This window comes from Blautia sp. AM47-4 (genome assembly GCF_003479865.1).
GTDB lineage: Bacteria > Bacillota > Clostridia > Lachnospirales > Lachnospiraceae > Fusicatenibacter > Fusicatenibacter saccharivorans.
Window position 1 is genome coordinate 57,672 of the sequence record NZ_QUHY01000015.1, and the last position, 43,514, is coordinate 101,185.

The 43,514-nt window shown below is 47.6% G+C and carries 39 protein-coding genes, 1 tRNA gene and 4 pseudogenes (1 of these 44 only partly in view); 4 read left to right on the forward strand and 40 right to left on the reverse strand.

Translation table 11 applies throughout. From position 1 onward, the window contains the following. The 17 genes and pseudogenes from DW965_RS11195 to DW965_RS11270 form a co-directional block, all read right to left on the reverse strand. Positions 1 to 878, reverse strand: the 5' portion of a protein-coding gene (locus DW965_RS11195) for an FtsW/RodA/SpoVE family cell cycle protein (protein ID WP_117509641.1). The gene continues 205 nt to the left of window position 1, outside the view; the window shows 878 of its 1,083 coding nt (coding positions 1-878); its start codon is at positions 876 to 878; the stop codon falls past the left edge of the window. A gap of 63 nt (positions 879 to 941) precedes the next feature. Continuing rightward, positions 942 to 2,309 (reverse strand): UDP-N-acetylmuramoyl-L-alanine--D-glutamate ligase, encoded by a 1,368-nt coding sequence (gene murD, locus DW965_RS11200; protein ID WP_055226952.1) that lies wholly within the window; start codon positions 2,307 to 2,309, stop codon positions 942 to 944. Between the two features lie 19 nt (positions 2,310 to 2,328). Beyond that, positions 2,329 to 3,284: pseudogene (mraY, locus tag DW965_RS11205) on the reverse strand (phospho-N-acetylmuramoyl-pentapeptide-transferase). A 249-nt stretch (positions 3,285 to 3,533) separates the two neighbouring features. Further along, positions 3,534 to 5,258, reverse strand: a complete 1,725-nt coding sequence (locus tag DW965_RS11210; protein ID WP_117760485.1) for a peptidoglycan D,D-transpeptidase FtsI family protein — start codon at positions 5,256 to 5,258, stop codon at positions 3,534 to 3,536. A gap of 82 nt (positions 5,259 to 5,340) precedes the next feature. After that, positions 5,341 to 6,654, reverse strand: coding sequence for a peptidoglycan D,D-transpeptidase FtsI family protein (locus tag DW965_RS20015; RefSeq protein ID WP_243036620.1), 1,314 nt, complete (start codon positions 6,652 to 6,654; stop codon positions 5,341 to 5,343). Then, the gene (locus tag DW965_RS20020) at positions 6,633 to 7,394 is read right to left on the reverse strand and encodes a hypothetical protein (RefSeq protein ID WP_243036621.1); all 762 of its coding nucleotides are present in this window, start codon (positions 7,392 to 7,394) and stop codon (positions 6,633 to 6,635) included. The genes DW965_RS20015 and DW965_RS20020 overlap by 22 nt, the downstream gene beginning before the upstream one ends. 139 nt (positions 7,395 to 7,533) lie before the next feature. Next, positions 7,534 to 7,977: a hypothetical protein gene (locus tag DW965_RS11220; protein WP_117814326.1), complete on the reverse strand. Its 444-nt coding sequence runs from the start codon at positions 7,975 to 7,977 to the stop codon at positions 7,534 to 7,536. Between the two features lie 29 nt (positions 7,978 to 8,006). Continuing rightward, on the reverse strand, positions 8,007 to 8,945 hold the full coding sequence (gene rsmH / locus DW965_RS11225) for a 16S rRNA (cytosine(1402)-N(4))-methyltransferase RsmH (protein ID WP_117760487.1): 939 nt from the start codon (positions 8,943 to 8,945) through the stop codon (positions 8,007 to 8,009). Positions 8,946 to 8,974: 29 nt separating this feature from the next. Next, complete coding sequence (gene mraZ / locus DW965_RS11230) at positions 8,975 to 9,406, reverse strand: division/cell wall cluster transcriptional repressor MraZ (RefSeq protein WP_022461070.1); 432 nt, start codon at positions 9,404 to 9,406, stop codon at positions 8,975 to 8,977. A 323-nt stretch (positions 9,407 to 9,729) separates the two neighbouring features. Next, complete coding sequence (gene lgt / locus DW965_RS11235) at positions 9,730 to 10,605, reverse strand: prolipoprotein diacylglyceryl transferase (protein WP_022461071.1); 876 nt, start codon at positions 10,603 to 10,605, stop codon at positions 9,730 to 9,732. 28 nt (positions 10,606 to 10,633) lie between these two features. After that, positions 10,634 to 11,731 (reverse strand): redox-regulated ATPase YchF, encoded by a 1,098-nt coding sequence (gene ychF, locus DW965_RS11240; RefSeq protein WP_022461456.1) that lies wholly within the window; start codon positions 11,729 to 11,731, stop codon positions 10,634 to 10,636. A 107-nt stretch (positions 11,732 to 11,838) separates the two neighbouring features. Beyond that, positions 11,839 to 12,969 (reverse strand): tyrosine-type recombinase/integrase, encoded by a 1,131-nt coding sequence (locus DW965_RS11245; protein WP_118594626.1) that lies wholly within the window; start codon positions 12,967 to 12,969, stop codon positions 11,839 to 11,841. Between the two features lie 93 nt (positions 12,970 to 13,062). Further along, on the reverse strand, positions 13,063 to 13,296 hold the full coding sequence (locus DW965_RS11250) for an excisionase (protein ID WP_243036622.1): 234 nt from the start codon (positions 13,294 to 13,296) through the stop codon (positions 13,063 to 13,065). Further along, the gene (locus DW965_RS11255; RefSeq protein WP_118594624.1) at positions 13,286 to 13,891 is read right to left on the reverse strand and encodes a replication protein; all 606 of its coding nucleotides are present in this window, start codon (positions 13,889 to 13,891) and stop codon (positions 13,286 to 13,288) included. The genes DW965_RS11250 and DW965_RS11255 overlap by 11 nt, the downstream gene beginning before the upstream one ends. Positions 13,892 to 14,160: 269 nt before the next feature. Next, positions 14,161 to 14,601 carry a hypothetical protein gene (locus DW965_RS11260; protein ID WP_119198399.1) on the reverse strand — a complete coding sequence of 147 codons (441 nt, stop codon included), beginning with the start codon at positions 14,599 to 14,601 and terminating at the stop codon, positions 14,161 to 14,163. Between the two features lies 1 nt (position 14,602). After that, positions 14,603 to 15,667 carry a cell division protein FtsK gene (locus DW965_RS11265; protein ID WP_118594622.1) on the reverse strand — a complete coding sequence of 355 codons (1,065 nt, stop codon included), beginning with the start codon at positions 15,665 to 15,667 and terminating at the stop codon, positions 14,603 to 14,605. Next, a complete protein-coding gene (locus DW965_RS11270; RefSeq protein ID WP_118594621.1) occupies positions 15,664 to 15,978 on the reverse strand; it encodes a hypothetical protein in 315 nt (104 codons plus the stop codon). The genes DW965_RS11265 and DW965_RS11270 overlap by 4 nt, the downstream gene beginning before the upstream one ends. A 239-nt stretch (positions 15,979 to 16,217) precedes the next feature. Here DW965_RS11270 and DW965_RS11275 point away from each other — a divergent pair, with 239 nt between their 5' ends. Further along, positions 16,218 to 17,090: a hypothetical protein gene (locus DW965_RS11275; RefSeq protein ID WP_118594620.1), complete on the forward strand. Its 873-nt coding sequence runs from the start codon at positions 16,218 to 16,220 to the stop codon at positions 17,088 to 17,090. Between the two features lie 256 nt (positions 17,091 to 17,346). Here the strand turns inward: DW965_RS11275 and DW965_RS11280 are convergent, their stop codons facing one another. Continuing rightward, the gene (locus DW965_RS11280; RefSeq protein WP_118594619.1) at positions 17,347 to 17,562 is read right to left on the reverse strand and encodes a helix-turn-helix domain-containing protein; all 216 of its coding nucleotides are present in this window, start codon (positions 17,560 to 17,562) and stop codon (positions 17,347 to 17,349) included. A gap of 114 nt (positions 17,563 to 17,676) precedes the next feature. Here DW965_RS11280 and DW965_RS11285 point away from each other — a divergent pair, with 114 nt between their 5' ends. Then, complete coding sequence (locus DW965_RS11285; RefSeq protein WP_118594618.1) at positions 17,677 to 17,988, forward strand: hypothetical protein; 312 nt, start codon at positions 17,677 to 17,679, stop codon at positions 17,986 to 17,988. 399 nt (positions 17,989 to 18,387) lie between these two features. Here DW965_RS11285 and DW965_RS11290 read toward each other — a convergent pair whose 3' ends face one another. The 12 genes and pseudogenes from DW965_RS11290 to DW965_RS11345 form a co-directional block, all read right to left on the reverse strand. Continuing rightward, the gene (locus DW965_RS11290) at positions 18,388 to 19,041 is read right to left on the reverse strand and encodes a thiamine diphosphokinase (RefSeq protein WP_147345090.1); all 654 of its coding nucleotides are present in this window, start codon (positions 19,039 to 19,041) and stop codon (positions 18,388 to 18,390) included. Between the two features lie 34 nt (positions 19,042 to 19,075). Beyond that, entirely contained in the window at positions 19,076 to 19,759 is a 684-nt protein-coding gene (gene rpe, locus DW965_RS11295) for a ribulose-phosphate 3-epimerase (RefSeq protein WP_022463156.1), read from the reverse strand. 1 nt (position 19,760) lies between these two features. Continuing rightward, a complete protein-coding gene (gene rsgA / locus DW965_RS11300) occupies positions 19,761 to 20,645 on the reverse strand; it encodes a ribosome small subunit-dependent GTPase A (RefSeq protein WP_055219788.1) in 885 nt (294 codons plus the stop codon). A gap of 2 nt (positions 20,646 to 20,647) precedes the next feature. Further along, the gene (gene pknB / locus DW965_RS11305) at positions 20,648 to 22,915 is read right to left on the reverse strand and encodes a Stk1 family PASTA domain-containing Ser/Thr kinase (protein WP_117760488.1); all 2,268 of its coding nucleotides are present in this window, start codon (positions 22,913 to 22,915) and stop codon (positions 20,648 to 20,650) included. Further along, a complete protein-coding gene (locus DW965_RS11310) occupies positions 22,909 to 23,652 on the reverse strand; it encodes a Stp1/IreP family PP2C-type Ser/Thr phosphatase (protein WP_022463152.1) in 744 nt (247 codons plus the stop codon). The genes pknB and DW965_RS11310 overlap by 7 nt, the downstream gene beginning before the upstream one ends. A gap of 30 nt (positions 23,653 to 23,682) precedes the next feature. Continuing rightward, the gene (rlmN, locus tag DW965_RS11315; protein WP_055226967.1) at positions 23,683 to 24,723 is read right to left on the reverse strand and encodes a 23S rRNA (adenine(2503)-C(2))-methyltransferase RlmN; all 1,041 of its coding nucleotides are present in this window, start codon (positions 24,721 to 24,723) and stop codon (positions 23,683 to 23,685) included. 3 nt (positions 24,724 to 24,726) lie between these two features. Next, on the reverse strand, positions 24,727 to 26,091 hold the full coding sequence (gene rsmB, locus DW965_RS11320) for a 16S rRNA (cytosine(967)-C(5))-methyltransferase RsmB (protein WP_117760489.1): 1,365 nt from the start codon (positions 26,089 to 26,091) through the stop codon (positions 24,727 to 24,729). Beyond that, positions 26,084 to 26,779, reverse strand: a complete 696-nt coding sequence (locus DW965_RS11325) for a zinc metallopeptidase (protein ID WP_117760490.1) — start codon at positions 26,777 to 26,779, stop codon at positions 26,084 to 26,086. The genes rsmB and DW965_RS11325 overlap by 8 nt, the downstream gene beginning before the upstream one ends. 86 nt (positions 26,780 to 26,865) lie before the next feature. Next, positions 26,866 to 27,837: a methionyl-tRNA formyltransferase gene (gene fmt / locus DW965_RS11330; protein WP_055219781.1), complete on the reverse strand. Its 972-nt coding sequence runs from the start codon at positions 27,835 to 27,837 to the stop codon at positions 26,866 to 26,868. Positions 27,838 to 27,864: 27 nt separating this feature from the next. Further along, complete coding sequence (gene def, locus DW965_RS11335; protein ID WP_055219778.1) at positions 27,865 to 28,356, reverse strand: peptide deformylase; 492 nt, start codon at positions 28,354 to 28,356, stop codon at positions 27,865 to 27,867. 63 nt (positions 28,357 to 28,419) lie between these two features. Further along, positions 28,420 to 30,648: a replication restart helicase PriA gene (gene priA, locus DW965_RS11340; protein ID WP_117760491.1), complete on the reverse strand. Its 2,229-nt coding sequence runs from the start codon at positions 30,646 to 30,648 to the stop codon at positions 28,420 to 28,422. Continuing rightward, a pseudogene (locus DW965_RS11345) lies at positions 30,645 to 32,119 on the reverse strand (UDP-N-acetylmuramoyl-L-alanyl-D-glutamate--2,6-diaminopimelate ligase). The gene priA and the pseudogene DW965_RS11345 overlap by 4 nt, the downstream one beginning before the upstream one ends. A gap of 197 nt (positions 32,120 to 32,316) precedes the next feature. Here DW965_RS11345 and arcC point away from each other — a divergent pair. After that, the gene (gene arcC, locus DW965_RS11350) at positions 32,317 to 33,246 is read left to right on the forward strand and encodes a carbamate kinase (RefSeq protein ID WP_022463144.1); all 930 of its coding nucleotides are present in this window, start codon (positions 32,317 to 32,319) and stop codon (positions 33,244 to 33,246) included. A gap of 76 nt (positions 33,247 to 33,322) precedes the next feature. Here arcC and DW965_RS11355 read toward each other — a convergent pair. The 10 genes and pseudogenes from DW965_RS11355 to DW965_RS11400 all read right to left on the reverse strand — a co-directional run bounded on the left by DW965_RS11355 (position 33,323) and on the right by DW965_RS11400 (position 43,120). Continuing rightward, a pseudogene (locus DW965_RS11355) lies at positions 33,323 to 34,719 on the reverse strand (glycine--tRNA ligase). 27 nt (positions 34,720 to 34,746) lie between these two features. Further along, positions 34,747 to 35,439: a hypothetical protein gene (locus tag DW965_RS11360; RefSeq protein ID WP_117509654.1), complete on the reverse strand. Its 693-nt coding sequence runs from the start codon at positions 35,437 to 35,439 to the stop codon at positions 34,747 to 34,749. 25 nt (positions 35,440 to 35,464) lie between these two features. Beyond that, complete coding sequence (locus DW965_RS11365) at positions 35,465 to 36,745, reverse strand: adenylosuccinate synthase (RefSeq protein ID WP_055265795.1); 1,281 nt, start codon at positions 36,743 to 36,745, stop codon at positions 35,465 to 35,467. A gap of 141 nt (positions 36,746 to 36,886) precedes the next feature. Beyond that, positions 36,887 to 38,322 (reverse strand): annotated as a pseudogene (purB, locus tag DW965_RS11370) (adenylosuccinate lyase). A 167-nt stretch (positions 38,323 to 38,489) separates the two neighbouring features. Next, on the reverse strand, positions 38,490 to 39,248 hold the full coding sequence (locus tag DW965_RS11375; protein ID WP_117760494.1) for an amino acid ABC transporter ATP-binding protein: 759 nt from the start codon (positions 39,246 to 39,248) through the stop codon (positions 38,490 to 38,492). A gap of 24 nt (positions 39,249 to 39,272) precedes the next feature. Continuing rightward, complete coding sequence (locus tag DW965_RS11380; RefSeq protein WP_022463138.1) at positions 39,273 to 39,920, reverse strand: amino acid ABC transporter permease; 648 nt, start codon at positions 39,918 to 39,920, stop codon at positions 39,273 to 39,275. A gap of 6 nt (positions 39,921 to 39,926) precedes the next feature. Then, complete coding sequence (locus DW965_RS11385; protein ID WP_117509655.1) at positions 39,927 to 40,781, reverse strand: amino acid ABC transporter substrate-binding protein; 855 nt, start codon at positions 40,779 to 40,781, stop codon at positions 39,927 to 39,929. A gap of 206 nt (positions 40,782 to 40,987) precedes the next feature. Continuing rightward, entirely contained in the window at positions 40,988 to 42,112 is a 1,125-nt protein-coding gene (gene alr / locus DW965_RS11390; protein WP_117509656.1) for an alanine racemase, read from the reverse strand. Between the two features lie 111 nt (positions 42,113 to 42,223). Further along, the gene (locus DW965_RS11395) at positions 42,224 to 42,679 is read right to left on the reverse strand and encodes an Lrp/AsnC family transcriptional regulator (RefSeq protein ID WP_022463135.1); all 456 of its coding nucleotides are present in this window, start codon (positions 42,677 to 42,679) and stop codon (positions 42,224 to 42,226) included. A 174-nt stretch (positions 42,680 to 42,853) separates the two neighbouring features. Then, entirely contained in the window at positions 42,854 to 43,120 is a 267-nt protein-coding gene (locus tag DW965_RS11400; protein ID WP_158554987.1) for a 4Fe-4S dicluster domain-containing protein, read from the reverse strand. Positions 43,121 to 43,372: 252 nt separating this feature from the next. Here DW965_RS11400 and DW965_RS11405 point away from each other — a divergent pair. Continuing rightward, positions 43,373 to 43,443, forward strand: a tRNA-Gly gene (locus tag DW965_RS11405). The last annotated feature ends 71 nt before the right edge of the window (positions 43,444 to 43,514 follow it).

Here is a 43,514-nt window from a genome sequence, read left to right on the forward strand (position 1 = left end):
TGGATCGAAATAACCATCAAGCGCCAGATCAGCACCGCAAACACGGCGATCACCAGGCAGGCGCCGAACAGTCCGCCCTCCTCACAGATAATCGAAAAGATCATATCATTCTGCGCTTCCGGCACAAAGCCAAGCTTCTGCAGGCCTTTTCCAAGCCCGCAGCCAAAGATTCTCCCGCTGCCGATCGCATAGAGTCCCTGAATGGTCTGGAACCCCTTCTCGTACGCCTCCGGGTTGCGCCAGATGGCAAGGCGTTCGAGGCGGTAGCTCTCCATCATCAGAAAAACGGCAATAAACCCGATGCCGGCGCCTCCGATTCCGAGAAACGGCAGGTAGCCCGGATGTGAAATAAAGATCAGAAATGCACAGATTCCGAGCAAAATAATCGCCGTACTTAAGTTATTGCTTCCGACAAGCGCTGCAATCGGCAGGGTGCACAGCACCGCCTTTGTCATAAACCAGAGACTGTCGGACCGGCCTTTCGTGTGCTCCATCACCCAGGGCAGGAAGAGAATCACCGCCATCTTGGCAAATTCCGAGGGCTGGAACGATAAGGGGCCAAGCTTTAACCACCGCTTCGAGCCGTTGTACTCACTTCCGAAAAAGAGCACCGCCGTCGAGAGCGCAAGGGAAGCCGCATAAAACCACGGTGCCAGTGCAAACAGCCGCCGGTAATCTATTTTTGCAACCGCATACATACCGATTACACCGAGCGCACTTGCAAAGAGCTGCTTCTTGAAATAATAAGCCGGGTCATGGAATCTGACCCGGCCGTTATACGCGCTGGCGCTGTACAGAATCACAAGGCCAAGGCCAAGCAGAATCCATACCGTCACCAGCAGCGTCCCATCTATTTTTTTCTCTTTTTCCTTCCGCATCCGCGCCACACCCGCCGTTCGCTCTTTTTCAGCTTATGCGGGATAGTTTCCTGATATGACTTTTTACAGTGCTCTTACGTACTCCTTAAACAGCTCACCGCGCTGCTCATAGCTCTTAAACTGATCCCAGCTTGCGCAGGCCGGGGAAAGAAGAACCGCATCCCCTGCATTTGCCTTGTCGTGGCAGATCTGTACGGCTTCTTTTAAGTTGTCTGCCATGATAATGTCGTTGAATCCGACGTTTCTTGCCGCTTTTGCGATCTTCTCTTTCGTATCTCCGATCAAAACCAGGAAACGTACCTTTCCATCGAATGCCTGAATCCACTCTTCGTAGGTGGACTGCTTGTCGTAGCCGCCGCCGATCAGCAGAGTCGGGCGGTTCATCGCCTGGATGCCTTTGATGGCCGCATCCGGATTCGTTCCCTTGGAATCGTTGTAATATGCCACGCCGTCCTTCTCGCAGACATACTCGATGCGGTGCTCTACCCCTGCAAACTCCTGAATGACTTTGCGGACAGTTTCCATCGGCACGCCTGCATGAAGTGCCATCGCAGAAGCAACCATGACGTTTTCAAAATTATGTAGGCCGAGCAGTTTTAAGTCGTCGGTTCTGGTCAGAAGCTCCGTCTCGCCGTTCTTTGCAATGCGGATTTCGCCGTCCTGATAATAGATGCCGTCCTTTAACGCACGCAGACTCGAGAAGTACATCACCTGTACTTTCTTCTCTGCCATCAGTTTCTCGCCGAACGGGCGCAGGATTTCGTCCTCATAATTCAGCACACAGAGATCATCCATCGTCTGATTTTCGGTGATACACTCTTTCACGCGGATATACTCTTCCATCGTGTGATGGCGGTTCAGATGATCCTCGGTAATGTTTGTGATCGCACTTGCCGCCGGATGGAACTCTTTGATGGTTTCCAGCTGGAAGCTGCTGATCTCGGCAACCGTTACGGTATCATCTGTCGTGTCGAGTGCCGCGGATGTGTACGGGGTTCCGATGTTTCCGACCACTTTTACTTCCGGCTGATATGCTTTCATGATCTCGCCGAGCAGCGATGTTGTGGTGGTCTTTCCGTTAGTACCGGTAATCGCAAGCACTTTTCCGCGGCTTACCTGATACGCCAGCTCCACTTCACCGATGACCGGAATCTCTTTTTCTTTCATTTTAAGGACAACCGGCAGATCCGTCGGAACGCCCGGGCTTAAAACGACAAGATCAAGGCTGTCGAGCATCTCCTCCGGGAGCTCGCCTAAGACAACTTCCACGCTGTCACGGCTCTCTAATTTTTTTAAGATTTCTTCTTTTTCGAGTTTGTCATTTCCATCGTAAAGAACGACAGAAGCACCTTTCTTGTGCAGCAGCTCCTCCGCTGCAATTCCACTCTTTCCGGTTCCGAAAACCAGTACTTTTTTTCCTGCGAAAATCATGTTTGATTACCTCCATATTTTAAAGCCCCATCAATGCGATCAGGCATAGTATCGCTGTGATTGTAGCAAACACCGTCACAATCTGTGTCTCCGACCAGCCCATCAGCTCGAAATGGTGATGGATCGGCGTCATCTTGAAGATCCGTTTTCCCTTCGTCAGTTTGAAGAATGACACCTGCAGGATCACAGAGAGAATCTCCATCATATAAATGAATCCCACAAGCGGCAGAAATAAGGGGAGACGTAAGAAACACGCCATTCCCGAGACGAAACCGCCGAGTGCCAGACTTCCTGTATCGCCCATAAAGACGCGGGCAGGAAATACATTGAATACCAGAAACCCCAGCAGACTCCCGATAACCGCAAGCGGAGACGGGGAAACACCGTTTCCGAGGCCGATCGATGCCACGGAAAAGAAAACAGCATTTAAAATCGTCACACTCGCCGCCAGTCCGTCAAGGCCGTCGGTAAAGTTGACACCGTTGACCGTTCCAAGAATCACAAAGGCGAGAAACGGAATCGTAAAAATCCCTGCGTCCAGCTCTTTGCCTGGAAGGAACGGAATGCGCATCCGGAGGGAAATTCCGGAAAAACGCGCCAAATACCACAGAAAGACTGCTGTAATCACTGCCTGCAGTGCCATTTTCTGCTTCGGGTACAGCCCGTCGCTGCGGTGCAGCACGACTTTCAGATAGTCATCGAGAAAGCCGATCAGGCCAAAACCAAGCGTCAGAAACAGCACCGGAACCACTTCCGCTCCCTCTTTCCGGAAAGGAGGGAAACTGCGGTAAACGCCGCCAGAAACATCACGCCGCCCATCGTCGGGGTTCCCGCTTTTTTCTGGTGGCTCGGCACACCCTCTTCCCGCTCCTTCTGCCCCGCTTTGACTTTTCGCAGAAACGGGATCAGAACCGGCCCCAGCGCCAGGCTGATGCCAAAGGAAAGAAGAACCGGCAGGATCATTTCTCTTTTCATAGACGCACCTCTTCCTTTTTGTACGGATTGTGTACGGAACAGGCATGTCAAAATATTTTCTCCAGCCTATTCAGTATATAGCTTTTTGTTCTGTTTCGCAACCTTCTTTTATAATCCAAGTTACGGTTCGCTCAGCAGTGAAACACTTGCTGTTTCGCTGCGTAAGAAAGTGATTCAGGTGTGAGCAGCCCTCCTTTTGCGAAGCAAAACTTTAAATGAGGGCTGCGAAGGACACAATTCTCAGGTTTCCTAAGAATTGTGTCCAATACCGAGATACGGAAGTACATTGGAAAAGATATCGCGGATCACCGGCGCGCAGATCGTTCCGCCGTAGTAGACGCCCTGCGGATTGCGGATAATGCAAAGCCCCAGCACCGTCGGATGCTCCGCCGGGGTGAAGCCGAGGAATGAGGAAATATAGCGGTTGGCGCTCCGCGGAAGTGTCTGCGAGGTTGCCGTCTTTCCGCCGATGGAATATCCCTCGAGGTACGCATTCTTTCCAGACCCTTCTGAAACGACGCTTTCCAGAATTTCGCGCACCGTCCTGGAAGTTTCTTCCGAAAGAACCCCTTCTTTTTCCGGAAATTTCAGATGCTTTACGACATTTCCTTCTTCATCAAGCACATCCGTTGCGACATGCGGCGTCACCATTTTTCCACCGTTGACGAGCGCAGAGACCGTCGCCGCCAGGCGGATCGGCGTGATCTGGAAGGACTGGCCGAATGCCATCGTCGCAAGCTCAACCTCTCCGATGTTTTCCTCCTTGTGCATAATCGTCGATGCCTCGCCCGGCAGATCGATCCCCGTCTTTTCCATCAGACCGAAATTCCGGAAGTAATCACAGAACTTTTCCACACCGAGCCGCAGCCCCACTTCAATGAACACCGGGTTGCACGAGTTCTGCGCGCCCTGCACGAAGTTTTCGGCTCCGTGTCCCGTCCGCTTGTGGCAGTGGATCCGGCGGTCCTCCACGATTTTGTAGCCGGGACAGAAAAACGAATCGTTCGGCGACACAACGCCCTCCGAAAGTCCCGCCGACATCGTGATGATCTTAAAGGTAGATCCCGGCTCGTACGTATCGTTGATGCAGGCATTCCGCCACATCTGGTTCAGCAGATCCTGAATTTCTTTTTCCGAAAGTCCCGTTGTATCCTGCTGCAGCGTGAACGGATCGTTGAGGTCGAACTCCGGCACATTGACACAGGCATAGATTTCTCCGTTCTGCGGATTCATAAGAAGAATCGAGACGCTGTCCGCCTGTTTTTCTGCCATCGCCTTTTCCGCTGCCTGCTGGCAGTACGCCTGGATATTGACATCCAGGCTGACCTTTAAGTCCCTTCCCGCCACCGGCTCCTGGCGGCTCTCCCCGATGCCGTTCTGCTCAATCCCGCGCGCATCCGTTGTCGTCAGGATTTTTCCGTTGATTCCTTTTAAAATTTCCTCATATTCCACCTCCAGTCCGATGATGCCCTGATTATCGCCTCCGGTGAAGCCGATAACGCGCGACGCCAGCTTCCCTTTGGGGTAATACCGCTTGAAATCCTCATCCACTTTTACCCCCGCGTATCCGTACGACCGGATGGTATCACCCGTCTCCTTGTCCACATTCGTCTTGACACGCTCGATTGAAGACCGCTTCTCCACGCGTTTCCGCGCCGTCTCCTCCGAAATTCCAAGCTCTTTTACCAGCATCGCAATCACCGCCTCCGGCTCCTCAATCTGGCTGTGGATCACGGAAATCGTACAGACCGTGCGGTTTGCCGCGAGAACTTCCCCGTTTGCATCAAGAATCCGGCCGCGCGCCGCCTTGATCCCGCGCTCCCGCTCGTGCAGATCATCCGCCTTCTCGGAATAATAGACGGACCGGAACACACACAGATACACCAGCCGCCCGGCAAGTCCGACCATCATTCCCATGCAGAGTACCCACAGAAGAACCGTCTTTTTCCGGTGATACGTTTTGTTTTTACGCATAGAATACCCCATAGCCGAATCCATTATGATAACACTATATGGAAACTGCTATGGGGTTATGTCTTTTGTTTTTTATGTTTTTTTACTCTTCATTGATGAGATCCAGCTCGGCGTTTGTCAGACCGCCGTTCTCGATATTGCTGTTTTCAGCACTGTTTTCCGTATCGTCTTCCTGTACCGGTGCCGCTACGTTTGGATCATCCGTTCCGGTCTCGGAGCCTTCGCCCGTCACACCGTCCGTATCATCCGGGAATACGTTCAAATACGGCAGCAGTTCTGTGTAGATCTCTTTTACGATCTCCTGTGCCAGCACACTGTTCGCCTGATTTTCTACATCCGGCTCGTCCACAATCGCGTAAACAACAGCTTTCGGGTTTTCTACCGGTGCAAATCCGATAAAGGAAACGAGATATTTTCCATTGCCTCGCGGATACTTCTGTGCAGTACCTGTTTTTCCTCCCATCGTGTAACCGGCAACCTTTGCACTCTGGCCGCTTCCATCGGTCACGACTCCCTGGAGGAAACTTCTCATTTTATCGCTGATTTCCGCGGAAACCGTCTGACGCACCAGATTCGGCTCATTGCTCTCAACAACAGCTCCTGTGCTGTCCGTGATCGTCTTCATCACATGCGGCTGGTAATAATTGCCTCCGTTGATCAGAGAGGAAAACGCAGCTGCCTGCTGTACCATCGTCACGGTATAGCCCTGTCCGAATGTACTCGTTGCAAGCTCGGTCGGTCCCATGGTATCCTCCGTGTGAACCAGGCCGTACGCCTCACCCGGCAGGTCAATTCCTGTCAGACTGCCGAAACCGAAAATATCCTGATAGCGGAGAAATTCCGCTGCTCCCATCTTCTGTCCGATCTGCATCATACCAGCGTTGCAGGAGTTTTTCAGTACATCGGCCGGTGTCTGTACGCCATGTGTTCCCGGATAAGCTCCGCAGCGGATCATCTGCCCTGCAATCGTCTCAAACCCCTCACAGTCAAACAGGGTATCATCATCGATTACATCGAGGGAATATGCCGCCGCCACGTTCATCGGTTTTGCCGTGGAACCTGGCTCATATGCATCGGAAATACAGTAGTTTTTCCAGATGGCACTCAAAGCCTCCATTGTCTCGTTATCGTTCATCGCATCAATTTCTTCCTTCGAATAGAACGGTGTCAGATCTCTTGGATTGTTCAGGTCATACCAGTCGGAAGAATCCATACCAAGAATCTCTCCATTGTTCGGATCCATCACGACAACGCCGATATTCTTTGCCGCTTTTGTCTGACGGTTCGTCTCAGTGTCCGATTCGTCCGCGCCGTTCTGGACATGAATCCGCTCATTGTAATTCTCGATCGCCGTGCGGATGATCTTCTGAATATTTACATCAATCGTCGTAACCACGTTTTTGCCCGGCTGCGCTCGATGATCGTCTGTTCCATATCCGCATCTTCGTTGTAATAGCCGAACTGGCGGCCATTCACGCCATTTAAGATACTGGAATAATACCCTTCGATTCCCCAGTCTGCCGTGTCTCCTGAATACGTAAAGCCGATCAGATCGCAGGCAAGTGAATTTAACGGATACGTTCTGTGGTAGGATTCCTCGAACCAGACGCCGCGGATGTTGGCACGGTATGCTTTTTCCGCCTGCTCGTTCTCATCGAGCTCCTTGTTCTTTTTGTCCGCGTACTCGTCCACATAGGCCTCAAACGCTTTTTTCGCGTCCATCGAGACCTCTCTGGCGAGAACCTGGTACTGGCTTTCTTTTGTCGTTTCGCCGGTCAGACGATCCCGGATATCCGTCTCGTCGAGTCCGAAGTATTCAACCAGTGCTGCTACGGTCGGATCGACGTACGGATGGGTATCGTTCTTTTCTTCATCTTTTACCGTCGTATTGGCAAGTTTACAGTCGAGAATAACGTTGTAAACCTTCTCACTCGTTGCCAGAATCGTTCCGTTCCGGTCGGTGATACTTCCCCGCTGGAATGGAATTGTCCTGCTGTCGTAGGACTGCTGCGTCTGGCTTAAAACCTGTCTTTCGTATTTTTCTCCCTTTGTGGCATTCACATACGTAATGTCAATCGCTAAAGCAACAAAAACCAGCATCACTCCCAAAAAGAGTGCTACCAGTTTTCTGCTCATACGCCCACTTGTCTTCCGTCTCCGGAATGCCCCGCTTCGTTTTTTATTTTTTTTCTGTTTACTCACGTTTTCACCTATTTCGCATCCGGAACATCCTGATACTGTCTCACATAGCTGTTTTCTGAATCATCGAAATAAATTACCTGGACTCATCTGCATATTTCATGCCGAGCCGGTTCTGTGCTGCTTCTTTGACTGCCTCAAGATCTTCGGAGGCAACCGTTGTATTGTAATAGGCGTCATTGTCCGCCTTCAGATCGCTCAATTCTTTTTCTTTGCTGGTAATGTCTTCCGCCTGCGTGGTAACCACGGTCTGCAACTTGACATACGCAACACACGCCGCGATACACAGTGTGCAGACAATGGCAAGAAAAACAGCGTAGCCCGCGCTGATCTGTGTCGCCCGTGCCCGGTTTCTTCTTGTCTGGCTGCTCACACCCGATTTCAGAGGCCGTGCTTCTTTTGGTGCTTCCTGCGGCTGTGCTGCAAGACGCCGTACCGCACTTCCGTCCTCAAACGTATCTGGCGTATAACGTTTCGTTCTATCTGTCGAATTTACCCTTCCATCTGCCCGTCTGGCCATAACTTCTCTGTCTCCTTCGTGCCGAGCCGTCACACTTTTCGTTCAAAGACGCGCAGTTTTGCGCTCTTGGAACGGGGATTTGTTTCCATTTCCTCTTCTCCCGGCAAGATCGGTTTCCGAGTTACTACGGTTCCCTTGGACTTCTTTCCGCATACACAGACCGGAAATTCCGGCGGACACGTACATGGATGCTCGTTTTTTCTGAAAATGTTTTTTACGATACGGTCTTCCAGAGAATGAAAGGTGATGACACAAAGTCTTCCACCGTCATTTAAGAGATCAATCATGCCGTCCAGTGACTCCGACAGAACGGTAAGTTCCTGGTTCACTTCGATACGGATTGCCTGAAAGGTTCTCTTGGCCGGATGGCCGCCCGTCGCCCTTATTTTTGCCGGAATCGAGCGCTTGATGATTTCGATTAACTCCCCAGTTGTTCGAATCGGCGCCTGCTGCCGGCTTACGCATATATTGTGTGCAATTTTTCTTGCAAAACGCTCTTCTCCATATTCATGGAGAATACGCGAAAGATTCTCTTCACTGTAATCGTTCACGACTTCGTACGCGGAAAGAGCATTTCTCTGATCCATCCGCATATCCAGCGGAACATCCTCACGGTATGTGAATCCACGCTCTGCATTATCCAGCTGATAGGATGAAACTCCAAGATCCAGCAGGATTCCGTCTACCCCGGTGACTCCGATTTCGGCAAGACGCGGAACCATATCGCAATAATTGCTGCGGATAATCGTGACCTGGTTCTGATATGGTTCCAGGCGTTTACCCGCAACAGCTATCGCAGCTTCGTCCTGATCTATGCCTATTAATCTCCCCGTGGCAGATAAGCGCTCACATATATGACTGGAATGTCCAGCGCCTCCCAACGTCCCGTCCACGTAGATTCCGTCCGGTTTTATCTTAAGGTTTTCAATGGTTTCCTTCAGTAATACTGATGTATGCGAAAATTCCATGGTCATCTCCTGTATCCCAACGAAACAGATCAGATCACAATGCCCATCTCTTCCATTGATTCGGCGATGGCATCCATATCATCATAATTGCTGTTTTCGTTCCATTTTTCCTTGCTCCAGATTTCAATCCGGTTGATATTTCCGGTAAGGACTACATCTTTTTCCAGACCAGCAAATTCCCGCAGCGTTGCCGGTACGAGAATCCTCCCCTGCTTGTCCAGTTCACATGACGTAGCACCTGCTACAAAGAAACGGGAAAAAGTTCTGGCGTTTTTGTTTGTAAGTGGTAAGGCTCTCAGCTTCTCTTCAAAGGCAGCCCATTCGTCGTTTGGGTAAATGGAAAGGCATCCGTCCAATCCCTTCGTCAGTACAAACTCTTCTCCCAGCTGTTCTCTGAACTTGGACGGTATGATCAATCTTCCCTTCGCGTCAATCGTATGACTGTACTCTCCCATGAACATAATGAAAACCCTCTTATCACCTGAAATGGCGGTCTCCCCACGCACCACTTCATGTATCGCGCCGCAGCCAGACTGCCACATCCGCTCCACAACGCACCACTTTTCACCACTTTCTACCACTTATATTTTTATTCTATATCAACTCAGGGAAAATAGCAAGGTCTTTTTTCTATTTCATTTTTAAGATTTTTCCCAAAATGCAACATTTTTATGCGCATTTTCCGCCTTTTTTATACCAATTTTGTATCAAAAAAGAGAAAACCTTTTTTGCCGGTTTTCCCCTTTTCTGTATTTTTATTCTGTTTTTTTCACTGGTTTTATCCTTAAGAATGGGCTGTCTCCCCACCGGATGATAATTTTTTTCGTTTCCATACCACCAGGATGGTACATCCCACCACAAGGCACCCCGAAAGGAGCTGGGAAACCGGAAGTCCCACCACCGGAAGCAGAAGCTGGTCGGTGCGGAGTCCCTCGATCCAGATTCTTCCAAGGCCATATCCTATCAGATACATCAGGAACACTTCGCCGTTAAATTTTTTTCTTTTCCGAAACCAGAAAAGAAAAAGCAGGACACCCACATTCCATAAACTTTCATATAAAAAGGTGGGATGCACCTGAATATACTCGACGCCGTTTACCGTCACCACATGATCCCACATTTTCTGTGTGATTTCATTGGCACGGACCGCGGAAACCGGAAGCTGCATCGCAAACAGGTTGTTAGTGTAGTCACCGAATGCCTCACGGTTAAAGAAGTTTCCCCACCGTCCCATAATCTGACCGAACACGATGCTCATGCTCGCGGTATCCATCAGAAGGCTGAAGTTCTGTTTCTTCTTTCTGCTGTAAATCACCACCGCAATGCAGGCACCGATGATGCCGCCGTAGATGGCAAGTCCGCCCTGGCGGATGTTGAAAATACTCAAAAGATCATCCTTATAATAGTCCCAGGCAAATATAACGTAGTAAATCCGTGCCCCGAGAATACCGGCTGCGATGCCGATCATCGCAAGATCGAGGTACTGCTCCGGGTTCTGCCCTGTCCGCTTTGCCTCTCTTTGGGCAATCCAGATCGCAATCATCATACCGGTTACGATCACGATGCCGTAATAGGCAATGGAAAATCCGAAAATACTGATGTTTTTTCCCACATGGTCGAGATAGATCCCGAGATTGGGAAAATTAATTTCCATATCCATAACTTATATTCTCTCTTATTATTACTTATCAAACGTTGAAACGGAACAGGATGACATCGCCGTCGCGGACAATGTAATCTTTTCCTTCCATACGCACAAGGCCTTTCTCTCTTGCTCCTGCGTAGGAACCGCAGTCGAGCAGATCCTGATAATTGACAACCTCGGCTTTGATGAATCCGCGCTCGAAATCGGTGTGGATTTTTCCGGCTGCCTGCGGTGCTTTTGTTCCGACTTTGATGGTCCATGCACGGGTCTCATCCTCTCCTGCTGTAAGGAAGCTCATGAGGCCGAGCAGACGGTAGCTTGCTGCGATCAGTTTTTCCAGACCGGACTCGGTAAGACCAAGATCCTCGAGGAACATTTTTTTCTCATCCTCTTCGAGTTCGGAGATTTCTGCCTCGATCTCGGCGCAGATGACGAATACTTCGCTGTTGTGCTCTTTTGCATATTCGCGGACGGACTGTACATAGGAGTTGTTTGCACCGTCGTCAGCGAGATCATCCTCTGCTACGTTTGCTGCGTAGATGACCGGTTTACTGGTCAGCAGGTTGTACTCTGCGATCCATTTCTCCTCGTCCTCGTTCTGCAGCTCCATCAGGATGGCATCTTTTCCGTCCTCGAGCAGTTTTTTCAGACGCTCCTGGAATTCGAGCTCTTTTGCTGCCTCTTTGTCCATTCTTGCAGATTTTGCAGTTTTGGAAATACGGCGCTCGAGTACCTCAAGGTCGGCGAAGATCAGCTCAAGGTCGATGGTCTCGATATCACGGAGCGGATCAATGCTGCCGTCTACGTGGATAACGTTCGGATCCTCGAAACATCTGACAACGTGAACGATAGCGTCTACCTCACGGATATTGGCAAGGAACTGGTTTCCAAGTCCCTCTCCTTTGGATGCACCTTTTACAAGACCTGCGATGTCAACGAACTCGATGACAGCCGGTGTTACTTTCTTGGACTGATAGAAATCTCCGAGCTGCTGCAGACGCTTGTCCGGAACCGGCACGATGCCGACATTCGGGTCAATGGTACAGAACGGATAGTTTGCGCTCTCTGCTCCTGCTTTGGTCAGGGAATTGAAAAGTGTACTTTTTCCGACGTTCGGAAGGCCCACGATACCTAATTTCATTTTAATTTTTTCTCCTTTAAAAATCCTTTATTTTACAGTTTCTTATGCTTTTTCTATTATATCGAATGCCACACCAAGTGCCATCAGTTATCACAATATATTTACTCTTATATAACATTTAATGCACAAGCAACCATATTAATTTCTTTTTGTTTTTCTTCATCTGTAATATGAACATATAAATTCATGGTTATGCCAATATTGGAATGTCCCAGTATTTTCTGCAAAGTCTTTGGCATCATACCACCCTCGATACATCGAGTAGCAAATGTATGTCTTAATACATGCATAGAAAACTTATTAATTCCTGCCTTCTCGCATATTTTGAATAGTGCGGTATCATAGGTACTATTTTTAACCGGTTCACCTTTACGACACAAAAAAATATATTCCGACCATTCTTCTGATATAAATTTTATCTTACTGTTTTTTTCTTTCTGTGCCAACAATATCCGAATTGCTTCATCTGTTAATGGAATTGTCCGATAACCAGATTTACTCTTAGGTTCCCCTGTTCTCCATGCACCAACACTATAACGATATTCCATAGACCTCTGAATTTTTACTGTTTTATTCTCAAAATCAACATCTTCCCATTTCAGACCAACCAACTCACCTGTACGAAGTCCAGTTTGCAATATAAATTTGTATTGATTTTCGTAGCTCTGTCCTTTTGCCTGCTTCAAGAATTTCTTTTGTTCCTCAATCGTAAGAGCTTTTTTCTTCTGTGACGGTTTTCCCATATCACTCTTAACTGATTTTTTACATGGATTGCTCAAAATCACTTCATTTTCTTTTGCAAATTCAAGCATATTGTAAAGAGTAATTCTTGTTTGATATATCGTAGTTGTTCTATATCCTTCATCTGCCATATTCATAAAAATTTTTTGACAATGAATCGGCTTTATCGCTGTTAATATTTTTTTTCCGATTACTTTCTGGATATTTTTATAGTAACGTTCCGTATAATTTCTAACAGTATTAGGACGAACCGTTTTTCTTTTTACATCAATCCAATATTCAAACCAAGCATCTACTATCATATTGGTTGCCTGTTCTATATCACTATGTTCATTAATATAAATTGCATCGGCAAGCCATTGTCTCACTTCCTGCAATTTCTTAGATCGTTTTGATTTTCTTTTTCCGAATCTATCCACAAATCTTGCACAATATGTACCGTTAGTCTGCTGATAGATCCCCTCTCCAATCTCCTTTCCTCTTAAATCCTTTCCCATAATTCCAGCTCCTTTCACCAAAAGAAGCTCCAATATAGCAACTTATAGATTACCACAATGGAGCTTCAAATTCAATGTAAATCACCTATTTTTTCATAATTCAACACAATTTTCTAAGAAACGTTCAAATTCTCTCCGTTTTACCAACTTCTTTTTACCAACATATAATACAAATGGACATCTAGGCTGCCTGAGTAATTCTGCTATACGATTTTGTCCTATATTTGAATATTTCGCAGCTTCTACAATAGTAAGATTGGCTTTTTCCCATATAGGTATTTCTGTTTTCCTGCACATTTCTAATGCCTCCTTTATTTTATATGTCATTTTTTTCTTGCACCTTTTTATTTAATAGTTTTGTTGAACTATAACGTCTTGAATCCAACAGTTTAGTAAAGAAAAAAGTCTTATCAACTATTAGTTTCAGTAACATATAATCATTGTTTCTTGCATATGTAACTAACTCTTTAAACTCTGTAAAATCATTTATTTCTATGACATCAATGATATTTTCTATAAATTCACTAGAATTAACTTCAACTAAGAACTTTTCAAGTTCAAATCCACATCCACATTCTATATCTTCTATTTGATACGGTGTTTTTTCTGGATTTTCTGCATGTATAAAATAATCAAACATCCCTTTTGGCGATAAAACAACCTCAACATGCTTCGGTGCATTAAGGCGATCACTCACTATGCTTGATACTTGAGAATAGCTTTTTAATGAAGAAAAATAGAAAACCCCATGTTTGTGAGATTTTTTGATTTCTCCAGTTTCACGATTTACATCCATACAATGCCACGGACTCAATACAAAAGGAATATGCAACTCTTCTAACACTTGCAGATAATTTGATGGTGCACTTTCTTCATAAAAAATGAATGCCCACTTATTACTTCTTTGCTCTTTTTTTTTCATTATACTTTCCTCTGATTATAGATTACTATTCCACAGGGGGTCGTAGTATATCCCCCTGTGACTCTTATATTGATTAAACAGAGAAGCTTCTTTCCTCTGCCTTTGGCGAGGCAGAAGCCTCTCTGCCCAATCACCTTAACTTTGTTCCTTCGAGACTTTCCCACTGCTTATATCTTTCAAATTTCGAAAAGGAATAATCTGGAAATTGATTTGTTATTTCCTGACGTAGAATGTCTTTCATCTCATCAAATTTTTTACGAGATTGCACATCATTCCGTAATTTCACAAGATAAACAATCCTTCTCTTTCTCACATCTATAATAGACGTTTATTATCCTCGTCTTTCTATTGATTTTTTCTACACGGTTAGCATCATTAAAAAGAAATTTTCTTATTCGGTAAGTCATCCAAACTGAATATATCCAGTTCAGTAATGAGTCTTTTACTATTCTATCAATTAATTCAGGAATTACTAATATCAATACAATCACTAAAGATATTGCCATCATACAATCCACTACCTGAATCATCTGCTCAAACATCTCACTCATTATTTTTAAATACCATAACAAAGAAGTATTTGTTCCATTCAAAAAGTTTTTTTCTACAAACTTAAGTGGAAATCGAATTAAAATAAGCAATAATAGCCAAAATATCATTACTTCATTAGTTCGAAAAGTTTGTATAAAATATGATTTTCTCTCGTTCACCCTATTCTCCCTTCGTATAATATGTCGGTGTCAATAATGGAACAACCTGGAACGGATGTTCTGAATCAATCACCTGAATTAGCCCAGTTCCTTTTCCTTGAGGAATCACTATCCCTTTCAGATCTAAATCAGGAAACAGAAACTGAATCGTCTTGCTGTTGATATTTCCAACTTGTACTAGCACATTCATTTGCTCACGGCATGAAATTGGAATCGCATTAGCATCAAACCTCTGTGAACAGAGTACTAGATGAACTTTCGTATTTCTGCCTAAAAGACTAATCTGTATAAGCAAACTGTAAAAGGCTTCTTTGATCGATTTCGTCACTCCTTCACTAAGTGCTAGTAGTTCGTCAATAACAATTGTATAATGTCTTATAGTAGCACTATTATTATTATAAAGAATTTGTTGCCTTTTATAAATTAACTCAAGGCACTTACCCAACTCATTGTTTACAGCAGATACAAAATCACTTTTGCTTCGACTTCCATTAGGGACTATTACCTCAATGTCATTATCACGTCCCCATCTACTCGGCATATCTATTTTGGGGTCAACTATTAGCAAATCTGAAATATGTTTTAACATTGTTAGCAAATAGGTAAGAAAATAGCTCTTACCCCCACCGGATGTTCCTGCAATGAGTATCCCATTTGTCCTCTCATAACTTATATCAAGATTGTCCATTATTGGTATTCTGTCAGCTTCCAATTTAGATGCAAATTTTTCTACATCTTGAATTATTATTCTTTTAGCGATCCCCTGACTCCACGGAAAAAAGAGCGCACGTTTTATGTGAATATCATCTGTATCTAGCGGAACAAAATATATTCCGGTTTGCTTTACTAACGAATACTCCGGATATAATGCCGCATTACATATCAAATAAATTTTTTGATAAAGCTCATCATCTATGACATAGCTTGCCGGAAGGCGAGGGATAAAAAAGAATCCATCATTAACAACTTTCACCCCAAAACTGTTGGTATAGGATGTTTCACCATTGATCTGTAACGCCATATTAAGTGCTTGGAGTAAATATTTTTCAATCTCAGATCTTATCATCTTTTCTCCACCACACTTTCTGCACGAAAATATACCTTAGACCGAATCTCAATTGCCTCTAACTTTTCTAAAAAAACCTCTGAAAGAAATTTTGGAAGCTTTGGTTTTTCTGCAAATTTTACTGCAAAAGGATTTACCCCTTCTTGAGCAAAAAATAGTTTATAGCCTGCGATTTCTTCTGTACGCTTTCCATCAATCCATCTATATTGTATCTCTATTTCCGAAGACACATTGATTATCTGTTTTTCTTTAGATAAATATTTGTCGGCTATTCTTTCTTCATAATAATTTTCAATATTTTTTCTATTCATGTTTTCACCTATCTTTCTGATGCCGTCTTAGGTCGCATCCACCCTTGATGGTAATTCGAAATGCATTTCATACTTTTATTCTAAAGCATCTACATATCTATTAATGCACTATTGCGTCTCTTTTTCTTATATTTTCAACGAAACACTTTCTATTGATATTCCAAAACCCTTGACTTTTTGTTTCGTTTATATTAAACTTAAACCGAAACATTTTCAAACAAGAAAGAGAGGTCTATTTCATGAAAGAATTATGTCAAATAATAATTTATCACATCAATGACACAGAAGACTTTCAGGCTAAAATTACTGGCTTAGAAAAATGGGTGACCTTCAACCCACTATACATCTTACCTGATATTTATGCTAATAATGGTAAGTTCAATTTTTTTAATTATGATTTTTCCGATATTGTTTCGTTGGAAAACATTCTAAATTTCAGAAACGAACAGCGCGAACAATATCACGCTGTATTAAAGGGAATTGAGTTTTTAATGAATATAAGCAATTATGAACAGTCCGAAATAAAGCCTGAACACATCGAAATGCTACGTCCCTATTTTGATATTACTTTTAAATTCACTCCTATTGCTAAAGTAACTAATCCTTCATCGAATTCATTTCCACCTATTCACTATTACTCTTTTCCCATCGAAGAAGTGCTACAGAAAAAGTCCTCGTTGTATTACGACTATTTTTATCAATGCTATAGTCCTTCCGATATTTTGTTTTCTATATTGCATTTCCTCGCATTAAACAAATATAAATTCAAAACATGCGATCACTGCGGAAAATATTTCGCAACCACTAACTTAAAAAAACAATATTGTGACCGTTTTAGCGAATATCCAGGCTATGAAAAATATGATTGTTATAATGCTGTAAAGAGAATCCGACAAGATATTCAACGAAAACATGTCCGAATAAAAAATAATCTTAGCCAACATTATATGCCTCAAAGATTAGAAGACTTCGAAAAACAGTTTTTCGAATTAACAGCCGATTTAAAAAAGCTCTCTAATTATGCTAACATTAAAAAGTGCTTTGAATTTCTCGATACAGAGAAATGGTATAAAAAAGATTCTATAAGAACCATCGGATGGAAAGAAAAATAGCTCTATCAACATAATAAAAAACTCATAATAACACGAGAAGAGACTCTTTTTCGACATACATTCAATAAACAAGAGGACTTGTAAGGTATTACCTTTCAAGTCCTCTTTAATATCATAATATTCTTGGCTACATCCATTCCGTCAAAGGACTGCCCTACGGCGTATCGGCTTCGCCTTGTTCCTTGACCTCATTACATTTTTTCTATTCCTTTACGCAACAAAAGTCTGCACGAGTTTTCTCCAATCCGCCAGACTTTCATTCTTTCACATATTCTATCAGCTCTTCTATTTCACAATCTAAATAGCTACACAGTTTACAGATCAGTTGCGCATCTAATCTCTGAAACTCATTTCTACAATAACGATTAAAATTCGACCTTGGTATGTCCAATTCTTTACAAATAGTATTTTTACTAATTCCTTTTTCTTTCAGCAGTTCCTCTATGTGAAGCTCCAGATGTCCATACTTCATTACCTCACCTCTACATAAAAGTATATTCAAAATTTTTTTATGTAGTAATTCACTATATAGTGAGGTATTATATAGTTACCCCTTATAATCAAACATAAATAGAGGTACCTTAAAATGAAAAAGAAATTATTATTCGCTACTATTGTTTTAATCACTCTTGCAAGTGTTCTCTACTACATTCGTTTACCCGATTATCTTATATTCAACAGTATGTCATTCAGTACTGGAACTACTCGTGATACAGAATTACAGATCGTTGTATATCATCAATATTGGGGTATTAATGGAGTGCTGCATAATATTGAAACGGAACACAACCAAATCAACGGAACTCCTACCACACTTAAAATTAATCTTTATCATTCTAAATGGTCTTTTCACCATGGGTATGAGCCTTTTTATACTACTACTATCAATTATAAGTAATAAAAGAAAAAGCAGGCAGTTTCATCATCAAACTGTCTGCTATAATTCAATTCCGTTTTGCTATATGGAGCTTCAATTTTTTATTAATCATATTATTCATCATCAAATCGAATGCCACAACAAGTGCCAATTTTGCAAAAGATACATATATTTACATTAAAATATATCTTAACCAAAAATGTATGAACTCCTTTATTTATCCCAATTCATAGACCTTTACGGCACTGTAAAGAAATGCATGAAATAGGTACTTCTATTACGATACCTAATTTCATAGTAATCTATATCTCCTTTGTTTTTATTTTTCGCTTCTTTTTCTGTTCGGGTTTTTTTTATGCACAAAAAGAGCCCAATGCAACTATAAATTATAGCACACGGGCTCTTTGATTTCAATGGATTTTAATCTCTTGACTGTACCATCAGAAGAATGCCGCCCTCGTACGATACATGCGCGGTCTCCTCGACGATCTCATTGCTCACGCACAGACCACCCGAAGTATTCGGCAGATAGTGATGGTCGAGCGGGTAGGCGAAGCCCTCCAGGGTGATGGATGCGACTTCCTTTTCCAGCGGGAAGAACGAAACGTACTTTCCGAACTGCTCTTCTTTCCGGATTTCAAACGAAGTTTCCACCGGAATCGTAATCAGATTGCGGCTGTCCACGATGTAAGCCGGAATTTTCTTCTCCCATGCCGTTTTCAGGTTCTGCACAATACTTAAGAAATGGTCAAGTCTTCCTCCTGTTGCTCCGAGGATCGTGATTTCACTGCTTCCCAGAACAATCGCCTGCTGAAATGCGATGTCCGTGTCCGTATTGTCCTTCATGGGATTAAATTCCCGGATCGGTGCGACATGGTTCTCCTTGTAATAATTTAAAATCTTCGGAGATAAACTGTCAAAATCTCCCAGAATATACGTCGGCATAATCTGGTAATGGTAGCAGAACTCCAGTCCCCGGTCTGCTGCCAGGATAATATCAAACTGCTGTTTCTGAAGATATGGGAAGGCAAAATCCGGTTCGATCATCCCTCCCGAAATAATACATGTTCTCACGTTTCCCTGCCTCTTTTTTCTGTCTTTTTGTATCTTATTCTGCCTTTTTGCTGTATGAAGAAATTTTTTCCTGCAGCTCGCGCACGTTCTGCTCGATGTTGCTGCCAAATACAGCAGAGCCTGCCACGATGATGTTGGCACCTGCCGCAAGGACTTCATCGATGGTCGCGCGGTTGATGCCGCCATCGACCTGAATGTGCACATGCTCCAGTCCCTTTTCATCCAGCATTCTGCGGAGCGTACGGATCCTCTCCGTCGACTCCGGGATATACTTCTGGCCGCCGAAGCCAGGATAAACGCTCATAATCAGAATCATTTCTACCTGATCCATCACGTCCGTAACCGCAGAAAGCGGCGTATCCGGATTTACGGCAACTCCGGCATCTGCGCCTGTTTCATGAATCTTTTTCACGGTTTCTGCCAGATCGCGGCATGCCTCCGCGTGAACCGTGATCATATCCGCCCCGCAGCTTTGAAATTCTTCTACGTACCGCTCCGGGTCCTTTACCATCATATGAACATCAAAATACAGACTGCTTTCTTTTCGGATCGACTTTACCACCGGCATTCCAAACGAAATGGATGGTACAAACATTCCATCCATAATATCGATATGAAGCCACCGGCACTCTGCTTTCTCTACCCTTTGGATCTGTTCTCCGAGACGGTTGAAGTCTGCGGATAAAATAGAAGGTGCCAACTGATATACTCGGCTCATGCTAGTATCTCCTCTTTTCCTGTTCTTTCAGTTCTTCATAGAACATGGTATAGTTTTCAAATCTTTCTTTGCTGATATTTCCCTGTTCCAGTGCCTCTTTGACGGCACAGCCCGGCTCTTTTCCGTGGATACAGCCGAGGAAACGGCATTTTCCTTCGTACGGATGAAATTCCGGGAAAAAGTTTTTCAGCTCCTCTTTTTCCATATCGGTTGTATAAAGCGAGCTGAACCCCGGCGTATCGCACAGATACGTCTCATGGTCGATCGGGATCATCTGGGAATGGCGCGTCGTGTGTTTTCCTTTTTTCAGCTTTTTGCTGATCTCTCCGGTCTCCATCTGGATTTCTTTCTGCATCCGGTTTGTGATCGAAGATTTTCCGACGCCGGACGGACCGGCTACCACCGTTGTTTTCCCTTTCAGGTATGCTTCCACTTCCTGCATGCCCTGCTCTTTCGCTGCACTCACCGTAAAGACACGGTAACCGCAGTTCTCATAGACGCTTCGCAGATGGTCTGTGTAATCTTCCCCCGCAAGATCTCTTTTATTGAAACAGATTGCCGTCGGAACGTTCTGCTGTTCCATCATCACAAGAAAACGGTCCAGAAGCGTCAGGTTCGGGGTCGGATTTTCCAGCGCAAAAATCACAAGCGCCTGATCGATATTGGCCACTGCCGGACGGATCAGTTCATTTTTTCGCGGCAGAATCCGGGTCATATTTCCTGTTTTTTCCGCTTCATCCAGAATCTCGATTTCCACAAGATCTCCGACGAGCGGTTTCTGGCCTTCCTTTCGGAAAATTCCTTTTGCTTTGCACTCATAAATGCCGGATTCTTCTACGTCTACGTAGTAGAATCCGGCAATTCCTTTCATAATCTTTCCTGTCATACTCACCCTTCACTCAACGGAACCGATTGGTACTGTGCAATTGCCTGATAACTTCCGCTCGAATCCATCTCATAGAAGACGATTCTTCCGGTAGAAGAAGCAGACGATGAAGCACTCCAGTTGGTGTTGACAGAATACGGCCAGCTCGTAATGGCCTGTCCGTCCATGATGGTGATGGAGGTCTCGTTTCCGTTCCCATCATCCTGGATCAGCTCAATTTTTGCAATACCACCCTGATACTGATCCGGCGCACTTAAGGTCTGGCTGCAGGACCAGGTAACATCCGTAGCGGTATTTGCGCCCGGCTCTGCCGGTGTCGGGGTCGGTGTATTCTCATCCGGCGTCGTTGGCTGTGCACTCGGGCTATTGACATAAATCGTAACGTCAGAACCTTTCTTTACTTTGGTTCCGATTGCCGGGTCAACCTCCATGACTTCGCCCTCGGCCACCTTGCTGCTGGTTCCTGTTTTTACAATAATATTGAAATCGCTCAGGATTGATTTTGCTGTCTCCTCATCCAGGCCGATTACATCACGGATTGCAATTTCTTCCGCGTCCTTGGATCCCTTGCTGATCACCAGCGTAACGGTAGATTCCGGCGCAACCTGACTTCCCTCTGACGGGTCAACGGAAATAACCAAGCCTTCTGCAACGGTATCGCTGAAATCCTCTGTTGTGGAAACCTGCAGTCCCAGCTGAGTCAGTGCAGCACTTGCAGCGTCTTTCTGTGTTCCAACAATGCCGGTCGGAATGGTTACGGTTTCTTTTCCGGAGCTTACATAATACGTAATCGTTGCATTTTTATCGACTTTCGTTCCCGGTTTCAGATCCTGGCGGCAGATCTTTCCTGCCTCAATGACATCCGATGCCTCGGTTCCGCCGTTGACTACACCAAGGTTCAGGCTGTTTGCCAGATCGACGGCATCTGCCTCGGTTTTGTTGGTCAGATCCGGAACGGTTACTTTTTCCTCTTCTTTGCTGCTGGAAGAAACAACTTCCGTGCTGCTCGAAGATGATGCGGAACTGGAAGAAGCTGCGGTCGGTCCTTTTCCGCCGACAATGCCGGCTGCCTGTGCAATAAAGTAGATCAGCATGCAGATGATGATGGCTGCAATCGCAAAACCGCCGATTGTGATGATCTTTTCGAGTTTGTTTCCGGCTTTGTCATCGTCGTCGTCATCGTCGTAGTAGGAATCGTCGTCATCCTCATCGTAGGAATCGCGGTCATCCTCTTCTTCGTCCTCATCCTCGTCTTCTTCGTCCTCGTAGCTGTAATCTTCGTCCTCTTCCTCATCCTCGATCTTGCTGTAGCGCTTGCGGGCCGGCTCCTCTGCCGTCTGCGCATTTGCCTTTGCTGCTGCGCCGGAACGGATCTGGCTTAACTCCTCTGCGGATACCATAACAGTCTCGGCGTGAGAACTTAACGGAGTTACTTTTACGAAATTGCCCTGCGGCTCCATCAGCGAATGCTTCAAGTCGTCGATCAGCTCCGCCATGTTATTGTAACGGCGGTCCGGGCTCTTCTGGGTACATTTTAAGATAATCTGCTCCAGTGCGAACGGAAGGTTCGGGGTATATTTGGATGGAGATTCAATCTCCTCCTGCAGATGCTTGATTGCGATGGCAACGGTGGTGTCGCCGTCAAACGGCACTCTTCCGGTTACCATCTCGTACATGGTGATACCAAGGGAATAGATATCACTCTTATAGTCCGAATATCCGCCGCGCACCTGCTCCGGAGAGCTGTAATGTACGCTTCCCATAACGTTCGAACTGATCGTATTGGAAGAAGTTGCCTTTGCAATACCAAAGTCGGAAAGTTTTACTTTTCCGTCTGTGGAAATGATGATATTCTGCGGTTTGACATCGCGGTGTACAATATTGCGGTTGTGTGCTGCTTCAAGACCAAGGGAAACCTGAATGGCGATGCTGGTTGCCTCTTTTACGCTCAGTTTTCCTTTGCGGTCAATGTAATCCTTCAGAGTAATTCCCTCGACAAGCTCCATGACGATATAGTAAACGCCGCGGTCCTCCCCGACATCGTACACGTTTACAATATTCGGATGGGACAGTCCTGCTGCGGCCTGTGCCTCCGTGCGGAACTTGCGGATAAAGGTTTTATCCTCCCGGAATTCCGGTTTTAAAACCTTGACGGCCACCATGCGGTTCAGCTTGTGGTCTTTTGCTTTGTAGACATCAGCCATACCGCCGGAACCGATCCGGCTTATGATCTCATATCGTTCTCCTAAAATAACGCCCTCTTTTAACATTCTTTCACCTCGTTTGTAAATGGTTCAACGACAATGACTGCGATATTGTCTCTGCCGCCATTTGCATTTGCTTTATCAATTAAACGTTTCGCCTTGTCCTCACCGTCTTCTCGGCAGATGAGTTCGAAAATCTCCTCATCCGTTACCATGTTGGAAAGGCCGTCCGAGCACATCACCAATTGATTGCCCTCTTCAAGCTGAATGTCAAAGAAATCAATCTTTACGGTATCCTGTGTGCCTACTGCTCTGGTAATAATGTTTTTGTCCGGGTGATTCCGCGCCTGCTCGGGAGTGAGTTCTCCAAGGCGCACCATCTCTGCGATCAGGGAATGGTCCTGCGTCACCTGGTCAAACGTGCCATCTGCTGCCAGATACAGCCTGCTGTCTCCTACGTTTGCAACGTAGGCATAGTTGCCGACAACCGTAGCTACTACCATCGTCGTACCCATGCCTTCCATGGATATATCTCGTTTTGCCTGCTCAAAAATCTGGCTGTTTGCTGCTTCAATTCCATGCCGAATGATCCGCACCGGGTTGAAATTCGTATCTCTTTTTACAGATTCCACCAGTACAGAAACACCGTAACGCGAAGCAAAATCGCCCGCGTTATGGCCTCCCATGCCGTCTGCAACGACAAAGAGGTTCGGAAGGTTTCCGACCGGAGAGGCGGAGGCAAACACAAAATCCTGGTTCATCGTCCGTTTCTGTCCGATATCGGTTGCAGAAAATACCTTCATGCTTTTTTCTCCTGTATTGACAGCCGCTTTTTACGGCTGTTCGTTTGATTTATCGATAAAACTTTTTCTTAACTGTCCACAGGCTCCGTCAATATCGGCGCCCATTTCCCTTCTAATAGTAACATTAATTCCGTATTTTTCAAGTTTATTTTTGAAATTCTCTACGACTTTTTTCGTTGATTTCACGTAATCGCGCTCTTTGATCGGGTTGACCGGGATCAGATTTACATGACAGTTGATATCCGAAATCCGCGCGGAAAGCTCTTTTGCATCGGCTTCGCTGTCATTTTTCCCGCCAACGAGAGAGTACTCAAATGTAATCCGACGGCCTGTTTTTGCAAAGTAATTGCGGCATGCATCGAGAATTTCATCAATGGAATATTTATTGGCAATCGGCATCAGCTCGCGGCGCTTTTCATCGTTCGGCGCATGAAGGGAAAGTGCCAGGGTGATCTGGAGTCCCTCATCTGCCAATTTGTACATATTCGGCACGATTCCGCAGGTGGAAACGGTGATGTTTCTCTGGCTGATGTTGAGTCCTTCCTGGCTCGAAAGCAGCCGCACGAAGCGCACCAGATTGTCGTAGTTGTCCATCGGCTCACCCGTTCCCATGACAACCAGATTGGAGACCCGCTCCCCGGTGTCCTCCCAAATCCGGTAAATCTGGTCGAGCATCTCCGACGGAGTCAGGCACCGCACGAGTCCGCCGATTGTGGACGCGCAGAAGCGGCAGCCCATCCGGCAGCCGACCTGGGATGAGATGCAGACGGAATTTCCGTGGTGGTACTTCATCCAGACACTCTCGATCACGTTGCCGTCGCTAAGGCGGAACAGGTATTTTCTCGTTCCGTCGATTTTGGACTCCTGCACCTGCACTTTTTCGAGACAGGTAAGCGGATACTGTTCCTTTAATTTTTCCCGGAAGGCAAGCGAGAGATTCGTCATCTCATCGTAGCTGCCCGCCAGACGATGATGCATCCAGTCGTATAACTGTTTGGCACGGAACGGCTTTTCTCCCATCTGCTGGCAGGCGTCCTTTAATTCGTCTAAGGTCATTGATTTAATATCCATCTGTTACGCCCGTCCTTCCTCTGTTTTCCGGAATTTTGCAAGGAAAAATCCGTCTGTCTTGTGTACCCCCGGGATCAGCTGCAGCTGTCCTTTGGCCGTTTCTCCGCTTTTCAGCTCATCCGGCAGCAGTTCATCCAGACTGACTGCTTCAAACGGGAACTGTTCCAGAAACCATGCGGCATTCTCGCTGTTTTCTTTTCTGTTGACGGTACATGTGCTGTACAGCAGTGTGCCGCCCGGCTTTACGTACGATGCGGCATTTGCAAGGATTGCCCGCTGAATCCGTACCAGCTCCTCTTCTTTTTCTTTTGAAGCGTAATATTTGATATCCGGCTTTCTGCCGATGACGCCGTATCCGGTGCACGGCAGGTCTGCAATCACAACGTCCGCTTTTCCGATCCATTCCGCATCGAGCTGTTCCGCATCTTTTACCTTCGGCACGACGCAGGAAACACCTGCTCTCTGCACATTTTCCCGGATCAGATCGACCTTGTATTCGGTGAGATCACGCGCTTCCACGCATCCCTGATTTCTCATTTTATCTGCTGCATGGAGGCTCTTTCCGCCCGGTGCCGCGCAGAGATCCAGCACCTGGTCACCCGGCTTTGGATCCGCCAGATGCGCCGCCATCATGGAGCTCACATCCTGAATCTGGAACCGGCCTTCCTGGAAGGCATTCAGTGATGCGATCGTCTCAAAGTTTTTCAAATAGAACGCCTCGCCAAGATACGGCGCTTTTTCCAGCTCTGCCCCCTGGCTTTCCAGGCTTTTCTTCGTCTCCTCGATCGTATTGTTCCAGCGGTTGATACGGATCGTCACCTGTTTTTCTTTCAGGAAATCCGCCATCATCGTTTCTGCCGTTTCTTTTCCGTACTGGGATACGAACTCCTCAACCAGAAATTCCGGCATGGAGTATTTCACGGAAAGATACTGCGTAGTATTGTTCTCCTTCGGTATCGGCAGATGATCCTTCTCCCGCACAATCGTGCGCAGAACACCGTTGACAAAGCCCTTTAAGTTGTAAAAATGCTTCTTTTCCGCCAGTTTCACCGCCTCATTGACGACTGCCGAATCCGGTACTGCGTCAAGAAAACGGATCTGGTACACCGACATCCGTAAGATCGCACGAATCACCGGCTTGCATTTGTTGATCTTGATTTTGGAATACTGATTGATGATGTAGTCATTCTGGATACCGTATTCCACGGTTCCCTCGCAGACCCGCTTGATAAACGCACGGTCCTGCCGCGGCAGGAACTGGTATTTATCGAGGGCGTCCCTTACAGCAAGATGGCAGGGCGTTTTCTCCCTGTCCATCTCAAGCAGAATGTTCATAATCAGCTCTCTTGTATTGATTGTATCAGTCATCGTTTCTCCTAAATGCTCCGGATAAAACCAGCAGCCGGAGCAGCTGCAGCAAGGAACCGATTACGGCTGCCACGTATGTCATGGCTGCAGCCCAGAGTACTTTCTTGACCCCGTCGTGTTCCGTCTCTGTCACCATACCGCCCTCACTGAGCATTTTTAATGCTCTTCTCGACGCATCGAACTCGACCGGAAGTGTTACCACCTGGAATGCCAGTGCCAGCACAAACAGCCAGATACCGGCTTTCACCAGCATCGGAAGGCTGAAAATCAGTCCGATCAGGAACAGCGGCCAGAAAAGCTGGGATCCAAGGTTCGCTGCCGGAACAATGGCGCTTCTTACTTTCAGCGGCACGTAATCCGTATTGTGCTGTACGGCATGGCCGCACTCATGCGCTGCGACGCCGATCGCTGCGACCGAGGTTGAATCGTAAACCGCATCCGATAAATTCACGGTTTTTGTCCGCGGATCATAGTGGTCGGTCAGTTTACCGGATACGTGGCGGACGGTCACATCGTAGATGCCGGCCTGATGCAGAATGCGCATCGCCGCCTCGCGTCCCGTCATGCCGCTGTACGAGCGGACGGTCTGATATTTGCTGAAAATCGTGTTCATGCGGGCGGATACCGCCATGGAAATCAGTGCGGCAAGAATCACCAGCAGATACGTACTGTCATAAAAAAGTCCCATATCGTTTTTCTCCTTTTTTCTCAGGCACAGCAGCCATCACACCGCTGTGCAGTTCCCCGCCTTAACTTCAGGTTGCTTTTTCTCTTTTATTCGCCAAGTCTGGTACCCGGCTCGATCGCATAGCCGCGCAGGAAATCGGCGGTTTTCATCCGTTTCTTTCCTTCGAGCTGCAGCTCCTCGATCACCAGAATGCCGTCTCCCGTCTTTACATGGAGACCTGTCTCATCTGCCACCCAGACTTTTCCGGCACTCTTCGTCGGATTCTGTCCCGGAATTTTCGAAAACAGATCGCCGCCGAACATGGCAATGACTTTGGCATCCCAGATTTTCAGGTTCTTTCCGTTTACTTTTGTAAAAGCACTCGGCCACGGGCTCATCGCACGGATCTGACGTTCGATCTCAACGGCACTCTTCGTCCAGTCGATCTTTCCGTCTTCTTTTTTGATCATCCGCGCATACTCTGTAGTGCTTATCTCCGGCTGTTTTTCCGGTGTCACTTCGCCTTTTTCAAGTTTTGGAAGTGTCTCCACCAGAAGTTTTGCTCCGGCTGCGGCGAGCTTGTCAAAGAGACTGCCGCCGGTCTCATCTGCTGCAAGCGGAACTTCCACTTTCGTCAGCATATCGCCTGTGTCGAGGCCTTCATCCATCTTCATAATGGTTACGCCGCTCACTTCATCGCCGTTCATGACAGCCCACTGGATCGGCGCTGCTCCGCGGTAAGCCGGAAGCAGGGAGGCATGAACGTTGATGCATCCGTATTTCGGCATGTCCAAAATCTCTTTTGGAATAATCTGGCCGAATGCAACGACAACGATCACATCCGGCTCCATTTTCCGGATCTCCTCGATCGCCTCTGCATCCCGCACGCGGCGCGGCTGATAGACCGGAAGGCCGTGTTTTTCGGCTGCCTCTTTCACCGGTGTCGGCATCATCTGTTTTCCGCGGCCCTTCGGTTTGTCCGGCTGGGTCACAACGCCTGTGATCTCATAACCGGCCTCCACGAGTGCCTCAAGTGTTCCCACGGAGAAATCCGGGGTTCCCATAAATACCACTTTCATCTGAAGTCATCTCCTTTATTTTAAGACTTACTCTTCGTCCTCGTACTCCTCATACTCATCGTACGTGTTGTCCCAGAGTTCGCCTTCTACTTTTTCTGTATACATATGTCCGTCGAGGTGATCACACTCGTGGCAGATGCAGCGGGCAAGAAGTTCTGTTCCCTCCAGTTCAAACGGCTGCATGTCGCGGTCCAGTGCTCTTACCTTTACGTAATTCGGACGGGTTACTGTACCGGATTTTCCCGGAAGGCTTAAGCATCCTTCTGCTCCTGTCTGGCTTCCAGAAGTCTCCAGGATTTCCGGATTGATCAGAAGATGTGGGGTTCCATCCACATCCATGACTACGATTCTCTTTAAGATGCCGACCTGCGGTGCGGCAAGGCCGACACCGTTTGCCTCATACATGGTGTCAAACATGTCGTCGATCAGCTCGCTGATTCTTGGTGTCATCTTCTCCACCGGTCTGCATTTTTTCGTTAATACGCGGTCGCCTACGACTCTGATTTCTCTGATTGCCATAATTCTTTTCCTTTCTTTTGCTCTTCTATTATAAATAATCTATGTGTAAACAGTATGAAAAAACTAATACTTTCTGCTGAAGTCAAACTGTAAATAAACGGTACGGAAGCCTTTGTTAATCTCGATATACCGCTCCAGTTTTTCCCGCAGCCCTGCCAGCACCTCTTCCTGCGGCGCGCGTACATACACGGCCATGCGGTACAGGTCATTGATTTTCGACACTGCCTCACTTGCCGGGCCGATGATCTGGACTTCGCGGTTTCCCCGGATGCGGATGAGATATCTGCGAATGTATTCCATCGCCTGCGTCAGATGCGCTTCATCCTCCCCGGCTCCGTGGATCGCCAGAAGCTCCGCCGCCGGGGGATATCCCATCAGACGGCGGTAGTCCATTTCTTTCTCGTAAAATGTCCCGTAATCCTGCTCTGCCGCCGTCTGAATGCTGTAATGTTCGGGATGGTACGTCTGAATGACTGCCATTCCCGGCTTTTCGCCTCTTCCGGCGCGGCCGACTGCCTGCGTCAGCAGCTGGAACGTACGCTCCCCGGCACGGTAATCGACTGCATTCAGGGAGAGATCCGCCGCCAGCGCTCCCACCAGCGTGACATTCGGGAAATCGTGGCCTTTTACGATCATCTGGGTTCCAATCAGGATATCGGCCTTCCCCGCCGCAAATGAGGACAGGATTTCTTCATAACTGTTTTTCGTTTTTGTCGTGTCGCCGTCCATCCTAAGAACGCGTGCCTTTGGAAACAGCTTTTTCACGTTTTGCTCGATCTGCTGTGTGCCGGCACGGAAGCCGCCGATGTACGGGGAACCGCACGACGGGCACGCATGTACCTGCGGTGTTTCATAACCGCAGTAATGGCAGACGAGCTTTCCGTTATTGTGTGCTGTCAGTGATACATCGCAGTGCGGGCATTTCATCACATGGCCGCATGCACGGCACGAGACGAAGCCCGCATAGCCTCTGCGGTTCAGAAACAGTACAACCTGTTCCTTTTTTTCAAGCCGTTTTTCGATCTCTTCCCGCAGTTTTCCGGACAGAATCGAACGGTTTCCCATCTGTAATTCTTCCCGCATATCCGCGATCCATACGGACGGAAGTGCTGCATTTCCGTACCGCGCATCCATCCGGAACAGCGCGTACGCTCCCGTCTCGCAGGCGTAAGAAGCATCCACCGACGGCGTTGCCGAACCCATCACCACATGGGCATGCTCCAGCCCGGCGCGGCGCACGGCGGTCTCCCTTGCATGGTAGCGCGGCGTCACTTCACTTTTATAGGAGGTTTCATGCTCCTCATCGATTACGATCAGCCCCAGATCCGGAAACGGTGCAAAGAGTGCGGAACGCGGACCGATCATAATACTGACCTCCCCGCGCCGCGCGCGCTCCATCTGGTCGGCGCGCTCGGACGGTGTCATCCGCGAGTTGACCACCGTGACCCTTGTTCCAAACCGTGCGCAGAACCGCTCCACGTTCTGATACGTCAGCGCAATCTCCGGGATCAACACGATCACCTGTTTTCCTTCTGAGAGCACTCGCTCCATCAGCTCCATATAGACGAGCGTTTTGCCGCTTCCCGTCACACCGCGGATCAGGCAGGGGCGGTTCTGTCCTTCCCATTCCTTTCGAATGCCGTCCACCACGGCCTGCTGCTGTTCGTTTGGTTTTCCCGCAGTTGTTCTTCCTGCCGCATCAGATACCGGATTTCTCCAGGTGCTCGTACGGCGGATTTCCAACACGCCCTGCTCTTCCATCACGTGCAGCGTATCTGCCGTGATTTTCAGTTTCTTGCTCACAACCGGCCCTGGAAGAACCGGCTGGGCCAGCAGCGCGTTTAAGAGACGGATTCTCGCTTTATAATTTTTCTTTCTGTAGTTTTCCAGCAGCTCCTCACATCTCGCAGGATCTGCAAGAAGCGCAATTTCGCGGGTTTCTTTCCCGCGCGCCTTTACTTTGACTGGAAGCACCGTCTTTAACGCCTGGATCATCGTCGATCCGTACGTATGACGCATCCACGCGGCGAGCGCGATGAGCTTCGTCTCTACGGTCGCCGCATCCTTTTGTACCGCGAGGATGGCCTTCATCCGGTCCTGCGGATATTTCGGCTCGTTTCCGACGGAAAGCACATAGCCGGTGATCGTGCGGTTTCCGTTTCCAAACGGAATCTGTACCGCCGTTCCCGGACTGATCTCCCCTGTCAGTTCCGGCGGAACCTTGTACTGAAAGGTCCGGTCCAGTTTTTCATTTGTGATGTCTACGATTACATCAGCGTAAACGCTGCTCATACATTCCCCTTACTTTCTTCCAGTATTTCCCGGATCAGCACGCGCTCATCCATCTCGTACCGTTTCCCCTTCCGGATCTGATACGTTTCGTGGCCTTTTCCCGCGAGCACCACGAGATCGCCCGGCTGCCGGTTTTCGATCACATACCGGATCGCCTCCTTACGGTCTGCAATCTCAACGAAAGCGCCTTCTGTTTTCCCGATTCCCGTCCGGATATCGTCCAGAATCGCCTGTGGTTCCTCATCCCGCGGATTGTCCGAGGTGATGACGGTCAGATCCGCCAGACGCCCCGACACCTCTCCCATCTGGAATCTCCGGTCCCGCGCGCGGTTTCCGCCGCAGCCGAAGAGACAGATCAGGCGCTTCGATGGTACTTCCGCAGTGTCTTTAACAGGCTTTCGAGGCTCATCGCATTGTGTGCGTAGTCAATGAGAAGCGTCATTTCCGGATACACCGGAACTGCCTCACACCGCCCACGGACGCGGACTGCGGAAAGTGCCTCCTGCATCGCCTTTTCCGGGATTCCCATCTGCGCGCAGACCGCAATGGCGGCAAGCGAGTTGGAAACGGAAAACAGACCCGGCAGATCTACCCGTACCGGAAAATCCGCTGCGCCCTGCACCCGGTATGAGACACCGAGCACGCCGGGCGCCTGATCGAGTGCTGCATCTGCTGCCATAAAATCAGCTTTTTCCCTGCATCCGAATGTCACCAGACGGCAGGTGCTCTGCCTTATGATCTCCGGAAACCTTTTGTCATCCCGGTTTACAATTCCGGTTCTGCAGGTGCGAAGCAGCTTCTTTTTGCAGGACAGATATTCTGCAAACGATGCATGCTCCCCGGCGCCGATGTGGTCGTTTCCAATGTTGGTGAACACACCGTAATCAAACGTAATTCCATCACACCGGTGCTGTTTTTCCGCCTGCGAGGAAACCTCCATCACAACATGGGTGCAGCCCTCCCGCATCATTTCAGAAAACAGCTTCTGCAGCACAACAGGCTCCGGCGTTGTATTTTCTGACGGAATGCTTTTTTCCCCGATCCTCGTCTCGATCGTTCCGATGAGTCCTGCGCGTATCCCTGCTTTTCGCAGGATTTCGTAAATCATATATGCAGTCGTCGTCTTTCCCTTCGTGCCGGTCACTCCGATTGTCACAAGGTGCTGCGCCGGATCGTCCTCCCAGGCACAGGAAAGCTGTGCGAGTGCTTCTCTGCTGTCCTTTACTACGAGTACGGTTACCTTTTCCGGAATCCCTTCCAGTTCCCGCTCCGCAACCAGAACAGCAGCGCCCCTCTCGACTGCTTCTTCTGCATATACGTGCCCGTCCATCCTGTTTCCGCGGATGCAGACAAACACGTTCTGCGGCTGTACTTTTCTGCTGTCGCATGTGATTCCTGTAACTTCCGCATCCAGACTGCCCTGCTGGAGCTGATATGCGATCCGTTTTTGTAACGTGCGCATGTTTTTCATGCCGGGACCTCCCTTTCACGTTTCAAATCCCTACGACTCAGATACTTTTATAGAATACCATAGTCCGAAAAACATTTCAATGTGCGCAATGTCGGTTTCTTCTTGATTTTTGCCTCCATAAACTTTATAATAGTTCTATATTGATGCCTGGTTTTTTCGTATCAAAATCTATGAACTGCAAAGAGAGGTATCTTCCAATGAAAAGAAAAAAAATAGTTGTTGCACTGGGACACAAAGCTCTTGGAACGACGCTGCCGGAACAGAAAGCAGCCGTAAAACGTTCCGCAAAAGTAATCGCAGATCTCGTTGCTGCCGGCGCTGATGTTGTCATCACCCACAGCAATGCGCCGCAGGTCGGCATGATCCACATGGCGATGAATGAATTCGGCAAAATGCACACCGACTACAGCGCAGCCCCGATGTCTGTCTGCTCCGCTATGAGCGAAGGCTACATCGGCTACGACCTGCAGAACGCCATCCGTGCTGAGCTTCTCCGCAGGGGAATCTTCAAAACCACATCCACGATTCTTACACAGGTTGAAGTAGATCCGTACGACGATGCCTTCAACAATCCGGTCAAACTGATCGGCCGTACGCTTACCAAAGAGGAGGCTGACGCAGAGGAAGAAAAAGGAAACTACGTAACGAAAACCGAGGACGGCTACCGCCGAATCGTTGCTGCTCCGAAGCCGCAGGATATCGTAGAGATCGACTCCATCCGTCTTCTTCTCGATGCCGGACAGGTTGTCATCGCAGCAGGCGGCGGCGGAATCCCGGTTCTCCCACAGAATGAAGAGTTAAAGGGTGCATCCGCAGTCATCGAAAAAGACCTCACCAGCGGCCTGATGGCAGAAATGCTGAACGCAGACATGCTGATGATCCTGACCAGCGTGGAAAACGTTTCCATCAACTACGGTACCCCGGACGAAAAACCGCTGGAGCACATCACCGTTGCTGACGCGAAGAAATACATCGCAGAAGGCCAGTTCGGAGAAAACTCCATGCTGCCGAAGATGGAAGCAGCTGTTTCTTTCCTCGAGAAAGGCATCGGCCGTACCGCAGTCATCACTTCCATTGATTCCGCACTCGCCGGATTCCAGGGAAAAACAGGTACGATTATTGAGTAATACAAAGTATACAAAAAAGGATTCCCTCGAGTGGGAATCCTTTTTTTCTACTCTTTTTCCGGACTAAAAAGCCAGATTAGAAAGTAAATTTATCTGCAAAGTAAGCATCGAGATCCTCAATTTTAATTCTCTCCTGCTCCATGGTGTCACGGTCACGGACGGTAACAGCACCATCGGTCTCGGAATCGAAGTCGTAGGTGATGCAGTACGGAGTACCGATCTCATCCTGACGGCGATACCGTTTTCCGATATTTCCACGGTCATCAAACTCGCAGTTGTATTTCTTGGACAGCTCTGCAAAGACTTTCTCAGCGCCCTCGTTCAGCTCTTGGAAAGCGGAAGCACACCGATTTTTACCGGTGCCAGTGCCGGATGGAAATGCATCACGGTACGAACATCATTCTTCTCTGCGTCGAGAACTTCCTCGTCATAAGCGCTGCACAGGAATGCCAGAACGACACGGTCAGCACCAAGAGACGGCTCGATAACATACGGGATGTATTTCTCGTTCTTCTCTGGATCGAAATAGGTCATATCCTGTCCGGATACATTCTGATGCTGAGTCAGGTCGTAATCGGTACGGTCTGCGATTCCCCACAGCTCGCCCCATCCGAACGGGAACAGGAACTCGATATCGGTTGTTCCCTTGCTGTAGAAGCACAGCTCTTCCGGAGAATGGTCTCTTGCACGCATCTCTTCGTCTTTCATGCCGAGGCTCTTCAGCCAGTTGATGCAGAAGCCTCTCCAGTACTGGAACCAGTCAAGATCGGTGCCAGGCTCGCAGAAGAACTCCAGCTCCATCTGCTCGAACTCACGGGTACGGAAGGTGAAGTTACCCGGTGTAATCTCGTTACGGAAAGATTTACCGATCTGACCGATTCCGAACGGAATTTTCTTTCTGGAAGTACGCTGTACGTTTTTGAAGTTTACGAAGATACCCTGTGCAGTCTCCGGACGAAGATATACGGTGTTCTTCGCATCCTCTGTAACACCCTGGAAGGTTTTGAACATCAGGTTGAACTGACGGATATCGGTAAAATTATGTTTTCCGCAGGACGGACACGGAATCTGATGCTCCTCGATGAAGTTCTTCATCTCTTCCTGGGACCATGCGTCTACACTGCCGCCTTCGATTTCAATGCCTTTTTCCTCGCAGAAGTCTTCGATCAGCTTGTCTGCACGGAAACGCTCGTGGCACTCTTTACAGTCCATCAGAGGATCGGAAAATCCGCCGAGATGACCGGAAGCTACCCATGTCTGCGGGTTCATCAGGATCGCGCAGTCAACACCTACGTTGTGCGGGCTCTCCATCACGAATTTCTGCCACCATGCTTTTTTCACGTTGTTTTTCAGCTCAACACCGAGCGGGCCGTAATCCCAGGTATTTGCCAGGCCGCCGTAAATTTCGGAACCCGGATATACAAAACCTCTGGATTTTGCTACTGCCACAATTTTGTCCATTGTCTTTTCCATAGTTAGTTACTCCTCTATTTTATTTGTTTACTTACCATAAACAACAATAACAGGACTGGCAAGAAGAACGTCCTGCTCATATTCCTGCTCTGTTTCTTCTGTCTTAGTCTGCTCTGATGATGACGCAGAATCACTCTCTGTGGACTTTGTGGTCCACTCGCCGGCCGTATCCACCGTGTTTTTTCCTTTGATCACGGCTGTACCGGAAACGCAGAGCACCGGATCTTCCGTTACGATTTCCAGCGGCTCCTCGCAGACAATCACGCGTACATGCTTAACGCCTTTGACCGCATCTTCGACTGAAACCTCATTGCCTTTAGAATCGACAAAGGAAGCGGAAAAATCATATCCCGCTTCTTCTGCCTCATCCAGCGTGCCTGCGAAAAATTCTGCTCCGTGATAATCCGCGTAAGACTGGTAATCTCCGTATTCCATCCGGATCTCCACCTTGTCCTCTTTGATCTGGCATTTTTCCAGCTTCACGGAATCCGCATCGCCGCGCTCCTCTGTGAATTTTTTGATGTCATCCTCCACAAAGACCTTCAGTTCGTCTTCCGTGTAATCATCGTCTTTGCTGTAATCTTCCACAATAGCTTCTGTCACAACACCATTTTTGCTCACATAGACAGATGTCGTTGTCACATCTTTTAACTTCTCACAGCCCGACAGCAGCACGGAAGCCGCTGTCAGAACTGCGAGAAGCTGTCCTGCTTTTTTCATAAAAATCCTCTAAAAACCGCCTGAATTATTTGTTGCGGTAAATGATATCGTCTCTTCCCGGCCCGTTGGAGATCATGGTGATCGGGAATCCGATTTCTTTCTCTACAAACTCGATGTAGTTTCTGCAGTTTTCCGGCAGATCCTCATATTTCTTGATGCCGCGGATATCGCATTTCCAGCCCGGAAGCGTTTTCAGCACCGGTTTTGCTTTCTCAAGAATGCTGGTGTTCGGGAAATCGTGGATTTCTTTTCCGTCTACTTCGTATGCTGTGCAGACCGGAATCTCATCCAGATAGCCAAGTACGTCAAGTACGGTGAACGCTACATCGGTGGTACCCTGCATTCTGCAGCCGTAACGGGAAGCAACACAGTCGAACCATCCCATACGTCTCGGGCGGCCTGTGGTTGCACCGAACTCTCCGCCGTCTCCGCCGCGTCTTCTGAGCTCATCTGCCTCATCGCCGAAGATCTCGGAAACGAAAGCACCTGCTCCTACTGCGCTGGAGTAAGCTTTGCATACGGTTACGATTTTCTTGATTTCATATGGCGGAACACCTGCTCCTACTGCGCCGTAGCCGGCCAGTGTGGAAGAAGAAGTTACCATCGGGTAAATTCCGTGATCCGGGTCTTTTAAGGAACCAAGCTGACCCTCAAGCAGGATCTCCTTGCCTTCCTGAATCGCGTTCCACAGGAATGCGGAAGTATCGCATACGTATGGCTCAACCATTTTTTTGTATTCCATCAGCTCTGCATAGATCTCATCCGGATTTAACTGCGGTTTGTGATACAGATGCTCGAGCAGAATGTTCTTGGTTTCGCATACGGATTTCAGTTTCTCTTTCAGGTGCTCATCGTCGAACAACTCGTTTACCTGGAAACCGATTTTTGCATATTTATCTGAGTAGAACGGAGCGATACCGGATTTGGTGGAACCAAAGGATTTTCCGCCCAGACGCTCTTCCTCATACTGATCGAACAGGATGTGGTACGGCATTACCATCTGTGCACGGTCGGAAATTTTGATCTTCGGTGCCGGCACTCCCTTCGAAACGATCTCATTTAACTCTTTGATCAGAACCGGAATATTGAGTGCAACACCGTTTCCGATTACGCTTGTTGTGTGGCTGTAAAATACGCCGGATGGAAGGGTATGAAGTGCAAACTTTCCATAGTTGTTTACAATGGTATGGCCTGCATTCGCACCACCCTGGAAACGGACAATAATGTCTGCCTCTTTTGCGAGCATATCGGTAATCTTACCTTTTCCCTCGTCTCCCCAGTTTGCTCCTACTACTGCCTTAATCATGTGACATCCTCCTAATTCAACGTATACTTGCGGCCTCTTTGTTTCGGCCGTTCATGCATAGTATACCATGTTTTCTTCATAAGTAAAACTTATTATTACTTATAAAATTTGTTTTTTTATTATTTCTGTTTATCAAACGCATCAGACGTTGATTTCCGCAGTCATGCCAAGTGCCTCTTTGTTTGCCTCAAGCACCGGATTAACTACGTTCTTCAGGAATGCGTCAACCTGTACGGATGCGCGGCCTGTGTATTTGGACGGATCCATCGTCTTTTCCAGCTCTTCTTTGGTCAGATGGAACATCTCATCCGCTGCGATCAGATCCAGAAGATCATTATCGCGGCCTTCCTCTTTGACATGTTTTCCGGCGATCATGGACAGCTCGCGGATTCTCTCATGCAGCTCCTGACGGTCGCCGCCTGCTTTTACCGCATCCATCATGATATTCTCAGTTGCCATAAACGGAAGCTCTGCCATCATGTGTTTTAAGATAACCTTTGGATAAACCACAAGTCCGTCTACGACGTTCATGCACAGATCCAGGATACCGTCGATGGCAAGGAAGCCTTCCGGAATGGAAAGTCTCTTGTTTGCAGAGTCATCGAGGGTTCTCTCAAACCACTGTACAGAAGAGGTGATGGCCGGATTTAATGCATCGGTGATCACATAACGGGACAGGGATGCGATACGCTCGCTTCTCATCGGATTTCTCTTATATGCCATGGCGGAAGATCCGATCTGTCCTTTCTCGAACGGTTCCTCGACTTCTTTTAAGTGCTGCAGAAGACGGATATCGTTGGAGAATTTCGTTGCGCTTGCCGCAATGCCTGCCAGAACGTTTAATACTCTCGTATCGACTTTTCTGGAATACGTCTGTCCGGAAACAGGATAGCAGTTCTTGAAGCCCATTTTCTCAGCGATCATCGGATCGATCTTGTCGATGGTCTCCTGATCTCCTTCGAACAGCTCTAAAAAGCTTGCCTGTGTGCCTGTTGTTCCTTTGGAGCCGAGCAGCTTTAAGGTGCTCTGTACATACTCGAGATCTTCAAGGTCCATTAAGAACTCCTGCATCCACAGGGTTGCACGTTTTCCGACGGTGGTCGGCTGTGCCGGCTGGAAGTGGGTGAAGGCAAGGGTCGGCTGGTCTTTGTAGGTATCCGCAAATTTTGCCAGCTCAGCGATAACGTTCACCAGTTTTTTCTTCACCAGCTTTAAGGCTTCGTTCATGACAATGATATCGGTATTGTCGCCTACGTAGCAGCTGGTTGCTCCCAGATGGATGATTCCTTTTGCTTTCGGACACTGTACGCCGTAGGCATACACATGGGACATTACGTCATGACGGCAGACTTTCTCTCTTTCTTTTGCCACATCGTAGTTGATGTTCTCGGCATTTGCTTTCAGTTCTTCGATCTGCTCATCTGTAATAGAAAGTCCCAGTTCTTTTCTGTCTCAGCCAGCGCAATCCATAACTTTCTCCAGGTACGGAATTTCATATCCGGGGAGAAGATGTACTGCATCTCCTTGCTTGCATAACGTTCGGAAAGAGGGCTTACATATCTGTCAGTTCCGCTCATAGACACGATTCTCCTTTTCTTGTCAAAATGTGTATTCGGTTTCTCTTTTATCCCCGCTCTTTTTCATTCCCAAAAACAGAATGGGACGTATAAAGAGCGTGTTTGAAATACGTTTCAACCACGCTCTAGTATAACGCATGTTGTTTTTTTAGGCAAGTGCAACGTCGTTACTTCTCACGAAATTTTCCCAAAAAGCCCTGCATTCTGGCATTTTCGGAATCGAAGACTTCGTCCGGCGTTCCTTCCACGGCGATCACGCCCTGTTCCATAAAGATGACGCGGTTGGAAATCTCCCGGGCAAAATTCATCTCGTGGGTAACGATCACCATGGTCATATTCATCTCCGCAAGAGATTTGATGACCTTCAGCACCTCGCCTGTCAGCTCCGGGTCGAGCGCCGAAGTCGGCTCATCAAAAAAGAGCACCTTCGGATTCAGCATCAGCGCGCGCGCAATCGCAACCCTCTGACACTGACCGCCGGAAAGCTGACACGGATACGCCTTTTCTTTTCCTGTGAGCCCCATTTTCTGCAGCAGCTCTTCTGCCTGTGCTTCCACCTCCGCACGGTTGCGTTTCTGCACATGAATCGGCGCATCGCAGAGGTTTTTCATCACATCATAATGTGGAAACAGGTGGAAGCTCTGGAATACCATTCCAAAGTTTTCCTGAATTTTCCGCAGCACGGCCGGCTTTGCATAAACGGATTTTCCATTTTGCATGGTGACTGCCTGCTCGCCAAGATACGTCAGGTCACCGCCATCCATCGTCTCCAGCATCGCCGCACACCGCAGCAGCGTCGATTTTCCCGATCCCGACGGGCCGATGATCGAGAGCACCTCGCCCTCTTCTACTTTGAGGGAAATATCTTTTAACACTTCGAGATCCCCAAAGCTCTTTCTTACATGGTTCATTTCCAGATAAATCATATCGTTTTCCGCTCTCTTCTATAGTTAATGATAATAAGAAAATTTCTTTTCCAAAAGTTCCATCACCCACGCCACGACAAAGTTGAAGATGTAGTAGAAAATACCGGCGGCGACGAACGGAACCATCGTGGTCTTGGCCGCCGCGATCTGTTTTGCGATCGTGAACATTTCCACATAGGAAATGGAAAAGGCCAGCGACGTATCCTTGACCAGCGTAATCACCTCATTGGTGATCGCCGGCAGAATCCGTTTCACAACCTGCGGCAGAATAATGCGGACAAACGTCTGTCCCTTCGAATAACCAAGAAGCTTTGCTGCCTCGTACTGTCCACGATCCATCGAAACGATGCCGGAGCGGTAGATTTCTGCAAAATAGGCGCCGTAGTTTAAGGCAAATCCGGTGATAATCGCCGGAAAGCGCCATTTTCCGATGTTCATACCGAACAGATAGAACGGTCCGAAGTAAACCACCATGAGCTGCAGCATCAGAGGCGTGCCGCGCATCAGGGAGATATAGAGCCGGAAAATTCCGCTCACAATCCGGTTTTTCGACATACGCCCGAAGGCGATCAGCAGACCGAGCGGCAGGGAAAATACGAGCGTCAGGACAAATATCGAGATCGTTCCCGCCATTCCGGTACTAAGCTGTGATAGAATCATGGACAACTTCATGCTGCTTTACTCTCCTTTTTTCTCCAGACACACCATGTCTGCGATTCCGTATTTTTCTGCGAGCTTGTCGAATGTTCCGTCGGCCAGAACCTGCTGCAGGCCTTCGTTTACTTTATCGCAGAGCTCGGTATTTCCTTTTTTGAATCCGATCGCATATTTCTCAGAGTTCAGGTGCTCGTCGAGGATTTTGTATCCTTCTCCGCGGCTTTCCAGCTGATATTTGGCAACGCCGATATCCATGGCAACCGCATCGATGGAACCTGCCTGAAGCTCTACAAACGCATTGTTATAATCCGGGAACTGCTGCAGAGCGGCGAAAGTATCGGCGAGTTCTTTCTGACCGCCTTCTTCCTCACTCTGTAAAAGATCGAGTGCTGCGGATGCTGCCTGCACACCAACCGTCTTTCCTGCCAGATCGGACAGGCTGTTGATGCCGGAATTCTCAGATACGACCATCACCTGGCTGTTGTCCACGTACGGATCGGACCAGGTGTAATCGTCCTCTCTGCCGTTCATGGTAAAGCCGTTCCAGATGCAGTCAATCGCACCAGAATTCAGCTCGGTATCTTTCGCATCCCAGTTGATCGGGGTTTTTACCAGCTTCCAGCCGTAAATCTCGCAGACTGCCTCGGCGAGCTCCAGGTCAAATCCGGTGTAATCGCCGGTCTCATCGTCCATGTAGCCGTACGGCGGGTATTCTGCATCGAAGCCCACGGTAAAGGTTGTCGTTCCGTCTGCGGAAGAGGATGCTGCTCCTGCTGATGAGGCAGATGTTTTTGCTGTGTCTGCAAAGCCGCAGCCAGCCAGCAGGGCAGATACACAAAAGGCTGCTGTCAAAATGCTAACCATTTTCTTTTTCATAATAATCTTCTCCTTTTTTACGTGATCATGTTATCACTGTACTACGCTAAACTAATTGGTATCCTACCATACTCCGGCACCGCCTGTCAACCCGCACCGGTTAAATAATCCAGAAAACCTGTTCCAACACAAAAAAGTCTCCGAAACGGTCAGCAGATTCTGCTTTTTTCCGTCTTCGGAGACTTTGATTTTTCTATTTTGGATAACTATTTATAAACCCTTGTTACACGGCTGCTGATATCGCAGAGCATCTCGTAATCGAAACGTGCCGCCGGGTTGGCGATCTCTTCGATCGTGATGGTCTCATCCCCGTCGGTTCCGACAAGCGTTACAACGTCCTCCACCTGCACATCCGGGATGTCGGTCACGTCCACCATCATCTGATCCATACAGATTCTTCCGATGATCGGTGCTTTTTTCCCGTGGATCAGCACACAGCCCTGGTTCGAGAGAGCTCTCGGATAGCCGTCTGCATAGCCGGCTGAAACAGTTGCGATCCGTGTCATCGGTTTCTCGGTCACATACGTGGCACCGTAGCTGACGCCGATGCCCGGGCCGACTTCCTTCACATGGATGACATGGCTCTTCCAGGAAAGCGCCGGGATCAGATCGAGACGCTCTTTTTTTACCTTCTCGGATGGGTAAATGCCGTAGGTGATGATACCGGAACGCACCATCTCAAAGCGGTGATCGTCAAATTCCATGATTCCGGCGGAGTTGCAGATATGGCGAAGCGGAATCGTCACGCCGCGCTCTGCTAAAAGTGCCGTCATCTTATCATATTTTTCCATCTGCATCGAACAGTACGTCTTGTCTTCCTGATCGGCGCAGGAGAAATGCGTAAACATACCTTCCAGCTCGATGTGCGGAAGATCCGCGATTTTTGCCGCCTCATCCGCATCGTGCTCTGTCACCTGGAAGCCGATCCGCGTCATGCCGGTATCGACCGCGAGGTGTGCTTTTGCTTTCCGGTTCTGGCGTGCTGCCTCTTTTTCGAGGGCAAGTGCCTGTGCGTAGCTGTCGATCGTCTGAGTGATGTCGTATTCCACAAGGTCGCCGTACTGGGACGGGGACACGTAGCCGAGAATCAGGATCGGCGCGGAAATGCCGTTTTCTCTGAGCTCGACAGCCTCCTCGATGGTTGCGGTTGCAAAATAATCAACCTGGTTTTCCAGATAGGATGCTACCGGAACGGCACCGTGGCCGTAGGCGTTCGCTTTTACAACGCCAAGGAGTTTCACGCCCTCCGGTAGTCTTTTTTTCACTTCTCTGATGTTATGCCCGATCGCTTCGAGTGAAATCTCTGCATAACAGCGTAAGTATCTGTTCACTTTTTTCCTTCTTTCTTTCCGTACTTTTTCTGAGACGCCAAAACGTGCCTGAAAACTCTTTCGGATTATTTTCAGACACGCTCTCGTATCAGATTCCGGCTGTGCCGGTTTTTATTTGTCCGGTCTGCGGATGGCGGAATAGATATTTTTTACATTTTTCAGCACTACATGCGTTCTTGTCGCATCGACGCCCGGAAGGCTCATCACCTGGCGGTGGATTTCTTCGAGTTCGTCGGATGAGTGACAGGAAATGCGGATAATCAAATCAAAATCTCCGGTCTGATAATAGCAGGATACGATGTACTCCAGTTTCTGGATCGCATCTGCAAAACTGTCAAAGAACTTCGGATGCTCCAGGCTGACTTCCATCAGCGCGGTCATCTCATTTCCCGTTTTCTTTTCGTCTACAATAATGGTGTATTCTTTAATCACTCCGGTTTCTTCCATTTTACGGATTCTCTCGATGACTGCAGAAACCGATAAATGAATCTCTTTGCTGATATTGGAAGCCGTCTCGCGGGCATTTTTCTGCAATATCTTCAGAATCTTATAATCAATGGCATCCATGTATTTTTCCTCCCATAAGAATTGACAGGGCTCTTCTTTCCAGATTTTAGCATAAAATTTCCCTGTCACTACCTTTCTATTATATCAAATTTTTCAGATAAGTCCAGTTTTTCCCAAAATATTTTATAGAAAGATTAGAATGCTTCTTTAAATTGCACAGATGCTCCTTTTTTCCTATTCTCCGAAGGTTTCCGCAATATCCTGCATCAGAATGCCGATCCCGAGGTGCTGCGGGCACTGCTTTTCACAGCGATAACAGTTGATGCAGTCATCGGCACGTTTGTCCTGACGCTCATACTCTGCACGAACCGCTTCGACGCCTTCCGTCGCTGTCCGGTTGTAAAGCGCAAACAAACCCGGGATGTTGATTTTTACCATGCACGGCATACAGCTCTGACAACCGGTGCAGCAAACCAGAAGTTCTGTTCCATTTTCCTGCATAGGGAAATTCCCCCTTTTTTGCTTTTCCGTTTTTCTATTATAGTACATTTCCCGTTCTGGAACAAGGCTGATCTTTGCGGACATTTTCACGCCCCTTTCACCCTGAATTTTCTCCTTTTTCAGTGTTTTGAAAATTTTTTAATTTTTTTCAAAAAAGGGGTTGACTTTTTCTCAGCTTTCCTGTAGAATACGTTTTGTCAGTGAGGCACGGCAGTCAACAAGACAGAGAAAAAAAATCAGTGCCCATCATCTGCGGGTGTAGTTCAATGGTAGAACACCAGCCTTCCAAGCTGGATACGTGGGTTCGATTCCCATCACCCGCTTCATCCAAAAGGATGTATATGCGCGAGTGGCTCAGGGGTGGAGTAACAACTGCCAAGGTTGGGGTCGCGGG

Bases quoted from the DNA above. Each gene is read 5' to 3' on its own strand.
- pknB (WP_117760488.1), bottom strand. From the start codon at position 22,915: ATGTTAAAAGAGGGCGTTATTTTAGGAGAACGATATGAGATCATAAGC.
- DW965_RS11275 (WP_118594620.1), top strand. From the start codon at position 16,218: ATGAAAGAATTATGTCAAATAATAATTTATCACATCAATGACACAGAA.
- DW965_RS11365 (WP_055265795.1), bottom strand. From the start codon at position 36,745: ATGATTAAGGCAGTAGTAGGAGCAAACTGGGGAGACGAGGGAAAAGGT.
- murD (WP_055226952.1), bottom strand. From the start codon at position 2,309: ATGATTTTCGCAGGAAAAAAAGTACTGGTTTTCGGAACCGGAAAGAGT.
- DW965_RS11270 (WP_118594621.1), bottom strand. From the start codon at position 15,978: ATGAATAGAAAAAATATTGAAAATTATTATGAAGAAAGAATAGCCGAC.
- mraZ (WP_022461070.1), bottom strand. From the start codon at position 9,406: ATGTTCATGGGAGAGTACAGTCATACGATTGACGCGAAGGGAAGATTG.
- rsmB (WP_117760489.1), bottom strand. From the start codon at position 26,091: ATGACTGATACAATCAATACAAGAGAGCTGATTATGAACATTCTGCTT.
- DW965_RS11220 (WP_117814326.1), bottom strand. From the start codon at position 7,977: ATGGCCAGACGGGCAGATGGAAGGGTAAATTCGACAGATAGAACGAAA.
- DW965_RS11395 (WP_022463135.1), bottom strand. From the start codon at position 42,679: ATGGATGCCATTGATTATAAGATTCTGAAGATATTGCAGAAAAATGCC.
- DW965_RS11310 (WP_022463152.1), bottom strand. From the start codon at position 23,652: ATGAAGGTATTTTCTGCAACCGATATCGGACAGAAACGGACGATGAAC.
- def (WP_055219778.1), bottom strand. From the start codon at position 28,356: ATGGCAATCAGAGAAATCAGAGTCGTAGGCGACCGCGTATTAACGAAA.
- rlmN (WP_055226967.1), bottom strand. From the start codon at position 24,723: ATGGATATTAAATCAATGACCTTAGACGAATTAAAGGACGCCTGCCAG.
- DW965_RS11245 (WP_118594626.1), bottom strand. From the start codon at position 12,969: ATGGGAAAGGATTTAAGAGGAAAGGAGATTGGAGAGGGGATCTATCAG.
- DW965_RS11385 (WP_117509655.1), bottom strand. From the start codon at position 40,781: ATGAAAAAGAAAATGGTTAGCATTTTGACAGCAGCCTTTTGTGTATCT.
- DW965_RS11285 (WP_118594618.1), top strand. From the start codon at position 17,677: ATGAAAAAGAAATTATTATTCGCTACTATTGTTTTAATCACTCTTGCA.
- DW965_RS11280 (WP_118594619.1), bottom strand. From the start codon at position 17,562: ATGAAGTATGGACATCTGGAGCTTCACATAGAGGAACTGCTGAAAGAA.
- fmt (WP_055219781.1), bottom strand. From the start codon at position 27,837: ATGAAAGTGGTATTTATGGGAACCCCGGATTTCTCCGTGGGAACACTT.
- DW965_RS11360 (WP_117509654.1), bottom strand. From the start codon at position 35,439: ATGAAAAAAGCAGGACAGCTTCTCGCAGTTCTGACAGCGGCTTCCGTG.
- DW965_RS11400 (WP_158554987.1), bottom strand. From the start codon at position 43,120: ATGCAGGAAAATGGAACAGAACTTCTGGTTTGCTGCACCGGTTGTCAG.
- DW965_RS11265 (WP_118594622.1), bottom strand. From the start codon at position 15,667: ATGATAAGATCTGAGATTGAAAAATATTTACTCCAAGCACTTAATATG.
- arcC (WP_022463144.1), top strand. From the start codon at position 32,317: ATGAAAAGAAAAAAAATAGTTGTTGCACTGGGACACAAAGCTCTTGGA.
- rsmH (WP_117760487.1), bottom strand. From the start codon at position 8,945: ATGGAATTTTCGCATACATCAGTATTACTGAAGGAAACCATTGAAAAC.
- DW965_RS11255 (WP_118594624.1), bottom strand. From the start codon at position 13,891: ATGAAAAAAAAAGAGCAAAGAAGTAATAAGTGGGCATTCATTTTTTAT.
- ychF (WP_022461456.1), bottom strand. From the start codon at position 11,731: ATGAAATTAGGTATCGTGGGCCTTCCGAACGTCGGAAAAAGTACACTT.
- DW965_RS11210 (WP_117760485.1), bottom strand. From the start codon at position 5,258: ATGCGTAAAAACAAAACGTATCACCGGAAAAAGACGGTTCTTCTGTGG.
- priA (WP_117760491.1), bottom strand. From the start codon at position 30,648: ATGAGCAGCGTTTACGCTGATGTAATCGTAGACATCACAAATGAAAAA.
- DW965_RS11325 (WP_117760490.1), bottom strand. From the start codon at position 26,779: ATGGGACTTTTTTATGACAGTACGTATCTGCTGGTGATTCTTGCCGCA.
- DW965_RS20020 (WP_243036621.1), bottom strand. From the start codon at position 7,394: ATGAGCAGAAAACTGGTAGCACTCTTTTTGGGAGTGATGCTGGTTTTT.
- rsgA (WP_055219788.1), bottom strand. From the start codon at position 20,645: ATGACAGGAAAGATTATGAAAGGAATTGCCGGATTCTACTACGTAGAC.
- DW965_RS11250 (WP_243036622.1), bottom strand. From the start codon at position 13,296: ATGACATATAAAATAAAGGAGGCATTAGAAATGTGCAGGAAAACAGAA.
- DW965_RS11375 (WP_117760494.1), bottom strand. From the start codon at position 39,248: ATGATTTATCTGGAAATGAACCATGTAAGAAAGAGCTTTGGGGATCTC.
- DW965_RS11380 (WP_022463138.1), bottom strand. From the start codon at position 39,920: ATGAAGTTGTCCATGATTCTATCACAGCTTAGTACCGGAATGGCGGGA.
- rpe (WP_022463156.1), bottom strand. From the start codon at position 19,759: ATGAGCCGAGTATATCAGTTGGCACCTTCTATTTTATCCGCAGACTTC.
- lgt (WP_022461071.1), bottom strand. From the start codon at position 10,605: ATGGATATGGAAATTAATTTTCCCAATCTCGGGATCTATCTCGACCAT.